Source organism: Streptomyces sp. NPDC020996, assembly GCF_040641355.1.
Lineage (GTDB): Bacteria > Actinomycetota > Actinomycetes > Streptomycetales > Streptomycetaceae > Streptomyces.
In genome coordinates this window covers 9,712-65,613 of the sequence record NZ_JBFADM010000034.1, presented here as the reverse complement: position 1 = coordinate 65,613, position 55,902 = coordinate 9,712, and the positions used below count along the sequence as shown (strand labels likewise).

At 73.9% G+C, this 55,902-nt stretch carries 53 protein-coding genes, 1 pseudogene and 1 riboswitch (1 of these 55 only partly in view); of the genes and pseudogenes, 31 read left to right on the top strand and 23 right to left on the bottom strand.

Features of this window, described 5'->3' with window-relative positions; genetic code table 11:
- The 3 genes from AB0G63_RS22830 to AB0G63_RS22820 all read left to right on the top strand — a co-directional run.
- On the top strand, nt 1–1,414 hold the 3' portion of the coding sequence (locus AB0G63_RS22830; RefSeq protein ID WP_360753150.1) for a S8 family serine peptidase. It extends 113 nt beyond the left edge of the window; the window shows 1,414 of its 1,527 coding nt (coding positions 114–1,527); the start codon falls outside the window, past its left edge; the stop codon is at nt 1,412–1,414.
- Between the two features lie 194 nt (nt 1,415–1,608).
- Nucleotides 1,609–3,018, top strand: coding sequence for a CoA transferase (locus AB0G63_RS22825; RefSeq protein WP_360753148.1), 1,410 nt, complete (start codon nt 1,609–1,611; stop codon nt 3,016–3,018).
- A 101-nt stretch (nt 3,019–3,119) separates the two neighbouring features.
- Entirely contained in the window at nt 3,120–4,127 is a 1,008-nt protein-coding gene (locus AB0G63_RS22820; RefSeq protein WP_360753145.1) for a CopD family protein, read from the top strand.
- 36 nt (nt 4,128–4,163) lie between these two features.
- Here the strand turns inward: AB0G63_RS22820 and AB0G63_RS22815 are convergent, their stop codons facing one another.
- The 3 genes from AB0G63_RS22815 to AB0G63_RS22805 all read right to left on the bottom strand — a co-directional run bounded on the left by AB0G63_RS22815 (nt 4,164) and on the right by AB0G63_RS22805 (nt 6,579).
- A complete protein-coding gene (locus AB0G63_RS22815) occupies nt 4,164–4,775 on the bottom strand; it encodes a lysoplasmalogenase (protein WP_360753221.1) in 612 nt (203 codons plus the stop codon).
- A gap of 68 nt (nt 4,776–4,843) precedes the next feature.
- Nucleotides 4,844–5,737 carry a sterol desaturase family protein gene (locus AB0G63_RS22810; protein ID WP_360753142.1) on the bottom strand — a complete coding sequence of 298 codons (894 nt, stop codon included), beginning with the start codon at nt 5,735–5,737 and terminating at the stop codon, nt 4,844–4,846.
- A gap of 131 nt (nt 5,738–5,868) precedes the next feature.
- On the bottom strand, nt 5,869–6,579 hold the full coding sequence (locus AB0G63_RS22805; RefSeq protein WP_360753139.1) for a VIT family protein: 711 nt from the start codon (nt 6,577–6,579) through the stop codon (nt 5,869–5,871).
- 303 nt (nt 6,580–6,882) lie between these two features.
- Here AB0G63_RS22805 and AB0G63_RS22800 point away from each other — a divergent pair, with 303 nt between their 5' ends.
- From AB0G63_RS22800 to AB0G63_RS22780, 5 genes are all read left to right on the top strand, one after another.
- Nucleotides 6,883–7,881 (top strand): DEDDh family exonuclease, encoded by a 999-nt coding sequence (locus AB0G63_RS22800; protein WP_360753137.1) that lies wholly within the window; start codon nt 6,883–6,885, stop codon nt 7,879–7,881.
- 80 nt (nt 7,882–7,961) lie between these two features.
- Nucleotides 7,962–8,195, top strand: coding sequence for a hypothetical protein (locus AB0G63_RS22795; protein WP_324785397.1), 234 nt, complete (start codon nt 7,962–7,964; stop codon nt 8,193–8,195).
- A 48-nt stretch (nt 8,196–8,243) separates the two neighbouring features.
- A complete protein-coding gene (locus AB0G63_RS22790; protein ID WP_360753134.1) occupies nt 8,244–9,038 on the top strand; it encodes an SURF1 family protein in 795 nt (264 codons plus the stop codon).
- Between the two features lie 296 nt (nt 9,039–9,334).
- Nucleotides 9,335–11,122, top strand: a complete 1,788-nt coding sequence (locus tag AB0G63_RS22785) for a glycoside hydrolase family 15 protein (RefSeq protein WP_360753131.1) — start codon at nt 9,335–9,337, stop codon at nt 11,120–11,122.
- Nucleotides 11,123–11,126: 4 nt separating this feature from the next.
- Nucleotides 11,127–11,882, top strand: a complete 756-nt coding sequence (locus AB0G63_RS22780) for an SDR family oxidoreductase (RefSeq protein ID WP_360753128.1) — start codon at nt 11,127–11,129, stop codon at nt 11,880–11,882.
- Nucleotides 11,883–11,925: 43 nt separating this feature from the next.
- Here AB0G63_RS22780 and amaP read toward each other — a convergent pair whose 3' ends face one another.
- Genes amaP through AB0G63_RS22755 form a run of 5 tightly spaced genes read right to left on the bottom strand, consistent with a single transcriptional unit; the run spans nt 11,926 to nt 14,278 of the window.
- Nucleotides 11,926–12,513 (bottom strand): alkaline shock response membrane anchor protein AmaP, encoded by a 588-nt coding sequence (amaP, locus tag AB0G63_RS22775; protein ID WP_360753126.1) that lies wholly within the window; start codon nt 12,511–12,513, stop codon nt 11,926–11,928.
- Nucleotides 12,510–13,175: a DUF6286 domain-containing protein gene (locus AB0G63_RS22770; protein WP_360753123.1), complete on the bottom strand. Its 666-nt coding sequence runs from the start codon at nt 13,173–13,175 to the stop codon at nt 12,510–12,512. The genes amaP and AB0G63_RS22770 overlap by 4 nt, the downstream gene beginning before the upstream one ends.
- Complete coding sequence (locus AB0G63_RS22765; protein WP_360753120.1) at nt 13,172–13,552, bottom strand: hypothetical protein; 381 nt, start codon at nt 13,550–13,552, stop codon at nt 13,172–13,174. Before AB0G63_RS22765 ends, AB0G63_RS22770 begins: the two co-directional genes overlap by 4 nt.
- Nucleotides 13,552–13,737, bottom strand: a complete 186-nt coding sequence (locus tag AB0G63_RS22760; protein ID WP_351889585.1) for a hypothetical protein — start codon at nt 13,735–13,737, stop codon at nt 13,552–13,554. The genes AB0G63_RS22765 and AB0G63_RS22760 overlap by 1 nt, the downstream gene beginning before the upstream one ends.
- Before the next feature lie 43 nt (nt 13,738–13,780).
- On the bottom strand, nt 13,781–14,278 hold the full coding sequence (locus tag AB0G63_RS22755) for an Asp23/Gls24 family envelope stress response protein (protein ID WP_360753118.1): 498 nt from the start codon (nt 14,276–14,278) through the stop codon (nt 13,781–13,783).
- 112 nt (nt 14,279–14,390) lie between these two features.
- On the opposite strand from AB0G63_RS22755, the gene AB0G63_RS22750 reads away from it, so the two are divergent.
- Nucleotides 14,391–15,101, top strand: a complete 711-nt coding sequence (locus AB0G63_RS22750; protein WP_360753116.1) for a nucleopolyhedrovirus P10 family protein — start codon at nt 14,391–14,393, stop codon at nt 15,099–15,101.
- A gap of 160 nt (nt 15,102–15,261) precedes the next feature.
- Here AB0G63_RS22750 and AB0G63_RS22745 read toward each other — a convergent pair whose 3' ends face one another.
- The 3 genes from AB0G63_RS22745 to abc-f form a co-directional block, all read right to left on the bottom strand.
- The gene (locus AB0G63_RS22745; protein WP_360753114.1) at nt 15,262–16,065 is read right to left on the bottom strand and encodes an enoyl-CoA hydratase/isomerase family protein; all 804 of its coding nucleotides are present in this window, start codon (nt 16,063–16,065) and stop codon (nt 15,262–15,264) included.
- 147 nt (nt 16,066–16,212) lie between these two features.
- Nucleotides 16,213–16,434: a helix-turn-helix domain-containing protein gene (locus AB0G63_RS22740; protein ID WP_004002281.1), complete on the bottom strand. Its 222-nt coding sequence runs from the start codon at nt 16,432–16,434 to the stop codon at nt 16,213–16,215.
- Nucleotides 16,435–16,769: 335 nt separating this feature from the next.
- Nucleotides 16,770–18,368: a ribosomal protection-like ABC-F family protein gene (gene abc-f / locus AB0G63_RS22735; RefSeq protein ID WP_360753110.1), complete on the bottom strand. Its 1,599-nt coding sequence runs from the start codon at nt 18,366–18,368 to the stop codon at nt 16,770–16,772.
- A gap of 209 nt (nt 18,369–18,577) precedes the next feature.
- Between abc-f and AB0G63_RS22730 the strand changes: the two genes are divergently transcribed.
- The gene (locus tag AB0G63_RS22730; protein WP_360753107.1) at nt 18,578–18,991 is read left to right on the top strand and encodes a VOC family protein; all 414 of its coding nucleotides are present in this window, start codon (nt 18,578–18,580) and stop codon (nt 18,989–18,991) included.
- Nucleotides 18,992–19,031: 40 nt separating this feature from the next.
- Here the strand turns inward: AB0G63_RS22730 and AB0G63_RS22725 are convergent, their stop codons facing one another.
- From AB0G63_RS22725 to AB0G63_RS22715, 3 genes are all read right to left on the bottom strand, one after another.
- Nucleotides 19,032–20,432 carry a hypothetical protein gene (locus tag AB0G63_RS22725; RefSeq protein ID WP_360753104.1) on the bottom strand — a complete coding sequence of 467 codons (1,401 nt, stop codon included), beginning with the start codon at nt 20,430–20,432 and terminating at the stop codon, nt 19,032–19,034.
- A 169-nt stretch (nt 20,433–20,601) separates the two neighbouring features.
- The gene (locus AB0G63_RS22720) at nt 20,602–21,729 is read right to left on the bottom strand and encodes an alpha/beta hydrolase (RefSeq protein WP_360753101.1); all 1,128 of its coding nucleotides are present in this window, start codon (nt 21,727–21,729) and stop codon (nt 20,602–20,604) included.
- A 197-nt stretch (nt 21,730–21,926) separates the two neighbouring features.
- Nucleotides 21,927–22,697, bottom strand: a complete 771-nt coding sequence (locus AB0G63_RS22715) for a class II aldolase/adducin family protein (RefSeq protein ID WP_360753098.1) — start codon at nt 22,695–22,697, stop codon at nt 21,927–21,929.
- Nucleotides 22,698–22,920: 223 nt separating this feature from the next.
- Here AB0G63_RS22715 and AB0G63_RS22710 point away from each other — a divergent pair, with 223 nt between their 5' ends.
- From AB0G63_RS22710 to cobI, 9 genes are all read left to right on the top strand, one after another.
- A complete protein-coding gene (locus AB0G63_RS22710) occupies nt 22,921–24,198 on the top strand; it encodes an inorganic phosphate transporter (RefSeq protein WP_360753096.1) in 1,278 nt (425 codons plus the stop codon).
- Between the two features lie 26 nt (nt 24,199–24,224).
- A complete protein-coding gene (locus tag AB0G63_RS22705) occupies nt 24,225–24,452 on the top strand; it encodes a hypothetical protein (protein ID WP_360753094.1) in 228 nt (75 codons plus the stop codon).
- Nucleotides 24,453–24,681: 229 nt separating this feature from the next.
- Nucleotides 24,682–24,754, top strand: a riboswitch (cobalamin riboswitch).
- Between the two features lie 120 nt (nt 24,755–24,874).
- On the top strand, nt 24,875–25,825 hold the full coding sequence (locus tag AB0G63_RS22700) for a cobalamin biosynthesis protein (protein WP_360753091.1): 951 nt from the start codon (nt 24,875–24,877) through the stop codon (nt 25,823–25,825).
- On the top strand, nt 25,822–27,330 hold the full coding sequence (locus AB0G63_RS22695) for a cobyric acid synthase (RefSeq protein ID WP_360753088.1): 1,509 nt from the start codon (nt 25,822–25,824) through the stop codon (nt 27,328–27,330). The genes AB0G63_RS22700 and AB0G63_RS22695 overlap by 4 nt, the downstream gene beginning before the upstream one ends.
- The gene (gene cobN / locus AB0G63_RS22690) at nt 27,327–30,980 is read left to right on the top strand and encodes a cobaltochelatase subunit CobN (RefSeq protein WP_360753085.1); all 3,654 of its coding nucleotides are present in this window, start codon (nt 27,327–27,329) and stop codon (nt 30,978–30,980) included. The genes AB0G63_RS22695 and cobN overlap by 4 nt, the downstream gene beginning before the upstream one ends.
- On the top strand, nt 30,977–32,977 hold the full coding sequence (locus AB0G63_RS22685) for a putative cobaltochelatase (RefSeq protein WP_360753083.1): 2,001 nt from the start codon (nt 30,977–30,979) through the stop codon (nt 32,975–32,977). The genes cobN and AB0G63_RS22685 overlap by 4 nt, the downstream gene beginning before the upstream one ends.
- Nucleotides 32,977–33,576, top strand: coding sequence for a cob(I)yrinic acid a,c-diamide adenosyltransferase (cobO, locus tag AB0G63_RS22680; protein WP_360753080.1), 600 nt, complete (start codon nt 32,977–32,979; stop codon nt 33,574–33,576). Before AB0G63_RS22685 ends, cobO begins: the two co-directional genes overlap by 1 nt.
- Nucleotides 33,570–35,105, top strand: coding sequence for a cobyrinate a,c-diamide synthase (locus AB0G63_RS22675; protein ID WP_360753077.1), 1,536 nt, complete (start codon nt 33,570–33,572; stop codon nt 35,103–35,105). Before cobO ends, AB0G63_RS22675 begins: the two co-directional genes overlap by 7 nt.
- Entirely contained in the window at nt 35,102–35,833 is a 732-nt protein-coding gene (gene cobI / locus AB0G63_RS22670; protein ID WP_360753074.1) for a precorrin-2 C(20)-methyltransferase, read from the top strand. Before AB0G63_RS22675 ends, cobI begins: the two co-directional genes overlap by 4 nt.
- Before the next feature lie 20 nt (nt 35,834–35,853).
- Here the strand turns inward: cobI and AB0G63_RS22665 are convergent, their stop codons facing one another.
- Nucleotides 35,854–36,582 (bottom strand): ZIP family metal transporter, encoded by a 729-nt coding sequence (locus AB0G63_RS22665; protein WP_360753072.1) that lies wholly within the window; start codon nt 36,580–36,582, stop codon nt 35,854–35,856.
- A 93-nt stretch (nt 36,583–36,675) separates the two neighbouring features.
- Between AB0G63_RS22665 and cobM the strand changes: the two genes are divergently transcribed.
- The 9 genes from cobM to AB0G63_RS22620 all read left to right on the top strand — a co-directional run bounded on the left by cobM (nt 36,676) and on the right by AB0G63_RS22620 (nt 45,451).
- Entirely contained in the window at nt 36,676–37,494 is an 819-nt protein-coding gene (gene cobM, locus AB0G63_RS22660; protein ID WP_360753069.1) for a precorrin-4 C(11)-methyltransferase, read from the top strand.
- The gene (cbiE, locus tag AB0G63_RS22655; RefSeq protein ID WP_360753066.1) at nt 37,491–38,732 is read left to right on the top strand and encodes a precorrin-6y C5,15-methyltransferase (decarboxylating) subunit CbiE; all 1,242 of its coding nucleotides are present in this window, start codon (nt 37,491–37,493) and stop codon (nt 38,730–38,732) included. The genes cobM and cbiE overlap by 4 nt, the downstream gene beginning before the upstream one ends.
- A complete protein-coding gene (cobJ, locus tag AB0G63_RS22650; RefSeq protein ID WP_360753063.1) occupies nt 38,729–40,399 on the top strand; it encodes a precorrin-3B C(17)-methyltransferase in 1,671 nt (556 codons plus the stop codon). The genes cbiE and cobJ overlap by 4 nt, the downstream gene beginning before the upstream one ends.
- Complete coding sequence (locus AB0G63_RS22645; RefSeq protein WP_360753061.1) at nt 40,396–40,995, top strand: precorrin-8X methylmutase; 600 nt, start codon at nt 40,396–40,398, stop codon at nt 40,993–40,995. Before cobJ ends, AB0G63_RS22645 begins: the two co-directional genes overlap by 4 nt.
- Nucleotides 40,992–41,918: a sirohydrochlorin chelatase gene (locus AB0G63_RS22640; protein ID WP_360753058.1), complete on the top strand. Its 927-nt coding sequence runs from the start codon at nt 40,992–40,994 to the stop codon at nt 41,916–41,918. Before AB0G63_RS22645 ends, AB0G63_RS22640 begins: the two co-directional genes overlap by 4 nt.
- A complete protein-coding gene (gene cobC / locus AB0G63_RS22635; RefSeq protein WP_360753055.1) occupies nt 41,908–42,963 on the top strand; it encodes an Rv2231c family pyridoxal phosphate-dependent protein CobC in 1,056 nt (351 codons plus the stop codon). The genes AB0G63_RS22640 and cobC overlap by 11 nt, the downstream gene beginning before the upstream one ends.
- Before the next feature lie 316 nt (nt 42,964–43,279).
- Complete coding sequence (locus AB0G63_RS22630) at nt 43,280–44,038, top strand: hypothetical protein (protein WP_360753052.1); 759 nt, start codon at nt 43,280–43,282, stop codon at nt 44,036–44,038.
- 54 nt (nt 44,039–44,092) lie between these two features.
- Nucleotides 44,093–44,545, top strand: coding sequence for a hypothetical protein (locus AB0G63_RS22625; RefSeq protein WP_360753049.1), 453 nt, complete (start codon nt 44,093–44,095; stop codon nt 44,543–44,545).
- A 72-nt stretch (nt 44,546–44,617) separates the two neighbouring features.
- Nucleotides 44,618–45,451: a transposase family protein gene (locus AB0G63_RS22620; protein ID WP_360753046.1), complete on the top strand. Its 834-nt coding sequence runs from the start codon at nt 44,618–44,620 to the stop codon at nt 45,449–45,451.
- A 336-nt stretch (nt 45,452–45,787) separates the two neighbouring features.
- Here the strand turns inward: AB0G63_RS22620 and AB0G63_RS22615 are convergent, their stop codons facing one another.
- The 5 genes from AB0G63_RS22615 to AB0G63_RS22595 all read right to left on the bottom strand — a co-directional run bounded on the left by AB0G63_RS22615 (nt 45,788) and on the right by AB0G63_RS22595 (nt 50,502).
- Nucleotides 45,788–46,753 carry an SCO1860 family LAETG-anchored protein gene (locus tag AB0G63_RS22615; protein ID WP_360753043.1) on the bottom strand — a complete coding sequence of 322 codons (966 nt, stop codon included), beginning with the start codon at nt 46,751–46,753 and terminating at the stop codon, nt 45,788–45,790.
- 157 nt (nt 46,754–46,910) lie between these two features.
- A complete protein-coding gene (locus AB0G63_RS22610; RefSeq protein ID WP_360753040.1) occupies nt 46,911–48,002 on the bottom strand; it encodes an amidohydrolase family protein in 1,092 nt (363 codons plus the stop codon).
- A 21-nt stretch (nt 48,003–48,023) separates the two neighbouring features.
- Nucleotides 48,024–48,818 (bottom strand): amino acid ABC transporter ATP-binding protein, encoded by a 795-nt coding sequence (locus AB0G63_RS22605; RefSeq protein WP_360753038.1) that lies wholly within the window; start codon nt 48,816–48,818, stop codon nt 48,024–48,026.
- On the bottom strand, nt 48,815–49,654 hold the full coding sequence (locus tag AB0G63_RS22600) for an amino acid ABC transporter permease (RefSeq protein WP_360753035.1): 840 nt from the start codon (nt 49,652–49,654) through the stop codon (nt 48,815–48,817). The genes AB0G63_RS22605 and AB0G63_RS22600 overlap by 4 nt, the downstream gene beginning before the upstream one ends.
- Nucleotides 49,651–50,502 carry an ABC transporter substrate-binding protein gene (locus tag AB0G63_RS22595; protein ID WP_360753032.1) on the bottom strand — a complete coding sequence of 284 codons (852 nt, stop codon included), beginning with the start codon at nt 50,500–50,502 and terminating at the stop codon, nt 49,651–49,653. Before AB0G63_RS22595 ends, AB0G63_RS22600 begins: the two co-directional genes overlap by 4 nt.
- A 185-nt stretch (nt 50,503–50,687) precedes the next feature.
- Here AB0G63_RS22595 and AB0G63_RS22590 point away from each other — a divergent pair, with 185 nt between their 5' ends.
- The 3 genes and pseudogenes from AB0G63_RS22590 to thpD all read left to right on the top strand — a co-directional run.
- Nucleotides 50,688–51,800 carry an aminotransferase class V-fold PLP-dependent enzyme gene (locus AB0G63_RS22590; RefSeq protein WP_360753029.1) on the top strand — a complete coding sequence of 371 codons (1,113 nt, stop codon included), beginning with the start codon at nt 50,688–50,690 and terminating at the stop codon, nt 51,798–51,800.
- Between the two features lie 316 nt (nt 51,801–52,116).
- On the top strand, nt 52,117–52,623 hold the full coding sequence (ectA, locus tag AB0G63_RS22585; protein ID WP_360753027.1) for a diaminobutyrate acetyltransferase: 507 nt from the start codon (nt 52,117–52,119) through the stop codon (nt 52,621–52,623).
- Nucleotides 52,624–52,674: 51 nt separating this feature from the next.
- Nucleotides 52,675–53,340: pseudogene (gene thpD, locus AB0G63_RS22580) on the top strand (ectoine hydroxylase); the annotation flags it as partial.
- 60 nt (nt 53,341–53,400) lie between these two features.
- Here the strand turns inward: thpD and AB0G63_RS22575 are convergent.
- The 3 genes from AB0G63_RS22575 to AB0G63_RS22565 form a co-directional block, all read right to left on the bottom strand.
- Nucleotides 53,401–54,453, bottom strand: coding sequence for an aminotransferase class V-fold PLP-dependent enzyme (locus AB0G63_RS22575; RefSeq protein ID WP_360753024.1), 1,053 nt, complete (start codon nt 54,451–54,453; stop codon nt 53,401–53,403).
- A gap of 69 nt (nt 54,454–54,522) precedes the next feature.
- Complete coding sequence (locus tag AB0G63_RS22570) at nt 54,523–55,191, bottom strand: DsbA family oxidoreductase (protein WP_360753022.1); 669 nt, start codon at nt 55,189–55,191, stop codon at nt 54,523–54,525.
- 75 nt (nt 55,192–55,266) lie between these two features.
- A complete protein-coding gene (locus tag AB0G63_RS22565) occupies nt 55,267–55,758 on the bottom strand; it encodes a GNAT family N-acetyltransferase (RefSeq protein ID WP_360753020.1) in 492 nt (163 codons plus the stop codon).
- Nucleotides 55,759–55,902 lie beyond the last annotated feature (144 nt).

The window sequence follows — 55,902 nt, the reverse complement described above, 5'->3', positions numbered from 1 at the left end:
GTCGACGGCTCAGGCAGCAGACGCGGAGACCTACGCGTACCTCGTTAACACGAAGACCGACCATCACACGATCGAGTCGGTCAAGAACGCGATCACCGCGGCCGGCGGCACCGTGGTCGTGGCCTACGACAAGATAGGCGTGATCGTCGCCCACTCCGCGAACCCCGACTTCGCCCAGCAGATACGCAAGGTCCGCGGCGTGCAGTCGGCGGGCGCCTCGCGCACCTCGCCGGTCACCGCGGCGGGGACGACGGACGAGGGCGCCGTGCAGTACCTCTCCAAGGCGGAGGCCGCGAAGGTCGCGGGCAGCGCCGCGGCCGGAGAGGAGCCCCTGGAGGCCGACCAGTGGGACCTGCGGGCGATCGGCGCGGACAAGGCGGCCGAGATCAACCCGGGCAGCAAGAAGGTGACCGTCGCGGTGATCGACACCGGCGTCGACGACACCCACCCCGACATCGCGCCGAACTTCTCCGCCGCGCAGTCCGCGAACTGCGTGAGCGGCAAGGCGGACACGACGTACGGGTCCTGGCGTCCGGTGGACGCCGACCACTACCACGGCACGCACGTGGCGGGCGAGATCGCCGCGGCGCGCAACGGCATCGGCGTCGCGGGCGTGGCCCCCGGCGTCAAGGTCTCGAGCATCACCGTGGCGCAGCCGGACGAGAACTCGCTGTTCTTCCCGGAGAGCGTCGTGTGCGCCTTCGTGTTCGCCGCCGACCACGGCGTCGAGGTCACGAACAACAGCTACTACGTCGACCCGTGGCTGTACAACTGCATGGACGACCCCGACCAGCGGGCCATCGTCGACGCGGTCAACAGGGCGCAGCTCTACGCGCGGAGCAAGGGCACGCTCAACGTGGCCTCCGCGGGCAACTCCAACGACGACCTGGACTCCGACGCCCTGGTCGACGACTCCAGCCCCGACGACTCGACCGCCGTGACCCGGACGATCGACCCGCACGAGTGCTTCGACGTGCCGACCCAGCTTCCGGGCGTCGTCACGGTCAGCGCGACGGGCGTCAAGGGCACCAAGTCGTACTACTCCAGCTACGGCGACGGCGTCGTCGACGTCGCGGGACCGGGCGGCGACAAGTACCAGATCCCGGACACCCCGTCGAAGAACGGCCGCATCCTCTCCACGATGCCGAACAACCAGTACGGCTTCCTGCAGGGCACCTCGATGGCCTCGCCGCACGTCGCGGCCGTCGCCGCGCTGCTGAAGTCCACGCACCCGTGGGCGACCCCGGCCCAGCTGCAGGCGCTGCTGAAGGCGCAGGCGGACAACCCGGGCTGCCCGACGGAGCCGTACGACGGCAACGGCGACGGCGTGGTGGACGCGACCTGCGTGGGCGGCAAGCGCGTCAACGGGTTCTACGGCTTCGGCGTCGTCAACGCGCTGCGCGCGGTGAAGTAACCCGCTTCCCGGGGGACTTCGGCCCCCCGGGCTTCCCGCGCGGGATCGGCGGCGCGGAGTGAAGGGGCCGGACGGGAACGTCCGGCCCCTTTCGCGCGCTCCGGGCCCGCTCGGGCACAGGCCCCGTTCGGGCGCTCCGGTACTTGACGCAGTGAGGTTTTATATTGATTGAATCAATAATGCATAGTTGAGTCATGACTGACATCATGTTCGCCTGGAGCGCGCTGGGCGGCGACCCCGCCCTCCTCTCGCGTGTCTCGACCGTCGTGCGCCCCGGCCCGCTCGAAGCCCGTCTGCCGGTGCGGGAGTTGGCCCGGGCCTGCGTCGGGGCGTGCGCCCTGGCCGCCGCCGAGCTGGCGGCCCGGCGGGCCGGGCTCGACGAGGTGCCGGCGGTCACGGTGGACGACCAGGCCGTCGCCGCGGCGTTCCACAGTGAGCGGCACCTGCTGATCGACGGCCGGGCGCCGGTCGCCTTCGCACCCTTGTCGCGGTTCTGGCGGACGGCGGACGGCTGGGTGCGCACGCACGCCAACTACCCGCACCACCGGGCGCGGCTGCTGGAGGCGCTGGGCGTGTCCCAGGGCCCCGAGGGCCCCGAGGGCTCGGAGGACCCCGAGGCCGTCGCCGCGGTCGCGGCGGCGCTCGCGGAGCGGTCCTCGGCGGAGGCCGAGGAGACCGTGTGCGCGGCCAGCGGCCTCGCCGTGGCGCTGCGGACGCCGGAGGAGTGGGCCGCGCACGAGCAGGCGGCCGAGGTGGCCCGGCGGCCGCTCGTCGAGCGCGAGCGGCTCGGCACGGGGCTCGCGCGCGTGCTCCCCCCGCAGGCCGGCGCGCCCCTGCTGCCCGCCGCCGGCCTGCGCGTCCTGGACCTCACCCGGGTCCTCGCCGGACCGGTCGCCACCCGCACCCTCGCCCTGCTCGGCGCGGACGTGCTGCGCCTGGACGCGCCGCAGCTGCCCGAACTGCCCGACCAGCACGCCGACACGGGCTTCGGCAAGCGCTCGGCGACGCTGGACCTGGCGGCCGACCGGCGCACCTTCGAGGAACTGCTCGCGGCGGCGGACGTGGTCGTCACCGGCTACCGGCCCGGCGCCCTGGACCGGTTCGGCCTGTCGCCCGAGGCGCTGGCCGAGCGGCGGCCCGGCCTGGTCGTGGCGCAGCTGTCGGCGTGGGGCGCGTACGGGCCGTGGCGCGGACGGCGGGGCTTCGACAGCCTGGTGCAGGCGGCCTCGGGGATCGCCGTCCTGGAGGGATCGGCGGAGCGGCCCGGCGCACTGCCGGCGCAGGCCCTCGACCACGGCACCGGGTACCTGCTGGCGGCGGCCGTGCTGCGGGCGCTGACCGAGCAGTCGCGGGAGGGCGGCGGCCGGCTCGTGCGGCTGGCACTGGCCCGGACGGCCCAATGGCTGACCACGGAGATCGGCCCGGGCGCGGCGGGCGAGGCGGGGCACGCGGCTCGCGGCGAAGCGGGTTCCCGTCTCGCCGAGACGGACAGCGCGATCGGGCGGCTGCGATACGCCCTGCCTCCGGTTTCCTTCGCCGGCGGGCCCGCCGACTGGGTGCGGCCGGCCACGCCCTGGGGGTCGGACGCGCCGCGCTGGGCCTGACTCCCGGACCGGGCCGGAAACGTACCTATGAGCGAAATGCCGTACGGTCGGTCGTTTTCCTTGACTTGCCCGGTTTTGCGATGGCTGGTGAAGATCCTGGGGTGACTTTGACGAGACCCACGCCGGAGGCCGCCGACGCGAGCGGGTCCATACGGCGGCCCGGTGCCGGCCGGGCCGCCGCCCTGCTCGCCCTGGTGGCGCTCGGCGCGCTGATACCCCTGCTCGGCCCGTCCGCCGCGCTGCGCGGCACCGGAGAGGCCGCCGCGCCCGGCGACGGCGGCATCGCGTTGCTGCGAGCGGTGCTGTTCCTGGCACTGTGCGTGCCGGCGGGCGAGTTCCTCGTCCGGGGGCTCGCCCGTTCCGTGCCCGGCGCCCCGGCCGTCGCACCCCGCAGCTGGGCCCCCTACGCGGCCGCCGCCGGTTTCGTCGCCGCCCTGGGGCTCGCCTCGGTGGTGGCGACGGGCAACCTGGTGCCGCACAGCCTCGCCCAGGTCGACGTCGGGGGCCTGTACGCCTCGCGCGAGGGCAAGCTCGCCCTGGTGGAGGTCAACGCCTTCCTCGCGGCGGGCCTGTGCGCCGTCTCCCGCCGTCCGGCCGGCCAGTTGTGGCCGCTGGCCGCGGTGGTCGTCGCGGAGGCCCTGCGCGCGCACCCCCCGACGGAGCACACCCCGCTGCTCGGCTCCGGCCTGACGGTGGTGCACCTGACGTGCGCGGCGCTGTGGACGGGCGGTCTGCTGCACGCCCTGCGCACGCTGCGGCGGTGGGGCCCCGGCGAGACGGGGGCGGCCCTGTTAGGCCTGTACGCGCGGGTGGCGGCCGTCCTGCTCGCCGCCATCACCGCGACCGGAGTGTGCAGTTCGCTGCGCCGGATGCCGCCGGAGACGATCCTCGACCAGCTGACCACGACCGCGTACGGACGCACGCTGCTCGCCAAGATGATCCTGGTGGTCGCCGTCGTCGTGCTGGCGCTGTGGGCGCGGATCCGGCTGCGCCGGGCGGCCCGCCCGCTCACCGCCTGCGCCCCGGCACGGGCGGAGGTCGTCGTCCTGGCGGCGGTGGTCGTGGTGTCGGGGCTGCTGACGGCGCTGCCGGTGCCCGTCAGATGGTGAGCCCCGGCCCGCGCCGGGACCGTTCGCACGGCCCGCTCACGGGGCGGCCGAGCGCACCGCCCGGCGCGGCTCCCGCGGTGCGGGGCGCTCGCCGAGGACGCCCCGGGCCAGGAGGAGCTGCGCGACCGTGTACGTCAGCATGACCCAGAAATCGGGGCGGGGCGGCTGGGGCCACTCGGCGATGCCGGTCGCGATGAGGGTGTCGGAGAGCATGAACAGCGCGCCGCCGAGACCCGCCACGGCGCCGAAGCGGACGGCGGCGGTGCACGCCATGGCCGTGAGCAGGGTGCTGTAGCAGGCCACGGGCACCCGCAGGCCCGCCGGGAGGTCCGGCCACAGCAGGACGACCGTCACGGCGAGGACGACCGCGTAGCCGAGGGCGAGCGGACCGGTACGCGCGCGTGCGCTGCCGTAGGCGCGGAACAGGGCGAGATAGCACACGTGCCCGGCCGCGAAGGACGCCATCCCGGCGAGGAAGGCCGCGTCGGCGCCGGACATGAGCAGCACGTCGCCGCCCCAGCCGAGCAGGAGGGCGGCGATCAGCAGCCGGGGCGCTCCCCGCAGCGCGGCCCAGGCGGCCAGGAGCGGCATCAGCAGCGGCTTGGCGGCGGTGTGCCCGGGATGGAAGCCGGTCGCGAGGCTGACCAGGTCGACGAGCGCGGTGACGGTGAACGCGGTGAGGGCGGCCGACGCCGCTCGGGAGAAGCGCGGGGGGTTCACGCGGCCGCCGTCTCCTCGACCGTTCCCTCGACCGTTCCTTCGGCGCGCACCGCGGCGGCGGGCGCCGGCTGCCAGCCCGGCCCGCGCAGCAGCCGTCCGGCCCGCTCGCGCCAGCCGGCCGCCGCCTTGAGGTCCCTGGCGATGGCGACGTACTCGTGGGTGGCCACCTTGACCGGGTTGTACGTGTCGATGTTCTTGGTCAATCCGTAGACGGGCCGGTCGGTCTCCGGCACCCAGGATCCGAACAGCCGGTCCCAGACGATGAGGATCCCGCCGAAGTTGCGGTCCAGGTAGCCGCCCTGGGAGGCGTGGTGGACGCGGTGGTGGGACGGCGTGTTGAGCACGAACTCGAACCAGCGCGGCATCTTGTCGATCCGCTCGGTGTGGATCCAGAACTGGTAGACGAGGCTCACCGAGGAGCAGAACGCGAGCGCGGCCGGGTGCACACCGACGGCGACGAGCGGGAGGTAGAACGGCCAGGCCGTCAGGGAGGTCCAGGGCTGGCGCAGCGCGGTGGTGAGGTTGAACTTCCGGCTGGAGTGGTGGACGACGTGACAGGCCCACAGGATGCGGACGACGTGGTGGCCGCGGTGGGACCAGTAGTAGAAGAAGTCCTGCCCGAGCAGCATCAGCGGGACGGTCCACCACAGGACGGGGACCCGCAGGGGCGTGAGTTCGTAGACCGCCGTGTAGACCGCGACGATCGGGATCTTCCAGAGGAAGTCGAAGAAGAGGCTGCCGAGGCCCATGCCGACGCTGGTCGCGGCGTCCTTCGCCGCGTAGCCGGCGGCGTCCTCGTCGGGATGGATCCGCACGCTGACCATCTCGACGACGGTGAGCAGCACGAAGGCGGGTATCGACCACAGCACGACATCGGGCAGGTTCGGCATGAGGGCACCGTAGAGGCGCCGGTGAGCCGCAGGCTAGAGGTTGTTACCGACAAGTATTACCAGGGGTACGCGCTTGCTTCTTGGCCGTCTCCGCCAATGGACGGCCCGCGGTCCGGCTGCCGCGGAGGGTTTCACACCCCGACCGCCCCCAACAGGGTCCCCGCCGCGTACGTGATGCCCATGGCCAGCGCCCCGCCCATGACGTTGCGCAGCACCGCCCGGCCCGGCGCGGCGGCGCCCAGCCGGGCGCTCGACCAGCCGGTGAGGACGAGGGCGGCCAGCACCGAGACCACGGTGATCCACAGCCGCCAGTCCGCGGGCGGCAGCACGATCGCGAGCAGCGGCAGCAGCGCGCCCACGGTGAACGCCAGGAAGCTCGCCCATGCCGCGTGCCAGGGGTTGGTCAGCTCGTCGGGGTCGATGCCGAGCTCCACGCGCGCGTGCGCGCGCAGCGCGTCCCGGCGCGTCAGCTGCTCGGCCGCCTCCCGGGCGACCTCGCGCGACAGTCCGCGCGCCTCCAACAGCCCGGTCAGCTCCTCCAGTTCGGCCTCCGGCGACTCGCGCAGCTCCCGCCGTTCCATGGCCAGAGCGGCCTTCTCCGAGTCCCGCTGGGTGGAGACGGACACGTACTCCCCGGCGGCCATCGACATCGACCCGGCCAGCAGCCCGGCCAGCCCGGCGGTGAGCAGGGCCGCCCGGTCGTCGGTCGCTCCGGCCACGCCGACGACCAGGCCGGCGGTGGAGACGATGCCGTCGTTGGCGCCGAGGACGGCGGCCCGCAGCCAGTTGAGCCGCTGGCCCATTCCACCCTCGTGCGCCTCGTCGTGCGTAGGTTCCATCACGCCGGAATGGTCTCACCTCCTCCGGTTCCCACCCGGCAGCGGGGCGCCGCGGATCAGGCCGTCAGACGCCCGGGATTCCAACCGCCCACGGAACAGCGCCCCTTGAGGCGGGACCGGCAGCACTCGCGCGCCCCCGGCTCGCGCGCCCCCGGCTCGCGGTCCACGACGATCGCGACGCCCGCCACACATGCCGACATTGCGAACATTGCAGACATTACGGGCAGCACAGATGCCCGAACACGTCTGCACGGGAAGGCACCTGACGGAGAGGACTGTCAGTCACGGCCCTTATCCTCAGGAACCATGCTCGAAGACCGCACGACGCCTGCGTCCTCCCCCACGACGTGGCCGGCCGCGTATCCCCAGGGATACGCGGTCGTTGACGTGGAGACCACCGGCCTGGCCCGGGACGACCGGATCATCTCCGCGGCCGTCTACCGGCTGGACGCGCGCGGCGATGTCGAGGACCACTGGTACACACTCGTCAACCCGGAGCGCGACCCGGGCCCGGTGTGGATACACGGCCTGACGAGCGAGGTGCTCGAAGGGGCGCCGCTGTTCCGGGAGGTCGCCGAGGAGTTCGCGGCCCGGCTGCGGGGCCGGGTGCTCGTCGCGCACAACGCGGTGTTCGACTGGCAGATGATCGCCCGGGAGTACGCGCGCGCCGAGCGCGAGGCGCCGGTGCGGCAGCGGCTGTGCACCATCGCGCTGTCCAAGCAGCTGGGCCTGCCGCTGCCCAACCACAAGCTCGAGTCGCTGGCCGCCCACTTCGGCGTCGTGCAGCAGCGGGCGCACCACGCGCTGGACGACGCGCGGGTGCTGGCGGAGGCGTTCCGGCCGAGCCTCCGGGCGGCCGCGGCGGGCAGCGTGCGGCTGCCGCTGCAGGAGTGCCGGCCGCTGACGGAGTGGACGGACCGGCCCGCCCCGCGCATCGGCCGGCAGGCCGACGGCTACGGCGGCTACGGCGGCTACCGCACCGGCGGCTGGCGCCCGTCCCGGAAGAGGCCGCCCTGCCCGTATCCCAACCCGGGGCGGCACCAGGAGGGCAGACCGCTCAAGCAGGGCATGCGGGTCGCCTTCTCCGGGGACACCTCGGTCGACCGCGAGCTGCTGGAGGACCGCGCGGTCGAGGCCGGGCTGCACGTCGCGACGAGCCTGTCCCGGCTGACCAGCCTGCTCGTCACGAACGACCCGGACGCCGGCACGTCCAAGGTGCTCAAGGCGCGGCAGTACGGGACGCCGGTCGTCGACGAGGCGGCGTTCGGGCAGCTGCTCGGAGACGTGGAACCGGCGGACGAGTGACCCGTACGGACGGGTGATTGCCGCGCGACTCGCCCACGGCCCGCTCGCCCGCGCGGCGGCGACGGCCCACTCTGTGGCGCATGGCGAGATGTGAAGTTTGCGGCAATGACTACGGAATGACCTTCGAGGTCCACGCGCAGGGCGCGGTGCACGTCTTCGACTGCTTCTCCTGTGCGATCCACCGCATGGCCCCGATCTGCGAGCACTGCCGGGTGCAGATCATCGGCCAGGGTGTCGAGGTCGAGGGCCACTGGTACTGCGGCGGCCACTGCGCCCGCGCGGAGGGGAGGACGGGGATCGTCGACCGGGTCTGAACCCGACCCGCTCGCGGACACCCCCCGCCCGGGTTGTACGGTCGTGGGGTGTACCGCTTCCTGTTGTCCCGGCAGTGGGTGATCCTCACCCTGGTCGCCCTGCTCCTGATCCCCACCATGATCAGGCTGGGCTTCTGGCAGATGCACCGCTACGACGAGCGCAGCGCCCGCAACCAGCAGGTCTCCGAGGCGCTGCACGCCGATCCGGTACCCGTGGAGCGGCTGACCTCCCCCGGACACGCCGTGACCGGCGAGCAGAAGTACCGCACCGTGACCGCCCGGGGCAGCTACGACACCGCCCATGAGGTCGTCGTCCGGCGCCGCACCAACTCCGACGGCGAGGTCGGCTACCACGTCCTGACCCCGTTCACGCTGACCGACGGCAAGGTACTGCTGGTCAACCGCGGCTGGGTCCCCGCGAACGACCGGAGCCAGAGCGCGTTCCCCGAGGTCCCCGCTCCCCCGCGCGGGCAGGTCACCGTCACCGGGCGGCTGATGCCCGACGAGACGACCGCGGCGAGCGGCATCAAGGACCTCAAGGGCCTGCCGGACCGGCAGATCATGCTGATCGACAGCGCGGAGCAGGCGCGCCGGCTCGGCGCCCGGGTCCTCGGCGGCTACGTCCAGCAGACGGCGCCCGAGCCGAAGGGCGGCACTCCGCAGCTGATCTCCGATCCGGGCAGCGAGGACGCGCCGCTGAACTACGCGTACATGATCCAGTGGTGGCTGTTCGCCGCGGCCGTCCCCGTGGGCTGGTGGGCCCTGGTGCGCCGTGAGGCGCGCGACCGGGCCCAGGCGGCATCCGGGGACCGGTCGGCACCGGCGGAGCCGGCCTCCGTCTGACGGGCGCGGCACGAGGACGTCCGGGCGGCGGCAGCCCCGCGTCCACCCGTCCGCCGTCCGCCCGTCCGCCGTCCACCCATCCGCCGTCCACCCGTCCACCCGTCCACCCGTCCACCCGTCCGCCCGGCCGCCTTCCGCGCGCCCCGCCGCGGCGGCAGCGGCCGGCCGGCAGCGGCCCGGCCGGCGCCGTCCTGTCCGGGAGACGCGGCTGTACTCGCCGCTCCCCGGTGCCAGGGCGTCACTCGCCCGGTCCGCTGCGTGATTGCGCCACGACCTCGCCGGGAACCCGCACTTGCGTGCACCCTCGCATCGAGGACTACGCGATCGTCGGCGACGAACAGACCGCCGCCCTGATCGGCAGGGACGGTTCGGTCGACTGGCTGTGCCTGCCCCGGTTCGACTCCGGCGCCTGCTTCGCCCGCCTGCTCGGCGACGAGGACAACGGCCACTGGCGCATCGCCCCGAAGGGCGTCGACGGCCCCTGCACCCGGCGCGCCTACCGCCCCGGCACCCTGGTGCTGGACACCGAGTGGGAGACCGCCGACGGCGCGATCCGCGTCACCGACCTGATGCCGCAGCGCGACCGCGCTCCCGACCTCGTACGCATCGTCGAGGGGCTGCGCGGCGAGGTCACCGTCCGCAGCGTGCTGCGGCTGCGCTTCGACTACGGCTCCATCGTGCCGTGGATGCGCCGGACCGACGGTCACCGGGTGGCCGTCGCCGGGCCGGACTCGGTCTGGCTGCGCAGCGAGCCCGCCGTGCACACCTGGGGCGAAAACCTCAGCACCCGTGCGGAGTTCACGGTCTCCCAGGGTGAGAAGGTGGCGTTCGTCCTCACCTGGCACCCCTCCCACGAGCCCCGCCCCCGGCAGACCGACCCGCACCGGGCGCTGAAGGCGGCCGTCGCCGACTGGCGGGCGTGGACCGCCCGCTGCGGCTACCGGGGCCCGCACCGGGACGCGGTGGTGCGCTCCCTCATCACGCTGAAGGCCCTCACCTACGCGCCGACCGGCGGCATCGTCGCCGCCGCCACCACCTCGCTTCCGGAGGATCCGGGCGGGGTGCGCAACTGGGACTACCGCTACTGCTGGCTGCGCGACTCCACCCTCACCCTCGGCGCCCTGCTGGCGTGCGGCTACCACGAGGAGGCGGCGGCCTGGCGGGACTGGCTGCTGCGCGCGGTCGCGGGCGACCCGGCGGACCTGCGGATCATGTACGGCCTGGCGGGCGAGCGGCGGCTGTCCGAGCTGGAGCTGCCGTGGCTGTCCGGTTTCGCCGGCTCCACCCCGGTACGGATCGGCAACGGCGCCGTCAACCAGCTCCAACTGGACGTGTACGGCGAGGTGATGGACTCGCTGGCGCTGGCACGCCGTTCCGGGCTGGCACCCAGGCCGGACATCTGGGCGCTCCAGCGAACCCTCGTCGACTGGCTGCGCACGCACTGGCGGCAGCCGGACGAGGGGTTGTGGGAGGTGCGCGGCGGCCGGCGCCACTTCGTCCACTCCAAGGTGATGGCGTGGGTGGCCGCCGACCGGGCCGTGCGGACGCTGGAGGCCCACCCCGAGCTGAGCGGCGACCTCGACGGCTGGCGCGAGATGCGCGATGAGGTGCACCGCGAGGTGTGCGAGAAGGGCTACGACGCCGAACGCGGCACCTTCACCCAGTACTACGGGTCCCGCGAGCTCGACGCCTCGCTGCTGCTCATCCCGCGCGTCGGCTTCCTGCCGCCCGACGACCCGCGCGTGACCGGCACGATCGACGCGGTCCGCGAGGAACTGGACCACCAGGGGCTGCTGCGCCGCTACAGCAGCGACGACTCGACCGTCGACGGGCTGCCCGGCAGTGAGGGGGCCTTCCTGGTCTGCTCGTTCTGGCTCGCGGACGCGCTGCACGCGTCCGGCCGCACCGCGGAGGCGCGGGAGCTGTTCGAACGGCTGGTGGGCCTCGTCAACGACGTGGGGCTGCTGTCGGAGGAGTACGACCCCGTCGCCGGCCGCCACCTCGGCAACTTCCCGCAGGCGTTCAGCCACATCGGCCTGGTCAACACCGCCCTCGCCCTGTTCGGGGACGAGGAGGCAGGATAGGGACATGGATCTTGGACTGAAGGACCGGGTGTACGTCGTCACCGGAGGCACGAACGGCCTCGGCCACGCCGCCGCGCGGGAACTCGTCGCCGACGGGGCGAAGGTGGTCATCTCGGGGCGGGACGAGCAGCGGGTCGCCGGCGCGGCTGCCGCGCTGGGGCCGAACGCCGCGGGGGTGGCCGTGGACAACGCGGACCCGGAGGCGCCCGCGCGGCTGATCGCGGCGGCGCGCGAGCACTTCGGCGGCTTCCACGGCATCCTCGTCAGCGTCGGCGGACCGCCGGCCGGGTTCGTCGCGGACAACACGGACGAGCAGTGGCGCGCGGCGTTCGAGTCGGTGTTCCTCGGCGCGGTGCGGCTGGCGCGGGCGGCCGCGGCGGAGCTGGACGCGGGCGGCGTCATCGGTTTCGTGCTGTCCACGTCGGTGTACGAGCCGATACCGGCGCTGACGATCTCCAACGGCCTGCGGCCCGGGCTCGCCGGGTTCGCCAAGTCCCTCGCGGACGAGCTGGGGCCGCGGGGCGTGCGGGTGCTGGGGCTGCTGCCGGCCCGCATCGACACCGACCGGGTGCGCGAGCTGGACGCGCTGTCCGCGGACCCGGAGGCAACCAGGGCCGCCCAGGAGTCGCGGATCCCGCTGCGGCGGTACGGGGCGCCGGAGGAGTTCGGCCGGGTGGCCGCGTTCCTGCTGTCGCCGGCCGCGTCCTATCTGACGGGGATCATGGTGCCGGTGGACGGGGGGATGCGGCACGGGTTCTGAGCCCGGCCGCCCTTCACGGCGGCCCACCCGTCCTCCGCCGCCGTCAGCTCACCCTCTCCGCACGGTATTTGACGCTGCTGAGGCGAATCTCCGCGGGGAGCGCGGCGAGGCCCGCCGAGTCGCGGGCGTGCCTCAGGGCCCGGCCCGTGAGGTCGTGCAGGACCGTGCCGGGGTCCACGTGCGGCTCCAGACGCAGTGCCATGCGGGCCTCGGGCGCGGTGCGCCGGCCGGTGAGCCGGACGCCGGCCGCCGCGACGCCGTCCGCTTCGCCCGCCTCGCGGGCCAGCACGCCCTCCAGCGCCTTCCCCCGCAGCAGGGCGCCCTCGCCGTCGCCGGTGTCGACCAGGACCTCGGCGAGGCGGTGCCGGCGCAGGACCGCGGTCAGCCACCACAGTGCCAGCAGGACCAGGACGGCGAGGACGGCCAGGACGGTCGGCCACCACCAGCCGGCGTCCCGCCAGCGGGTCCGTTCGGCGTAGCTGAGCAGCACGTCGTGCCGTCCGTGGTGGATCCACCAGGACGGCGGCCGCAGGCCCAGGCCGACGGCCAGCACGGAGCCGCCCAGCAGGAACAGCAGCAGGCCGGCCGTCCCGATCAGCACCCGGTTGACGATCGTGAGCACGGCGCTCACCCCTTCCGTCCGGGCCGACGCACGTGCACCGACAGGGCGGGCGGCCGGGCCAGGCCCAGGCCGCCGACGGCGTCGGTGAGCACGGTGTCCAGGTCGGCGCGCACGTCGTCCAGGTCCCTGAAGTGCGAGACGGCGCGCACGTCGGCGTGGGCGCGGCCGATCCGCACCCGCACCGACTGGATCCCGGCCACCTCCATGGCGCGGTCGCGCAGCACCAGGGCGGCGGCCGCACGGTGCAGTCCGGCGCGGACGTCGGGGTGGGTGCGCCGCATCGGCAGGACGTCGCGCAGGCCGGGCGTGGCGGCCAGCACGAGCAGCCACAGGCCGAGGACGGCGGCGACCGCCGCGCCGAACAGCACCCAGGTGTCGTCGAGGGGCCGCTCGGCGAGCTGCCGGGCGAGCTCCCGGCGCCAGCCCATGGCGGGGCGGTTGGCCCGCACGGCGGCGATGTCGTAGAGGAAGACGCCCGCGACGAGCAGGAGCAGCAGCGCCGTGACGCCCGCGGGGACGCGGCGCGCCGACCAGAAGCGGCTCTCCCGGCCGCCCTCGCCCTGCGGCGGGGGCGGCGGCCCGTACGCCTCGTCCGGGCCGGCGTCCCGCTCGACCACCGGCAGCCGCTGTGTCGTGCCCTCGAAGCCCTGGGGGCCCTGGGGCTCGCTCATCGCGTCCTCCCCTGTGCCACGTCGTGCGCCGGGGCCAGGTGCAGCCGTTCCACGTGGACGGCGACCTCCGGCACCTCCATTGCCACCAAGTCGCCTACCCGCCGGGCCACGTGCCGACGCACGGCACGGCACCGGGCCCCGATGTCGCACGGGTAGCCGAGTTCGAGGTGGACGCGGACGTGGGCGGACTCATGACGCACCACGACGGTGGCGTACGGGGGCGCGGCCGAGGCGGGCAGCTCCCCGAGCGCCTCCCGGGCGGCCTGTCCGGCGATCTTGGCGACCACCCGGTCGGCGATCCGGGTCGCCCCGCGCTCGCCCGGCGCGACGACGGCCAGGGGTCCGTGGGACGCGTCGGCGCCGGCACTCACGGACATCACCGCCGCCGGTCGTCACGCGAGCGGAAGAAGTCGCCGACCTCCAGGTCTCCCTCCAGGAACCGGCCGACGACGAAGCCGACCGCGCCCATGGCGGCCACCAGCAGAAAGGCCCCGAACCCGCCGAAGTATCCGGCGAACCCCAGCGCCATTCCGGCGATCATGCCGACCACGGCCCTGCTCATGGTGCGCTCCCCTCAGCGGTGCGGACGGTCCGGCGCGGTCCGGTCACTGGATCCGGGGCTCCGGCTCCTCGCCCTCTTCCTCCGGCAGTTTGACATCGCTGACCGCGATGTTGACCTCGACGACCTCCAGGCCGGTCATGCGTTCCACCGCCGCGACGACGTTCTCCCGGACGGCCCTGGCGACGTCGACGATCGACACGCCGTACTCGACGACGATCTCCAGGTCGAGCGCGGTCTGCACCTCGCCGACCTCGGCCTTCACCCCGCGTGCCACGGACTTCGAGCCGCCCGGGACCCGGTCGCGCACCGCGCCGAAGGTGCGGCTGAGCCCGCTGCCGAGGGTATACACGCCGAGCACTTCCCGCGCGGCCATTCCGGCGATCTTCTCGACGACGCCGTCGGCGATGGTGGTGCGCCCGCGGGTGGCGGGGTCCCCGCTGCCGCGCCGGGCCGCCTGCACCCTGCGCGTGGCGGGAGTCTCCGGCACCTCGTTCTGCCCTGGGGGGGTCCCCGGCCGGTTCCGCTCCGTCATCTCGCTCATCGCGGTCACGTCCCTTCCGGTCGCTTGGTCGTCCGGTCGTGCGGTGGTCCCCCTTCGACCACGGTAAGCGTGCCTGTGCCGCGGTGCGCCGGAGATGCGGCAGTCTGGAGCAATGACGGCGGAGCAGTGGACGCACGCGGTACGGCAGCGGCTGGCGCTCGGCCGGCTGCTGCCCCTGGGCGGCCCCCGCGACGGCGCGTGGATCTCGGAGGAGGCGGCCGGGGCGGTGCTGCGGCGTGCGGCGCGGGAGGTGCCCGGCGTACGGGTCGACGCGCTGCGGATCGCGCTGGCCGACCCGGAGGACGTGTCCGAGCCCGTCGTGCCGCCGCCGCCCGGCGCCCTGCCGCCCGGCCCGCTGCGGGTGACGGCGGAGTTCGCGGCGACGGCGGCCGAGCCGCTGCCGTCGACGGCGGCCCGGCTGCGCGCGGCCCTGGCCGCCGCGGCCGTGCGGCTGCTGGGGCCGGCGGTGACGCAGGTGGACCTGCGGGTGGCGGCCCTGCTGGACGCCGAGCCGGAGCGCCCGCCCGTCGCGTCGCCGCGGCCACCGGAGGCCGCGCGGCCGGTGACGCCGGACGAGGAACGCGTCACCGCGGCCGTCCTGGCGGTGGCGGGCGTGGCCCGGCTGACGGCCGTGCTGGGGCGCGCCGTGCACGTCGAGGAGCGGGGGACACGGGCCGGCCTGCCGCACCGTCACGTCCGGGTGGAGGTGGCGGTGGAAGCGGGCCACCGGGCCGTGGAGGTGGCCCGGCGGGTCCGCGGGGCGGTCGCGGGGACGCTGCCCGGGCGTCCGACGGTGGCGGTGCTGGTGACCGCGGTCGACTGACCTCTGTCGGCCGGTCGGCTGGCTGGCCGATGCTGGCTGACCGGCTGACCGGCTGACCGATGCCGGCTGACCGGCTGACCGATGCCGGCCGGTCGACTGGCCGCTGTCGACCGGTCAGCTGACCGCTCGGCCGGTCGACTGGCCGCTGTCGGCTGAGGGTCTACTCGCCGAGGCCGGCGAGGTCCCGCAGTCGGCGGGCCTGGGCAGCGCGTTCGGCGGCGCGCTGGTCGTCGTACGAACGTCCCTGCGCGCCGCGCAGCAGCGCCTTGGTCTCGACCACGGCGTCGCGCGGGGCGGCCAGCAGCGCCGACGCCAGGTCCCGCACCGCGTCGGAGAGCTGGTCCGCGGGCACGGCGAGGTTTGCCAGGCCGGTGCTCACGGCCTCCTCGGCCTGCACGTAGCGCCCGGTGGCGCAGATCTCCAGCGCCCGGGCGTAACCGACCAGGCTCACCAGCGGGTGCGTGCCGGTGAGGTCGGGGACCAGTCCGAGGCTGGTCTCGCGCATGGCGAACTGCACGTCGTGCGCGACGACGCGCAGGTCACAGGCGAGCGCGAGCTGGAAGCCCGCCCCGATGGCGTGTCCCTGGACAGCGGCGATCGACACGATGTCGCTGCGCCGCCACCAGGTGAACGCCTCCTGGTACTCGGCGATGGCCGCGTCCAGTTCGCTGTCGCTGCTGCGCGCGAGGTCGAGGAAGGTCGGCTCGCCTTCGATTCCCTCGGGCGTCAGCATGCGCCGGTCGAGACCGGCCGAGAACGACTGGCCCTCGGCGCGCAGCACGACGACACGGACCGACCCCGGCAGCAGCCGCCCCGCCTCGGCGAGCGCCCGCCACAGGGGGGCGCTCTGCGCGTTGCGCTTGGCCGGGTTGGTCAGCGTCACCGTGGCGATCGCGTCGTCGACGGTGAGCCGTACGCCGTCCTTGTCGAGTACCGGACCGAGGTCCTGGGCGGGCGAAGCCATGGGGCGCCTCCGATGAGTGCGGTCAGCAGAGCAGAGCTAAGTGACTGCACAGTAACCACCCGGCCGGTCTCGCGTCCCCCCGGGTCCCTCAAGGGCCGAGGGGAGACCGACCGGGTGGCCACCATCGAAGCCGATGGGCCGCCCGGGTCAGGACGAAGCGGCCTTCTTACCGCGAGTCGCCCCGCCACGCCCACGCAGCGTGACGCCCGATTCGCTCAGCATCCGGTGAACGAAGCCATACGAGCGGCCGGTCTCCTCGGCCAGCGCCCGGATGCTCGCACCGGAGTCGTACTTCTTCTTCAGGTCTGCCGCGAGCTTGTCGCGCGCGGCGCCGGTCACCCGGCTGCCCTTCTTCAGAGTCTCGGCCACCCGTGCCTCCTCATGGGAAGTGCGCTCTGGTCTCCTCATGATCACCCCTCCGGGCGCTCATGGCCACCCATTCGGCAAGGTCCGTGAGACAGGCTTGTGACGACAGGAGCACATCCCCACATGCGGAACGCCCCCTTCCGCACTGTCGCGTCCGTTGGGCCGAACGGGTTCACCGGCGAAATTCCTGGTCAGCGACGCGCGGCGGCCGAGCCCCCGGCTACGGAGGACTCGGCCGCGAAATCGATGGCGGACACACCCGGGTACCAGGCGATCTCACTCAGATGATGGATCAACGATGAGCCGAATGATCCCTACGCCGTTGATCACGAGTTCGGTCAAGCGAGGGCGACGAGGTCCGCGTAGTCGGAACCCCACAGGTCCTCGACGCCGTCCGGGAGCAGGATGATGCGCTCCGGCTGCAGCGCCTCGACGGCGCCCTCGTCGTGCGTGACCAGGACGACGGCGCCCTTGTAGGTGCGCAGCGCGCCGAGGATCTCCTCGCGGCTGGCCGGGTCGAGGTTGTTGGTCGGCTCGTCCAGGAGCAGCACGTTCGCCGAGGACACCACCAGGGTGGCGAGGGCGAGGCGGGTCTTCTCGCCGCCGGAGAGCACGCCGGCCGGCTTGTCGACGTCGTCGCCGGAGAAAAGGAACGAGCCCAGCACCTTGCGGACCTCGACGAGGTCCATGTCGGGGGCCGCCGAGCGCATGTTCTCCAGCACCGTGCGGTCGGGGTCCAGGGTCTCGTGCTCCTGGGCGTAGTAACCGAGCTTGAGTCCGTGGCCGGGGACGACCATGCCGGTGTCGGGCTGTTCGACGCCGGCGAGCAGGCGCAGCAGGGTGGTCTTGCCGGCGCCGTTGAGGCCGAGGATGACGACCCGGGAGCCCTTGTCGACGGCCAGGTCGACGTCGGTGAAGATCTCCAGCGAGCCGTACGACTTCGACAGGCCCTCGGCCGTCAGCGGGGTCTTGCCGCAGGGCGCGGGCTCCGGGAAGCGCAGCTTGGCGACCTTGTCGGACTGCCGGACGGCCTCCAGGCCGGCGAGCAGCTTGTCGGCCCTGCGGGCCATGTTCTGCGCGGCGACCGTCTTGGTGGCCTTGGCGCGCATCTTGTCGGCCTGCGAATGCAGCGCGGCGGCCTTCTTCTCGGCGTTGGCGCGCTCGCGCTTGCGGCGCTTCTCGTCGGCCTCGCGCTGCTGCTGGTACAGCTTCCAGCCCATGTTGTAGATGTCGATCTGGGCGCGGTTAGCGTCCAGGTAGAACACCTTGTTCACGACCGTCTCGACCAGGTCGACGTCGTGGGAGATCACGATGAAGCCGCCGCGGTAGGTCTTGAGGTAGTCGCGCAGCCAGACGATCGAGTCGGCGTCGAGGTGGTTGGTGGGCTCGTCCAGCAGCAGGGTGTCCGCGTCGGAGAACAGGATGCGGGCCAGCTCGATACGGCGGCGCTGACCGCCGGAGAGGGTGTGCAGCGGCTGGTTCAGCACCCGGTCGGGCAGGTTGAGCGCGGCGGCGATGGTGGCGGCCTCGGCCTCGGCGGCGTACCCGCCCTTGGTGAGGAACTCCGTCTCCTGGCGCTCGTACTGCTTGAGGGCCTTCTCGCGGGTGGCGCCCTGGCCGTTCGCGATGCGCTGCTCGTTCTCGCGCATCTTGCGGATCAGTACGTCGAGCCCGCGGGCGGACAGGACGCGGTCGCGGGCGAGGACGTCCAGGTCGCCGGTGCGCGGGTCCTGCGGGAGGTAGCCGACCTCGCCGGAGCGGGTGATGGTGCCGGCGGCGGGGATGCCCTCGCCGGCGAGGCACTTGGTGAGGGTGGTCTTGCCGGCGCCGTTGCGGCCGACCAGGCCGATGCGGTCGCCCTTGGCGACGCGGAAGCTGGCGTTCTCGATGAGGATGCGGGCACCGGCGCGCAGCTCGATACCGGAGGCGGAGATCACGGACAGACTCCAGGGCGGACAGGGGTTGGCGGGTGGGCGGCTGAGGACGTTCCCGCCGTCTAATGCGCGAGGAGAATGGCCATGGGAGAAGTCTAACGGGCGCATGCAAGCGCTTTTCCGGCTCCACGGGGCGCGGGCCGTTGTCAGTGGCCGCTGTCACACTGGGCGGAGGATGACATTTCCGGCGTGATCCCGAGGGAGTGACCGGTATGGCCAGCACGCACGGCGGGCGTCCGAGCATCTGCCCGACGCTGCTGTACGCGGACGCGAAAGCGGCGATCAGGCAGCTCACGGAGGCCTTCGGCTTCACGGAGCTGTCGGTGTACGAGGGCGAGGACGGCGTGGTCATGCACGCCGAGCTGGTGCAGGGCAACGGCGCGGTGATGATCGGGTCCAAGGGCCGCGGCGGCGTCTTCGACGCGGCCATGAAGGACGCGGGCACCACCGGGGTGTACGTCGTCGTGGACGACGTCGACGCACACCACCGTCACGCCGCGGAGCACGGCGCGGAGATCCTCATGCCCCCGACGGACCAGGAGTACGGCTCGCGGGACTACATGGCCCGGGACGTCGAGGGCAACATATGGAGCTTCGGCACGTACGCCCCGGAGATCGGGACCTGACGGGGGCCGGAGCCGTACTCCCCGGTCGGCTGGTCCGTGGCTAGTCCCCGCCGGTGTGCACCTGGAAGGCGGCGCGGCGGACGGCCTTGGCGAGGGCCGGGTCGGGGTGCGCGGCGGCCAGCGCGACCAGGACCTGCACGGTGCGGGGGTGGCCGACGGCGCGCACCTCGTCGAGCAGGGCCGGCACGGTCGGCTGCACGGCGGACTCCAGGTGGCGCACCAGCATGGGGGCCTCGCCGTGGTCGGCGACGGCTGCGGCGGTGTCCACCCACAGCCAGGTGGCCTCCTCCCGGGTGAGGACCTCGTGGGCGTCCTCCGGGTCGATGCCGTCGTGCTCGGCGAGCCACAGCAGGGCGTAGGGCCGCAGGGTCGGCTCGTCGGCCACGGCACGCACGTCCGCCTCGGCGGGGGCGCCGACCACGCGCAGCGCCTCGAAGGCGAGGCCGCGCAGCAGGGCGTCCTCGCCGCGGGCGGCCGCCAGCAGCTCGGTGACGGCGCTGCCCACGGGGCGGGCGGCGAGCCAGGCGCGGTACTCGGCGCGGGCGGCGTTCGGGCGCAGCTGGGCGCAGCCGCGGAGCATGTCCTCGGCGCTCTGCTCGATGTTCCCGGCTGGGCTCTGGGCGGCGACGCAGATCTGCTCCAGCTTGACCCAGACCGCCCAGCTGCCGAGCGGGGTCAGGGTGGCCTGTCCGTCGCCGCAGGTGAGCGCGCCGACGGAGGCGAGGGCGTGCAGGGCCCAGTCGAGGAGGGGCGCGAGGGGCGTGTCCTGCCAGCCGGTCTCGAGGGCCGGATCGGGCTGGGGGCCGTAGGGGATCTCGCAGCGCTCGGTGCGCAGTTCGGTGACCCGCTGCTCCAGGAGGTCCAGGAGCTGCTCCACGGGGACCGGGCCGGCGGACAGCTGGAGGAAGGAGAGCACCTGCGGCATGGCCGAGACGACCTCGGCGACGGCGGCGGGCTCGTGGTGCGCGGGCTCGGGGTAGGCGAGCGACCAGGCGTCGAAGAGGGCGACCCAGCCGCGCAGGACGGCGCTGTCGTCGCGGTCCCAGGCGCGCAGCCGCCAGCCGGGCCGGGCGCGGCCGCCGTGCACCTCCACCAGGCCGGCGAGGCGGGCGATGTCCCAGTCGGCGCGCACCTGAGCCACGCTCAGGCCCAGGTCCGCCGCCGCGTGTTCGGCGGTCGCGTCGGAGAGGGTGGCCTTTCCGTCGGCGGTCACGCCGTCCCGGCCCACGCCGAGCGCGGTGTCGGCCCAGCGCGCGACGCGGGCCGCGGCGGCCAGGCCGGAGCGAGCCATCCTGGCCAGTTCCGCGGGGGCCGGTGTGCCCTCCGGAGGGCGGGGGGCGGCGCGCCGCGGGCGCCGCTGGTTCACTGCTGAGGGGGCGGCGGCCAGGGGTCGCGGGCGGACGAGTCGAAGCCTGGAGTCGCGCGGGATACGGGACGTCACGGGTGCAGTCTTCCGGTTGACGGTCCGAAAACCCAAACGGAATGTCACCATGGCCGCCGGACGGGGCGGAAGTCCGGCTTCCGCAGGGCCCCGGGGCGCCGGGAACAGGCCACTTCCGCAGCCGCAAACGGAATCTCCGGGACCGGGGCCGGGAGGGGGCCGCCGCGGCTCACATCAGGGGGGTGAGGAAGCGGCGCAGCGCCTCCTCGTAGGCCGCCGGGTCGGCGTTCCACATCGCTCCGTGCGGGGCGTCCCGGACCGTGTGCAGGGCGACCAGGCCGGGCAGGGCGCGGGCGAGGCCGCGGGAGAGCTCCCAGGGGGCCAGGGTGTCGTCCGGGCCGTGGAAGACGAGGGTCGGGACGGTGAGCCGGGCCGCGTCCACCAGGCCGGCCGAGCGGTCGCCGTACAGGCCGGTGCGGCCCTGCGCGGCCCGCACGGCGAGCGGCAGCAGGGCGGCCGGCGTGCGGCGGGCCGCGGCGAGGGCGCGCAGCGTCGCCGTCCAGTCGAGGACCGGGGAGTCCAGGACCAGGCCGGAGACTCGCTCGCGCACGCCCGAGTGCAGCGCGGCGCGCAGCGCCATGGTGGCGCCGGTGGACCAGCCGTACAGGACGACCTGCCGGGCGCCCTGCCGCACGGCGTAGCGGATCGCCGCGTCCAGGTCGCGCCACTCGGTCTCGCCCAGGTGGCTCAGGCCGTCCGGCGAGCGGGGGGCGCCGGGGTCGCCGCGGTAGGCGAGGGCCAGCACCGGGAAGCGCCGGCCGTGCAGGAACTCCAGGACGTTCAGGGTGAGTTCGCGGGTGGTGCCCAGGCCGTGCACCGCGATCACCCAGGTCTGCCGCACGCCGTGGACGAACCAGGCGGGCAGGGAACCGAGTTCGCCGGGGATGCCGACCTCGGCGTGGTCGAGGCCGAGTGCGGTGCCCGGGTCGCCGACGTGGAGGTTGGGGGTGAACCACACCTTGTCGCCGGGTTCGAGGGTGCCGCGCGTGAGGCGTTCCAGGCGGCGCACGACCGCGTCGGCGGAGTTTCCCGCGGTGCCCAGGACGGGGCCGACGACCGCGTGGGCGCCGGCGTCGGTGAGGCCGTAGGTGCCGGGGCGCGTCGAGGCGAGGTCGCGGGTCAGGGCGATCCGGTCCGGGGCCGTGGCGTGCACGGTGAGCCGGGGTTCGGTGGGCAGGGGCTTGCCCGGCGGCGCCTTGAGCGCGGCGTCGCTGGCCAGCCGGCCGGCGGCCACGCTCGCCGCGCCGGCCGCCAGGGCGGCGGTGACGGCGGCGGCCGATGCTTTGACGGTGCGCACGCGTCCAGTGTCCCGGCGGACCGCGTCACCGGCCAGCGGGCGGACGGGGCGGAGTGACGCGGCGATGCGCGGCGGGGCGGAGCCGGGGTGGGACGGGCGGGACGGGCGGGTCACCGGGGTGCGCCGGGGTCCGTCGAAGTCGCCGGGGTGGATCAGTCCGAGGCGGGTCAGTCCGGCGTAGGTGCGTCCGGGGTGGGTCAGTCCGGCGCAGGTGCGTCCGAGGCGGGTCGGTCGCGTTGTCCGTATCCCCGCAGCCGCTCCCCCACGTCCGCCAGCTGCTCCGCCGTCAGCAGGGACGGTGACAGCCCCGGGACCGCGGACGCCGTCAGCCACAGACGGCACATCCACTCGAGCTGGGCCGTACGGTCGTAGGCCTGTTCGAGGGTCGCGCCGTAGGTGACGGTGCCGTGGTTCTGCAGCAGGCAGCCGGAGCGGTCGTCGAGGGCGTGGAGCATGTTCCGGGCCAACTCATCAGTGCCGTAAGCCGCATAAGGGGCAACCCGGACGGGTCCGCCGAGTGCGGCGGCCATGTAGTGGATCACCGGCAGTTCGGGGACGAGGGTGGAGACGGCCGTCGCGTGCACGGCGTGGGTGTGGACGACGGCGCGGGCCGCGGTCGTGCGGTAGACGGCGAGATGCATGGGCAGTTCGCTGGTCGGCACCAGCGAGCCGAGCACCTGCCGGCCGTCGAGGCCGACGCCCGTCACATCGCCCGCGGTCAGCCGGTCGTACGGCACCCCCGAGGGCGTGACGAGGACGGTGTCCCCGACGCGCACCGAGACGTTGCCGGACGTGCCGACGACCAGCCCGTCGGCCACCGTGCGCCGGGCCGTGGCGACGAGGTCCGCCCAGGCGCGCGCCTCCTCGGCCCGCACCGCCCTCCCCCGCTCCTGCGGGCCGGTCCGCGCGCCCTCGCGGGCATCCCGTCCGCCTCGTCCGCCCCGCCGGTCCGCTCGCTGCTCAGCCATGCGGAGATCCTGCCAGGACACCCTCGGCCCCGCCGCCGTTCCGAGCGGGAACACGGTACGTGACCATGCGAAACCCGACCGTCACCGCCACCGCGAGCAGGCCGGACGGCGGAACCGCCGACCCCCTTTTTCGGACATCCTGCGGCCCGCCTCAGTTCATCTTCCGTTCACCCAGGTTACGTACGTTCGACGCGCCAATGACCTCGAACGATTGCCTGGGTAAATGGAAAACTTCTCGCTGATCCTCGCGATTGTGGTGGCTACCGCACTCGCGTTCGATTTCACGAACGGTTTCCACGACACCGCCAACGCGATGGCCACGACCATCTCGACCGGCGCACTCAAGCCCAAGGTCGCGGTGGCCATGTCCGCCGTGCTCAACCTTGTGGGCGCTTTCCTCTCCGTGGAGGTCGCCAACACGATCTCCAAGGGTCTCGTCGACGAGACCGGCATCCGTCCCGAGGTCATCTTCGCCGCACTGGTCGGCGCGATCCTCTGGAACCTGCTGACCTGGCTGGTCGGGCTGCCCTCCAGTTCCTCGCACGCCCTGATGGGCGGCCTGATCGGCGCCACCGTCGCCTCGGCGGGCATGGGCGCGGTCCACGGCGACGTGCTGGTGACCAAGGTGCTGATCCCCGCGGTCGCCGCCCCGGTCGTCGCGGGAGTGGCGGCGATGTTCGCCACGCGCCTGTCGTACACGCTCGGCCGGAAGGCCGACGGCAAGGCCGCCGACAAGGGTTACCGGGCCGGCCAGATCGCCTCCGCGGGCCTGGTCTCCCTGGCCCACGGCACGAACGACGCGCAGAAGACGATGGGCATCATCACCCTCGCCCTGGTCGCCGGTGGCGTCGTCGCCCCCGACTCCGACCCGCCCACCTGGGTCATCCTCTCCGCCGGTCTGGCCATCGCGCTCGGCACCTACATCGGCGGCTGGCGCATCATCCGCACCATGGGCAAGGGCCTGACCGACCTGCAGCCGCAGCAGGGCTTCGCCGCCCAGACCAGCGCGGCCACGGCCATCCTGGCCTCCTCCCACCTCGGCTTCTCCCTGTCCACCACGCACGTCGTCTCCGGTTCGGTGATGGGCGCCGGCCTCGGCCGCAAGGGCGGCGTGGTCCGCTGGTCGACCGCCACCCGGATGGTCGTCGCCTGGGTGCTGACGCTCCCGGCCGCCGCCCTGGTCGGCGCGCTCGCCGAGTCGGTCACCGGTCTCGGCGACTGGGGCACCGCCGTCGTCGCCCTCTTCCTGGTCGCCTCCAGCGCCGCGATCTGGAAGATCTCCCGCCGCGAGGTCGTCGACCACAGCAACGTCAACCACGTCGAGGAGCCGGACGGCGTGGTCACCGCGGCGATCGCCGCCGTGACGCCGCCCCCGGCCGGCCCGGTGACCGAGGAGCTCACGGCGACGATCCCGTCGCCGGCCGCCCCGGCCCCCGCGACCGCCACCCCCGACCCGGCCACCCCCGCCACCACGGCCACCCCGCCGGCCGCCGCGGTCTGATCCCCGGCAGAAGGAAGAGAAGCAGCATGAAGATCGACTGGGCAGCCCTCGGCTCCGTCTTCGGCGTCAGCCTCGGGGTCACCGTGGGCCTCGTGGCCCTGTTCACCCTGGGCGTCATGGGCCTGTCGCGCCGCGAGCGGGCGGTGGCGCAGGGCGACTCGGCGGCCCTCGCGGTCACCGGCGCGTACGTGTGCTTCGCCGCCTGCGCGGCGGCGGTGGCGTACGGCATCAACCTGATCATGGCCAAGGGCTGAGGCCCGCGGTCCGACTCCCCCTGGTGCCGGGACGGTGATCCGTCCCGGCACCAGGCGTTTCCCCGCGCGTTTCCCCACCTGGTTCCCCAGGCGTTCCGGCAGCGGTTTCCCGTGACCCCGGCGACCCCTCGCGTGTGGGCCTCAGCACACTCCCCCGCCGCAGGTCAGCGGCAGGTTGACGGCCCTTCCGGCCCCGTGGTGGACTGCCGGGGCCAATTACGGCGGCAGGAGAGGAAGCCGGTGCGAGTCCGGCGCGGTCCCGCCACTGTCACCGGGGTGCGAGCCCCGGGAGCCAGGAACTCTCACCGCCGGTCTCGTCGAACCAGGGCGTGGACACCCTGAGTGAGGACATATCGCCATGCGCGGCTGCCGGCCGAGGACCACCGCCCGAGCCCTGCCCGACCCCGCGGCCGGCTGAGCCGATGCGTGCCGATCGCGTCTTCGCGTACGGCGCCGCCGCCGGACTCGTGGGTGATCTGCTCCTCGGCGATCCGCGCCGTGGACACCCGGTCGCCGCGTTCGGGCGGGCCGCCGGCGCCGTGGAACGGGTGCTGTGGCGGGACCACCGCGGGTGGGGCTCGCTGCACGCCGTCGTGTGCGCGGGCGGAGCGGCGGCGCTGGGCGCCCTCGCCGCCCGTGCCGTACGCCCCTCCCCCGCCGCCTCGGTCGCGCTGACCGGCGCCGCCACCTGGGCCGTCGTCGGGGGGACGTCGCTCGCCCGGGAGGCCCGGGTGATCGGGCGGGCCCTGGAGGCGGGGGACGTGGAGGCCGCGCGGGCGCGGCTGCCGCACCTGTGCGGGCGCGATCCGCAGGCGCTGGACGCCGACGGGATCGCCCGCGCCGTCGTCGAGTCGGTCGCCGAGAACACCTCCGACGCCGTGGTGGGAGCCCTCGTGTGGGGCGCCGCCGCCGGCGTGCCGGGGCTGGTCGGGTTCCGGGCCGTCAACACGCTCGACGCCATGGTCGGGCACCGGTCCCCGAGGTACCGGCGGTTCGGCTGGGCCTCCGCCCGCCTCGACGACGTGGCCGGTTGGCCGGGCGCGCGACTCACCGCCGTGCTCGCGGCCATGGCCGGCGACGACCGGCGGGGCGCCGTGCGGGCCTGGCGCGCCGACGCCGGCCGGCACCCGAGCCCCAACGCCGGACCGGTGGAGGCGTCGTTCGCGGGCGCGCTCGGCGTGCGGCTGGGCGGAACGCTGTCGTACGGGGGGCGCGTCGAGCACCGGCCGGTGCTGAACCGGGACGGGCGCGCCGTCGACGTGCCCGACATCGAACGGGCCGTACGGCTGTCCCGGCGGGTCGGTCTGCTCGCGCTCGGCGCCTGCGCCGCCGCGCGCCTCGTCGTGAGCCTCGTGAAGGGACACGGGAAATGAACGGTGGACTCCTCGTCGCCGGCACCACCTCCGACGCCGGCAAGAGCGTCGTCACGGCCGGCATCTGCCGGTGGCTGGTGCGGCAGGGCGTCAAGGTCGCGCCGTTCAAGGCGCAGAACATGTCCCTCAACTCGTTCGTCACCCGCGAGGGCGCGGAGATCGGGCGGGCGCAGGCCATGCAGGCGCAGGCGTGCCGCGTCGAGCCGACCGCGCTGATGAACCCCGTGCTGCTCAAGCCGGGCGGCGAGCAGCGCAGCCAGGTCGTGCTGATGGGCAAGCCGGTGGGTGAGATGAGCGCGCGCGGGTATCACGGCGGGCGGCAGCAGAAGCTGCTCGGGACGGTGCTCGACTGTCTCGCCGAGCTGCGGGGCACGTATGACGCGGTGATCTGTGAAGGGGCCGGTTCGCCCGCGGAGATCAACCTGCGGCGGACCGACATCGTGAACATGGGGATCGCCCGCAACGCCGGGCTGCCCGTGCTCGTGGTCGGCGACATCGACCGCGGGGGCGTCTTCGCCTCGTTCTTCGGGACGGTCGCCCTGCTCTCCCGCGAGGACCAGGAACTCGTCGCCGGGTTCCTGGTCAACAAGTTCCGCGGCGACGTCTCCCTGCTCCAGCCGGGCCTGGACATGCTGCACGGGCTCACCGGGCGGCGCACGTACGGCGTGCTGCCCTTCCGGCACGGGCTAGGCATCGACGAGGAGGACGGACTGCGCGTCTCCCTGCGCGGGACCGTGCGGGAGTCGAACACCGCCCCGCCGGTCGGCGAGGACATCCTGCGGGTCGCCGTCTGCGCGGTCCCGCTGATGTCGAACTTCACCGACGTGGACGCGCTGGCCGCCGAACCGGGCGTCGTGGTGCGGTTCGTGGACCGGCCCGAGGAACTGGCCGACGCCGACCTCGTCGTGGTCCCCGGCACCCGGGGCACCGTGCAGGCCCTCCAGTGGCTGCGCGAGCGGCGGCTCGCGGACGCGCTGGTGCGCAGGGCCGCCGAGGGGCGGCCGGTGCTCGGCATCTGCGGCGGCTTCCAGATCCTCGGCGAGCACATCGAGGACGAGGTGGAGAGCCGGCGCGGACACGTCGACGGCCTCGGCATCCTGCCCGTGCGGGTGCGGTTCGCCCGCGAGAAGACCCTCACCCGGCCGGTGGGCGAGGCCCTGGGCGAACGCGTCGAGGGCTACGAGATCCACCACGGGGTCGCCTCCGTCGAGGGAGGGGAGCCCTTCCTGGACGGCTGCCGGGTCGGGCAGACCTGGGGCACGCACTGGCACGGCTCGCTGGAGTCGGACGGCTTCCGGCGGGCCTTCCTGCGCGAGGTGGCGGCCGCCGCGGGCCGCCGTTTCGTGCCCGCCGACGGCACCTCGTTCGCCGCGCTGCGCGAGGAGCAGCTCGACCGGCTCGGCGACCTGATCGAACAGCACGCGGACACGGACGCGCTGTGGCGGCTCATCGAGTCCGGCGCGCCGCAAGGACTGCCCTTCATCCCACCGGGAGCGCCCGCATGAGCACAGTGTTGTTGTTGTCGACCGCCGACACGGACCTGCTGGCGGCCCGCGCCTCCGGCGCCTCCTACCGGATCGGCAACCCGACCCGGGTGGACGTAGCCGGGGAGCTGCCACGGCTGCTCGCGGGCGCCGACATCGCCGTCGTACGGCTGCTCGGCGGCAAGCGCGCCTGGGAGAACGGGCTGGCCGCGCTGAAGGCGTCCGGCGTCCCGACCGTGCTGCTCGGCGGGGAGGCCGTGCCGGACGCTGAGCTGATGGCCGAGTCGTCGGTGCCGGCCGGTGTCGTCGCCGAGGCGCTGCGGTACCTGGTGGAGGGCGGCCCCGCCAACCTGACCGAGCTGGCGCGGTTCCTGTCCGACACCGTGCTGCTGACCGGCGAGGGGTTCGTCGAGCCGCAGCAGATGCCCGAGTACGGCGTCCACGGCGAGCGTGCCCTGCTCGACGGCCGGCCGACCGTGGGCGTGCTGTTCTACCGGGCCCACGAACTCAGCGGCAACACCGCCTTCGTGGACACCCTGTGCGACGCGATCGAGGCGCACGGCGCCAACGCCCTGCCCGTCTACTGCGGTTCGCTGCGCGGCGCGGACGCCGGGCTGTACGAGATCCTCGGCCGGGCCGACGCCCTGGTCGCCACCGTCCTCGCGGCCGGCGGCACGCACGCCTCACAGGCGTCGGCGGGCGGCGACGAGGAGGCGTGGGACGTCGGCGCGCTCGCGGAGCTGAACATCCCGGTGCTGCAAGGGCTGTGCCTGACGTCGTCCAGGGCCGCCTGGGACGAGTCCGACGCCGCCCTCTCCCCCATGGACGCGGCGATGCAGGTCGCGATCCCGGAGTTCGACGGACGGCTGATCACCGTGCCGTTCTCGTTCAAGGAGCAGGGGCCGGACGACGTGCCGGTGTACGTCGCCGACCCCGAGCGGGCCGCCCGGGTCGCCGGGATCGCCGTACGGCACGCCCGGCTGCGGCACAAGCCCAACGCCGACAAGAAGGTCGCGCTCGTCTTCACCGCCTACCCGACCAAGCACTCCCGGGTCGGCAACGCGGTCGGCCTCGACACGCCCGCGTCCGCGGTCCGGGTCCTGGACGCGCTGCGGGACGCCGGGTACGCACTCACCGAGTACCCCTCCGGCGGCGACGAGCTGATCCACCGGCTCATCGAGGCCGGCGGACACGACGTGGAGTGGCTGACCGAGGAGCAGCTGGCCGCCGCGCCCGCGCGGGTACCGCTCGCCGACTACCGGGCGTGGTTCGACAAGCTGGACCCCGGGCTGCGGGACGCCATGCTGGAGGCGTGGGGCGAGCCGCCGGGCTCGCTGTACGTGGACGGCGACGACATCGTCCTCGCCTCCCTGCGGTTCGGGAACGTCGTGGTGATGATCCAGCCGCCGCGCGGTTTCGGCGAGAACCCGATCGCGATCTACCACGACCCCGACATGCCGCCGTCGCACCACTACCTGGCGGCCTACCGCTGGCTGGAGAACAGTTTCGGCGCCGACGCGATCGTCCACATGGGCAAGCACGGCACGATGGAGTGGCTGCCCGGCAAGGGGCTGGGGCTCGGCCCGGGGTGCGCCCCGGACGCGGTCCTCGGCGACCTGCCGCTGATCTACCCGTTCATCGTCAACGACCCCGGCGAGGGCACCCAGGCCAAGCGGCGCGGGCACGCCACGGTCGTCGACCACCTGGTGCCGCCGATGGCCCGCGCCGACACCTACGGCGACCTGGCCAAGCTGGAACAGCTCCTCGACGAGTACGCCCTCGTCTCCGACCTGGACCCGGCGAAGGCGCCGGCCGTGCGCGCGCAGATCTGGACGCTGGTCAAGGCGGCCGAGCTGCACCACGACCTGCACGTCGACGAGCAGCCGGACGACGCGGCGTTCGACGAGTTCGTCATGCACATCGACGGCTACCTGTGCGAGATCAAGGACGTGCAGATCCGCGACGGCCTGCACGTCCTGGGCGGCGGCCCGGTCGGCGAGCCGCGCGTGAACCTGGTCCTCGCGGTGCTGCGGGCGTCGCAGGTGTGGGGCGGGCAGGCGAACGCGCTGCCGGGTCTGCGGGCCTCGCTCGCGGCGCATTTCGGGCTCGTCGAGAAGGAGTTGCTGGCCGAGCCGGGCGCCCCGGTGAAGCTGCCGGCGGAGCTGACCGATCTGGTGGACGGCCCGGCGCGCACCGCCGCCGACGCGATCGACCTGCTGGAGCAGTTGTGCCGGCGGATCGCGGAGGGCATGGAGGCGCGTGACTGGGCGGTCGCCGAGAGCGCGCCGCTGGTGCGCGAGGTGCTGGGCGCCGAACTCCCCGACGCCGTCGCGGTGGTGGAGTTCGCGTGCACCGAGGTCGTGCCCCGGCTGGCGCGCACCACGGACGAGATCGGGCACATCCTGCGGGCGCTGGACGGCGGTTACGTACCGGCGGGCCCGTCGGGCTCGCCCACCCGCGGCCTGGTCAACGTCCTGCCGACCGGCCGGAACTTCTACTCCGTCGACCCCAAGGCCATCCCGTCCCGGCTCAGTTGGGAGGTCGGCCAGTCGCTCGCCGACTCGCTCGTGGCGCGCTACCTGCAGGACACCGGGGAGTACCCGAAGTCCGTCGGCCTCACGGTGTGGGGCACGTCCGCGATGCGCACCCAGGGCGACGACATCGCCGAGATCCTGGCGCTGCTGGGCTGCCGCCCGGTGTGGGACGACGCCTCGCGCCGGGTCACCGGCTTCGAGATCGTGCCCCTGGCGGAGCTGGGCCGGCCGCGCATCGACGTCACGGTCCGCATCTCCGGCTTCTTCCGGGACGCCTTCCCGCACGTGGTCGGGCTGATCGACGACGCGGTGCGGGCGGTGGCGGAGCTGGACGAGAGCGCCGAGCGGAACTTCGTGAAGGCGCACGCCGACGAGGACACCGCCGCCCACGGCGACCGGCGCCGCGCCACGGCCCGCGTCTTCGGCTCCAAGCCGGGCGCGTACGGCGCGGGCCTGCTGCCGCTGATCGACGCCCGCAACTGGCGCAGCGACGCGGATCTGGCCGAGGTGTACGCGGTGTGGGGCGGTTACGCGTACGGGCGCGGGCTGGACGGGCGGGCAGCGCGCGGGGACATGGAGACGGCGTTCCGGCGGATCGCGGTGGCCGCGAAGAACGTCGACACCCGTGAGCACGACCTGGTCGACGCGGACGACTACTTCCAGTACCACGGCGGCATGGTCGCCATGGTGCGCCACCTGACGGGCGCGAGCCCGGAGGCGTACGTCGGCGACTCCGCCGTGCCCGACCAGGTCAAGACGCGGACGCTGGGCGAGGAGACCCACCGGGTGTTCCGGGCACGGGTGGTCAACCCGCGCTGGATGGCGGCCATGCGCCGGCATGGCTACAAGGGCGCCTTCGAGATGGCGGCGACCGTGGACTACCTCTTCGGCTACGACGCCACGGCGGGCGTGGTCGACGACTGGATGTACGAGAAGCTCAGCGCCGAGTACGTCTTCGACCCGGAGAACCGGGACTTCATGAAGCAGTCCAACCCGTGGGCGCTGCGCGGCATCACGGAGAGGTTGCTCGAGGCGGCGGACCGCGGGCTGTGGGCGGAACCGGACGCGGAGACGCTGGAGCGGCTGCGCGCCACCTACCTGGAGCTGGAAGGCGACTTGGAGGGCGACGAGAAGTGAGTACCCCGTTTCCGTTCACGGCCGTCGTCGGGCAGGACGACCTGCGGCTCGCGCTGCTGCTGAACGCGGTGTCCCCGGCGGTCGGCGGCGTGCTGGTCCGCGGCGAGAAGGGCACGGCGAAGTCGACGGCGGTACGCGCCCTTTCGGCGCTGCTGCCGGAGGTCGCCGTAGTCCCCGGGTGCCGGTTCTCCTGCGACCCGGCGGCACCGGACCCGTCCTGCCCGGACGGGCCGCACGAGCCGGGGGCCGGTACGACGCGTCCCGCGCGGATGGTCGAGCTGCCCGTCGGCGCTTCCGAGGACCGGCTGGTGGGCGCCCTCGACATCGAACGGGCGCTGGCGGAGGGCGTGAAGGCCTTCGAGCCCGGCCTGCTCGCCGACGCGCACCGGGGGATCCTCTACGTCGACGAGGTCAACCTGCTCCACGACCACCTCGTGGACCTGCTGCTGGACGCGGCGGCGATGGGCGCCTCGTACGTCGAGCGCGAGGGCGTCTCCGTGCGGCACGCGGCGCGGTTCCTGCTCGTCGGGACCATGAATCCCGAAGAGGGCGAGCTGCGGCCGCAGTTGCTGGACCGGTTCGGGCTGACCGTGGAGGTCGCCGCCTCCCGGGAGCCCGACCAGCGGGTGGAGGTCGTGCGGCGCAGGCTGGCGTACGACGACGACCCGGCCGGCTTCGCCGCACGCTGGGCCGGCGAGGAGGCCGCCGTACGGCAGCGGATCGTCGCCGCGCGGGAGTTGCTGCCGCAGGTGCGGCTGGGCGACGGGGCGCTGCGGCAGATCGCGGCGACCTGCGCGGCCTTCGAGGTCGACGGGATGCGGGCCGACATCGTGATGGCGCGGACGGCGACCGCGCTGGCGGCGTGGGCCGGGCGGACCGACGTGCTCGCCGAGGACGTGCGGCAGGCGGCGCTGCTGGCGCTGCCGCACCGGCGCAGGCGCAATCCCTTCGACGCCCCCGGTCTCGACGAGAACAAGCTGGACGAGACGCTGGAGGAGTTCTCCGGCGACGACGATCCCGACCCCGACCCGGGCCCCGACGGCGGCGGGCCGGGCGGGGGCGGCGGGCAGCCGGCGCCGGACGCCGGACCGCGGGACGGGGACACCGGCGCGCGGCCGGAGGCCGGGGAGGGCGGCGAGCCGCAGGCCTCGGGGGCCTCGGAGCAGGCACCCGCACGTGCCGCCGAGCCGTTCCGCACCAAGGTGCTGAGCGTGCCCGGGATCGGTGAGGGCGCCGCCGGGCGGCGTTCGCGGGCGCGGACCGAGCACGGGCGCACGACCGGGGCGCGGCGGCCCCGGGGTGCGCTGACCAAGCTGCACCTCGCCGCGACCGTGCGGGCCGCCGCGCCGCACCAGCGGGCGCGCGGGCGGTCCGGGCGCGGGCTGGTCGTGCGCAGGGACGATCTGCGGCAGGCGACGCGTGAGGGGCGTGAGGGCAACCTCGTGCTTTTCGTGGTCGACGCCTCCGGCTCCATGGCCGCGCGGCAGCGGATGAGTGCCGTGAAGGGTGCAGTGCTGTCGCTGCTGCTCGACGCCTACCAGCGGCGGGACAAGGTGGGTCTGGTGACCTTCCGCGGGCGGGAGGCGCAGGTCGCGCTGCCGCCCACGTCGTCCGTGGACGCGGCGGCGGCCCGGCTGGAGTCGCTGCCGACGGGTGGCCGTACGCCGCTCGCGGCGGGGCTGCTGAGGGCGCACGAGGTGCTGCGGGTCGAGAAGCTGCGGGATCCCGCACGGCGGGCGCTGGTGGTGGTGGTGACCGACGGGCGGGCCACCGGAGGCCCGGAGCCGGTGGCGCTCGCCGGGCGGGCGGCGCGGCTGTTCGCGGCCGAGGGGGTCGCGTCGGTGGTCGTCGACTGCGAGTCCGGGCCGGTGCGGCTGGGGCTCGCCGGGCGGCTCGCCGAGGAGCTGGGGGGTGCCGCGGTGACGCTGGACGAGTTGCGGGCCGACTCGATCGCCGGGCTGGTCAGGGACGTTCAGGGCAACAGGAGGGCCGCGTAATGCCGCAGGGACAGCCGAGTGTCATCCCCGACGACGGACTGACGACCCGTCAGCGGCGCAACCGGCCGCTGGTGATCGTGCACACCGGCATCGGCAAGGGCAAGTCGACGGCCGCGTTCGGGCTCGCGCTGCGGGCCTGGAACCAGGGGTGGCCGATCGGGGTGTTCCAGTTCGTGAAGTCGGCCAAGTGGAAGGTCGGCGAGGAGAACGCGCTGCGTGTGCTCGGCGCTTCCGGCGAGGGCGGGACCGTCGCCTGGCACAAGATGGGCGAGGGCTGGTCCTGGGTCCAGCGCGACGCGCAGATGGACAACGAGGAGAAGGCCCGCGAGGGCTGGGAGCAGGTCAAGCGCGACCTGGCCGCCGAGACGTACAAGCTCTACGTGCTCGACGAGTTCGCGTACCCGATGCACTGGGGGTGGATCGACACCGACGAGGTGGTGGAGGTGCTGCGCGGCCGGCCCGGCACCCAGCATGTCGTGATCACCGGGCGGAACGCGCCCGGGAAGCTGGTGGACCTCGCCGACCTCGTCACCGACATGTCGAAGGTCAAGCACCCCATGGACGTGGGCCAGAAGGGCCAGCGGGGCATCGAGTGGTGACGTCCTCGTCCGTGCCCCGGCTGGTCGTCGCCGCGCCGTCCTCCGGCAGCGGCAAGACCACCGTCGCCACGGGGCTGATGGCCGCGTTCGCCGCGCGGGGGCTGGCCGTGTCCCCGCACAAGGTCGGACCCGACTACATCGACCCCGGGTACCACGCGCTCGCCACCGGGCGCGTGGGGCGCAACCTCGACGCCTACCTGTGCGGGCCGGAGCTGGTCGGCCCGCTGTTCGCGCACGGTGCGCGCGGGTGCGACATCGCCGTCGTCGAGGGCGTGATGGGCCTGTACGACGGGGCCGCGGGCGAGGGTGAGCTGGCGTCCACCGCGCAGGTGGCGAAGCTGCTGCGGGCGCCGGTGGTGCTCGTCGTGGACGCGTCGTCGCAGTCGCGGTCGGTGGCGGCGCTGGTGCACGGGTTCGCCTCCTGGGACCCGGGGGTGCGCGTCGGAGGCGTGATCCTGAACAAGGTCGCCTCCGACCGGCACGAGGAACTGCTGCGGGAGGCGCTGGACTCGGCCGGGGTGCCGGTGCTGGGGGTGCTGCGGCGGGTTCCGCAGGTGGACACGCCGTCGCGGCATCTGGGGCTGGTGCCGGTCGCCGAGCGGCAGACGGCGGCGGTGGAGGCCATCGCGGCGATGGGCGCGCAGGTCGCCGACGGATGCGACCTCCAGGCGCTGCTGGCGCTGGCGCGCGGTGCGGGAGCACTGTCGTGTGCGGCGTGGGACGCGGCCGAGGTGCTGGGCGCCGCGCCCCCGGACGCGGCCGAGGTGCTGGACGCCGCGCCCCCGGATGCGAACGAGGTCCTGGACGCCGCGCCCCCGGACGCGGCCGGGGTCCTGGGCGCCGCGTCCCCGGATCCGTGTCGGTCCGCAGGGCCTGGCCCTCGGACGCCGGTCGGGCCGGCCGGCGCCGGACCGGGGCGCGGCGGCGCCCCCGTCGTCGCCGTCGCCGGCGGTCCCGCCTTCACGTTCTCCTACGCCGAGCACACCGAACTGCTGACCGCCGCCGGCGCCGACGTCGTGCCCTTCGATCCGCTGCACGACGAGCGACTGCCGGACGGCACGAGCGGGCTGGTCATCGGCGGCGGCTTCCCGGAGGTGTACGCCGACGGGCTGTCCGCCAACGAGCCGCTGCGCAAGGCGGTCGCGGACCTCGCCCTGAGCGGCGCGCCCGTCGCCGCCGAGTGCGCCGGTCTGCTGTACCTGTGCCGGGAGCTGGACGGGCGGCCCATGTGCGGGGTGCTGGACGCGACCGCCCGGATGAGCGAGCGGCTCACCCTCGGCTACCGGGACGCCGTGGCCGTCGGCGACAGCGTGCTCGCCGTCGCGGGGACGCGGATGCGCGGGCACGAGTTCCACCGCACGGTCGTCGAGCCCGGCGCGGGGGCGGCTCCCGCCTGGGGTGTGCGCGCCCCCGTCCGGCGGGTCGAAGGTTTTGTACAGCGAGGTGTGCACGCGAGTTATCTGCACACGCACTGGGCGGCCGAGCCCGGTGTCGCCCGTAGGTTCGTGGAGAGGTGCCGGACGTCATGAGCAGCAGGCTGATCGGGGTCGGGGTCGGGCCGGGCGACCCGGAGCTGGTGACCGTCAAGGGTGTCAACGCGCTGCGCGCCGCCGACGTGGTGGTCGTGCCGGTGATGGACACCCTGGAGCGCGGGCGCGCCGAGGCGACCGTGCTGCACTACGTGCCCGCGGAGAAGATCGTCCGGGTGGTGTTCGCGCTGAACGAGCGGACCGACCGGGCGCGGCGCGAGGCCGCCTGGGACGTGGCCGGCGAGCGGGTCGCCCAGCTGCTGCGGGAGAGCGGCCGCGTCGCCTTCGCGACCATCGGCGATCCCAACGTGTACTCGACGTTCACCTACCTCGCGCAGACCGTGGCCGAGCTGGTGCCCGGGACCGTGGTGGAGACCGTGCCGGGGATCACCGCGATGCAGGACCTGGCGGCCCGGTCGGGCGCCGTGCTCACCGAGGGGACCGAACCGCTGACGCTGGTGCCCGTCACGGCCGGGAGCGCCGTGCTCAAGGAAGCGCTGAGCGGGCCGGGCACGGTCGTCGCGTACAAGTTCGGGCGGCAGGCCCGTGAGGTCGCCGAGGCGCTGCGGGAGACCGGGCGGATCGGCGACGCCGTGTGGGGTTCGGCGCTAGGGCTGGAGACCGAGTCGATCCGGCCGGCCGCCGAGCTCGACGGCGGCGAGCTGCCGTACCTGTCCACGCTGATCGCGCCGCCGCGGCGCGACGGCGGGCGGGGCGGCAAGCTGTGAGGTCCCCCGGATCACGCAGTTCACGCGGCGATGCCGACCACCAGCCAGATGAACGCCGCGCCCGCGACCGTGCACAGCACGGTCGAGCGGGCGGGGTGCTCGTGGTGCGCCTCGGGGAGGATCTCGGCCGCCGCGAGGTAGAGCAGTACGCCGCCGAAGAGGCCGAGGTAGCCGCCGAGCAGTGCCTCGGGGATGGTGAGGAAGGCGGTGGAGGCCGCGCCGGCGACGGGCGCCGCCGCGTCCGCGAACAGCATGGTCAGGGCCTTGCGGCGGGCGTTGCCGTACAGGCTGGTGATCGTGTACGTGTTGAAGCCGTCGGCGAAGTCGTGGGCGATGACGGCGAGCGCGACGGCCAGGCCCATGCCGCCGCCGACCTGGAAGGCCGCGCCGATCGCCAGGCCGTCCATGGCGCTGTGGCCGACCATCGCAGCGGCCGCGGTCAGGCCCACCTCGGGCGTCCGGTGGGCGTGCTCCTCGGCGCCGTGCGCGGCCTTGCGCGTGGCCAGCAGGCGTTCCACGAGGTGGGCCAGCAGGAAGCCGGCGACGAACAGCAGCAGGGCCGCCGGGACGCCGAACACCTCCCGGTCCGCCGCCCTCAGCGCCTCCGGCAGCAGGTCCAGGCCGACCACGCCCAGCATCAGGCCCCCGGCCAGGCCCAGCACCAGGTGGCGACGGTCGGTCACGCGCTGTGCCGTCCATCCGCCGACCAGCGTCATCAGGAACGCGCCGAGCGCGACGAAGACCGCCATGGGGCCTTGTTATCCGATCGGCGCCCCTTCGCGCACATCCGACGACCGATCACGTACTGAATGCCTGATTCCTGTAGGAGAGGACCGATCCCCATGGCCGATGCCCCCGCCGGCAAGGTGACCTTCGTCGGTGCCGGCCCCGGCGCCGCCGACCTGCTGACGTTCCGTGCCGCGCGCGCCATCGCCGAGGCCGACGTCGTGATCTGGGCGGCCAGCCTGGTGCAGGCGGAGGTCCTCGGGCACGCGCGCGAGGACGCGGAGATCCTCGACTCGGCGACGATGTCGCTGGAGGACGTCGTCGCCGTCTACGAGCGCGCCCACCGGGACGGTCTGCGGGTCGCCCGCATCCACTCCGGCGACCCGGCGCTGTGGGGCGGCACCCAGGAGCAGCTCGACCGGTGCGCCCGGATCGGCATCGCGACGGAGGTCGTGCCCGGGGTGTCGGCGTTCTCCGCGGTCGCCGCGCTCGCGCAGCGGGAGCTGACCATTCCCGAGGTCGCGCAGTCGGTCGTGCTGACCCGGCTGGGCGGCGGCAAGACGCCGATGCCGCCCGGCGAGGAGGTGCGCGAGTTCGCGCGGCACGGCACCACGATGGCGGTCTTCCTGTCGGCGGCGCGCAGCGGGCAGTTGGTGCGGGAGCTGCTGGAGGGCGGATACCCCACCGACACGCCCGTCGTCGTCGCCTACCAGGCGACCTGGCCGGAGGAGCTGCTCGTGCGGTGCACGATCGGCACGCTGGAGGAGACGGTCAAGGAGCACAAGCTCTGGAAGCACACCCTGTTCCTGGTCGGCCCGGCCCTCGACGCGCACGGCACGCGCTCGCACCTGTACCACCCCGGTCACTTCCACGGCTTCCGCAAGGCCGACCCGGAGGCCCGCAGGGCCCTGCGCGCGCGGGGTGCGAGCACGTGATCACCGTCGTCGGCACGGGGACGGGGGCGCCGGTGCCGCCGGACGTGCTGGCCGGGGCCCGGCTGGTGGTCGGCGGGCGGCGGCATCTGGAGTCCGCGCCGGTGCCCGCCGGTGCCGAGCGGGTGGTGCTCGGTCCGCTGGCGCCGGCCCTGGACGCGGTCGAACGGCACCTGGGCGAGGGCGGCCGGGTCGTCGTGCTGGCCTCCGGCGACCCCGGGTTCTTCGGGATCGTGCGGGCGCTGGCCGAACGGTTCGGGGCCGAACGGTTGGACGTGCGGGCCGGGGTGTCCTCGGTCGCCGCCGCGTTCGCCCGCGTCGGGCTGCCGTGGGACGACGCCGTGGTGGTCTCCGCGCACGGGCGGGCGCTGCGGACGGCGGTCAACGTGTGCCGGGCGCGGCCGAAGGTCGCCGTGCTGACGGGGCCGGGCAGCGGGCCCGCGGAGCTGGGGGCCGCGCTGCGGTCCGAGCCGCGGGTCCTCGTGGTGGCGTCGGCGCTGGGCTCGGCGGAGGAGCGGGTGGAGCGGGTGACGCCCGCCGAGGCCGCCGCCCGGGACTGGGGCGACGCGGTCAGTGTGGTGCTGTGCCTGGACCAGGCGCGGGCGCTCGGCGGGGTGCGCACGGTCGCCGGGGCGCCGGCCGGGCCCGCCGGGTGGGCGCTGGAGGAGTCCGCGTTCGCCCACCGCGACTCGATGATCACCAAGTTCGAGGTGCGGGCGCTGGCGCTGGCCCGGCTCGGGCCCCGGCTCGGCGACCTGGTCTGGGACGTCGGCGCGGGCTCCGGCTCGGTGGCGGTGGAGTGCGCGCGGCTCGGCGCGGCCGTCACCGCGATCGAGAAGACCCGGGACGGCGTCGAGCGGATCCGCGCCAACGCGGCCGCGCACGGTGTGGACGTACGGGCCGTGCACGGGTCGGCGCCGGGCGTGCTGGAGGGCCTCGACGCTCCCCACGACCCCGACGCCGTGTTCGTCGGCGGCGGCGGGCGGGACCTGCCCGCCGTGGTCACCGCGTGCGCGCGGCGCGCCCGGCGGACGGTGGTGGTGGCGATGGCCGCGCTCGACCGGGTGCCGGCCGCCCGCGAGGCGCTCACCGGCGCCGGGCTCGACTGCGACGGGGTGCTGTTGCAGTCGTCGCGGCTGGCGCCGCTGCCGGGCGATGTGACCCGGCTGGCGGCGGCCAATCCCGTGTTCCTGCTGTGGGGTGTCAGAACCCCGTTCTCTCGTGAAGGAGTTGCTCTGTGATCGGCCTCATTTCCGCCACCGCGGCGGGGGCGGCGGCACGCGACCGGCTGGCCGCGGCGTGGCCGGACCGCACGCGCGTGTACGAGGGTCCCGTCGGGGACGCCGTACGGGCCGCGTTCGCGGAGTGCGAGCAGCTCGTGTGCTTCCTCGCCACGGGCGCCGTGGTGCGGCTGGTGGCGCCGCTGCTGGACGACAAGCGGACCGACCCGGGCGTGGTGTGCGTCGACGAGGGCGGCCGGTTCGCCGTGCCGCTGGTCGGCGGCCACGGCGGCGGCGCCAACGAACTCGCCCGCGAGGTCGGGGAGTTGCTGGGCGCCGAGCCGGTGGTGACGACGGCTACGGACGCGGTGGGGCTGCCGGGCCTCGACACGCTCGGGCTGCCCTGCGAGGGCGCGGTGGCGGCGGTCTCCCGCGCCCTGCTCGACGGCGAGCCCGTGGTGCTGGAGGCGGAGGTGCCGTGGCCGCTGCCCGCGCTGCCGACGGCGGCGCACGGCTCGTACACCGTCCGGCTGACGGACCGGGCCGTGCGGGCGGGCGAGCGGGAGGTGCTGCTGCGGCCGCCGTCCCTGGTGGTCGGCGTGGGCGCGTCGAAGGGCGCGCCCGCCGAGGAGGTGCTCGGGCTGGTCGAGCAGGCGCTGCGGGAGGCGGGGCTGTCCGCGCGCAGCGTCGCGGAGCTCGCCACCGTCGACGCGAAGGCCGGCGAGCCCGGCATCGTCGCGGCGGCCGGACGGCTCGGGGTGCCGCTGGTGACGTACCCCGCCGCGGAGCTGGCGGCCGTCGACGTGCCCAACCCGTCCGCCGCGCCGCTGGCCGCCGTCGGGACGCCGTCCGTCGCCGAGGCGGCGGCCCTGCTGCGGGGCGGTGAACTCCTCGTCCCCAAGAGGAAGTCGGCGATGGCGACGTGTGCCGTGGTACGGCGTCCGGGGCGCGGTCGGCTCGCCGTGGTCGGGCTCGGTCCCGGCGCCCGCGACCTGCTCACCCCGCGCGCGAAGGCCGAACTGCGGCGCGCCTCGGTCCTGGTCGGGCTCGACCAGTACGTCGACCAGATCCGCGACCTGCTGCGGCCCGGCACCCGGATCCTGGAGTCCGGGCTCGGCGCCGAGGAGGAACGCGCCCGCACGGCCGTCGCCGAGGCCCGAGGGGGGCGGGCCGTCGCGCTGATCGGCAGCGGAGACGCCGGCGTGTACGCCATGGCCTCCCCCGCGCTCGCCGAGGCGTCCGACGACATCGACGTGGTCGGCGTGCCGGGTGTGACGGCGGCGCTGGCGGCCGGGGCGATCCTGGGCGCGCCGCTCGGCCACGACCACGTGTCGATCAGCCTGTCCGACCTGCACACGCCGTGGGAGGTCATCGAGCGGCGGGTGCGCGCGGCGGCCGAGGCGGACCTCGTCGTGACCTTCTACAACCCCCGTTCCCGCGGCCGTGACTGGCAGTTGCCGAAGGCGCTGGCGATCCTCGCCGAACGCCGGGAACCGGCGACCCCGGTGGGCGTCGTGCGCAACGCCTCCCGGCCGGACGAGTCCAGCCGGGTGACGACGCTGGCCGGACTGGATCCGGCGACGGTCGACATGATGACGGTCGTGACCGTGGGCAACACCGCGACCCGGGAGATCGCCGGGCGCATGGTGACGCCGCGCGGCTACCGCTGGCAGGAGGAGGCGCAGTGAACCGGGCGACCCGTGTGGTGCACCCCATCGAGCAGGAGTCCTTCCGGCGGCTGCGCGCCCGCCTGGACACCTCGCACCTCCCGCCGCTGACCCGGGCGGTCGTCGAGCGGGTGATCCACTCCGCGGCCGACCTCGACTACGCGGCCGACCTCGTGATGGACGAGGACGAGCTGACCGCGGCGCACGCCGCGCTGAACGCCGGGGCGCCCGTCGTGGTGGACGTGGAGATGGTCGCGGCCGGGATCACCCGGCGGGAGACCGTCTGCCGGCTGAAGGACGCGAAGGCCGGTGAGGGGCTGACGCGTTCGGCGCACGCGGTGCGGCTGGCCTACGAGCAGGTCGGCCCGGGGGCGCTGTGGGTGATCGGCTGCGCGCCGACCGCCCTGGAGGAACTGCTGACGCTGGACGCCTCCCCCGCGCTCGTCATCGGCCTGCCCGTCGGCTTCGTCGGCGCGGCCGAGTCCAAGGCCGCGCTGCGCGCGAGCGGGCTGCCCGCCGTGAGCAACGTGTCCGAGAAGGGCGGGTCGGCGGTCGCCGCGGCCGCGCTGAACGCCCTGCTGTACCACCCCGTTCCGCTTTCCGAGGAGACATCGTGACCACCCCGCCGCCCGCCCTGCTCATCGCCGGTCACGGCACCCGGGACGACGCCGGTGCCGAGGCGTTCCGTGACTTCGTGCGGCAGTTGGGCCGCCGCCACCCCGAACTGCCCGTCGCGGGGGGCTTCATCGAGCTGTCCCCGCCGCCGCTGGGCGACGCGGTCGCCGAGCTGGTGGAGCGGGGTGTGCGCCGCTTCGCCGCCGTGCCGCTGATGCTGGTGTCCGCCGGGCACGCCAAGGGCGACATCCCGGCGGCGCTGGCCCGCGAGAAGGAACGGCACCCGGGGATCTCGTACACCTACGGCCGTCCGCTGGGCCCGCACCCGTCGCTGCTGAACGTGCTGGAGCGCCGGCTGGAGGAGGCGCTGGGGGCGGCCGGGGACACCTCCGGCGACCGTTCGGACGTGACGGTGCTGCTGGTCGGGCGCGGCTCGACCGACCCCGACGCGAACGCCGAGGTGTTCAAGGCGGCGCGGCTGCTGTGGGAGGGCCGCGGGTACGCCGGGGTGGAGACGGCGTTCGTGTCGCTGGCGGCGCCGGACGTGCCGAGCGGCCTCGACCGGTGCGCGCGGCTCGGCGCGCGGCGGATCGTCGTACTGCCGTACTTCCTGTTCACCGGGATCCTGCCGGACCGGGTGCGGCAGCAGACCGAGGAATGGGCGGCCGCGCACCCGGAGCTGGAGGTGCGTTCGGCGGACGTCATCGGCCCCGAACCGGAGCTGCTCGACCTGGTGATGGAGCGGTACGAGGAGGCCGTCAAGGGCGATCTGCGGATGAACTGCGACAGTTGCGTGTACCGCATCGCGCTGCCCGGCTTCGAGGACAAGGTGGGCGCGCCGCAGCAGCCGCACTTCCACCCGGACGACGACGGCCACCATCACCACCACGGGCACCACCACGGCGGCCACGCCCATGCCCACTGAGGACGCCGCCGGGCCGGACCTGCGCCACCACGGGGACGCCGAGGTCCGCGACGGCGGCTCGGCGCTGGTGGACCTGGCCGTGAACGTCCGGACCGGGACGCCCCCGGTCTGGCTGCGCGAGCACATCGCCCGGTCCCTGGACGGGCTGGCCGCCTATCCCGACGGGCGGGCCGCGCGGGCGGCGGTGGCGGCGCGGCACGGACTGCCGCCGGAGCGGGTGCTGCTGACGGCCGGCGCGGCGGAGGCGTTCGTGCTGCTGGCGCGGGCGCTGAAGGTGCGCCGGCCGGTGGTGGTGCATCCGCAGTTCACGGAGCCGGAGGCGGCGCTGCGGGACGCGGGCCACACGGTCGACCGGGTGCTGCTGCGGGCGGCGGACGGGTTCCGGCTGGACGCCGCCACGGTTCCCGAGGACGCCGACCTGGTGGTGATCGGCAACCCGACGAACCCGACGTCGGTGCTGCACCCGGCCGGGTCGGTCGCCGGGCTCGCCCGTCCCGGGCGGACGCTGGTGGTGGACGAGGCGTTCATGGACGCGGTGCCGGGCGAGCGGGAGGCCCTGGCCGGGCGGACCGACGTGCCGGGGCTCGTCGTCCTGCGGAGCCTGACGAAGACGTGGGGTCTGGCGGGGCTGCGGATCGGGTACGTGCTGGCCGCCCCGGAGACCGTCGCCGAGCTGGAGCGCGCCCAGCCGCTGTGGCCGGTGTCCACGCCCGCGCTGGCCGCCGCCGAGGCCTGCGTCGGGCCGCGGGCGCTGGCGGAGGCGGCCCACGCGGCACACCGCATCGCCGCCGACCGCGCCCATCTGGTGGCGGGGCTCGGCGCGTTCGCCTCGCGGGGACTGCGGGTGGCGGAGCCCGCCGAGGGCCCCTTCGTCCTGGTCCGGCTGCCCCACGCCACCGAGGTACGCCGACGGCTGCGCGAGCTGGGGTTCGCGGTACGGCGCGGGGACACGTTCCCCGGCCTGGGCGACCAGTGGCTGCGGCTGGCGGTGCGGGACCGGCCGACCACCGACTCGTTCCTGCGAGCCCTGGAACGGGCCTTGTAGCGGGGCCTGTGACGCGCCCCTCCGGGCCGGGGGACGGTCACGGGCCCCGGGAGGACCGCCTCGCACGCTGCCGGGCCGCCCGAGCAGGATGACCTCACCGCACACCGGCGGCGGCGCAGTTCACTGAGCCTCCGCCAACTTGAACTCGCAGTTCAGAGGACTGGCGTGACTCGTGCCCAGGGCGCTCACCCTGGTCGTAGGCGGGAGTCTGTGGGGAAGATCGTCCGCCAAGGGGTGGTTCGCGGCTCCATGCCGGTTCTGCCGATGGCGTTCGGCTGTTTCATTCGGATCTTGCGAGGCTTGTCATACTGCCCGGATGGATACGCAAGGCGTGGAGGCGGCACGGCGTTGGCTGGCTGATCAGGGCATCCACCAGGTACGCGACGGGTGGGTGAGCGACGAGAAGCCGGACGTGTTGCTCACCGCCAACCAAGTGGCACATTCTTGGGCCGGTGATGTGTTTGCCGAGGACCTGAGTACAGCCGACCAGGTGCGATTGGCCTTCGGGCTGCTGGATCTCCTCGACGATTACTGGGTCACCTGCGAGATCCGATTCGCGGACAGGTACGGGGAGGGCCCATTGCCGGCCGACGTGCTGTGGGGCGGCTACCGTGAGCGGCTGGAGGCGGACCGGGACGTCGAGGCCGTTACCTACTCGCTGTGGGTGGACTGGTTCGAGGACCACACCACTTCCGCGACGGCTTTCGCCGAGGTCCTCGGAAAGGACATCGACCGAGTAGTGGCCGAGCGATCGGAAGCCCTCCTCCGCCGGGCCCGTCGGGTTCTGGAGTGTTCGGGCCCGGTGCGCTGGACGGTGAAGGAGCCGGCATACCGCACCGCCGCGCGGCTTCCCGCCCTGCACTCTGCTCTCTTCCTCGGTCTTCGGGCGAGCTTCCACGACGTCTACGGTGACCTGGAACCGGCCGCCGCACTGGCCCTCCTCGACCAGCTAAGTCTTCCCATGAACACCCAATACCTTGCCGAACTGCGGCACGTACTTGCCGCAGGGCACAAAAACCACCACCACAGTCCCGGTGCCTGGCGCGATGCGGTTCGCTCCTGCTCAGGTAGCTGAACTGTCCGATTCCTGCTCGCTACGCCTCGGCTACCTCCTACGATCCGGTACATATTGGATCCCGAGCTGCTGGAACGGATCACCGCGCGGCGCGCGGAGCTGGACGAACTCGAAGAACAGCTGGCCAAACAGCTGGCGGACGTGCGGGCCGAGCGGGACGAACTTGCTGTCGCCGAACGTGTCCTTGAACGGATGGCCGGGCAGCTCGCCGAGGAACGCTCCTCAGCCCGACCGATGCCCGGGCAGGTAGGCGGCCAGGCGGTCATGCTGGTACCGCACCGCGAACCGGGCGTGGAGGAGGACTCGCTCCCGTGGGACTACCAGCGCATCATCACCGCCGTGCGGCAAGCCGCCGGGCCAGTCATGGCCCGCGAGGTCGGCGAGGTAGTGGGAGTGGACGTCAGCGTGCGGTCCAAGCTGGAACCGCTGCGCAGCAAGCTGGTCAGACTCGTCGATCGCGGCTGGCTGCGCAAACTGCCCGACGGCCGGTTCACCACCCGTCTATGACCAGGAACGCCGCCACGTGGAGTGGCCCGGAACAGGCGTAACCGGGGTGCCCCCGGAGGCTGTTGATTTTATGTGACGAATACCAAAGAGCTCGTCGAAGACACCTGCCCACTTGTCTACCAGTGCCGTCTGCCGCTGTCCACGCGCACCGTCAGCCACCTCGCCGATCTACTCAGGCGCCATCTCAAGGCGATTCGGTCCAGGTGGCGGATCCTGCCGCCGGGAAAGATCGCGGTGATCGTCCTGGCCGTACTGCGCCACGACCAGCGCTTGGCCGACATGGCCGGCGGCAACAACGTGGCCGAGTCCACCGTCCGCCGCTGGCGCGACGAGCTGGTCGGACTGCTCGCCGCCCAGGCGCCGTGGCTGGACCGTGTCCTGCGGAAAGTCGCCAGGCAGGGCGGGGAGGTGGTCCTGATCGACGGCACCCTCATCCGCACCAGGCGTCGCACCGGCAAGGCCGACCGGCGGAACTACTCCGGCAAGCACCGCAGCCACGGCCTGCATTTCCTCGCCCTGACCGATGAGAACGGGCGTCTGATCTGGATATCGGCTGGCCGACCCGGACGCACCCACGACAACACCGCCGCCCGCCACGACCACATCCTGGCCCACCTGCGCGCCGCCGGACTCGGGGCGCTGGCGGACCTTGGCTTCCGCGGCCTGGACAACGACATCCTCGACCCCGTGATCGTCACCGGCTACGCCGCCAGCCGAATCCACAAGCTCACCCCGGGCGAGAAGGAAGCCAACCGCGTCCTCGCCGTCGGACGTGCACCGGTCGAGCACGGCTTCGCCCACCTCAAGAACTGGCGGATCCTCACCAAGCTCCGCACCCGCCCCGCCCGCGCCACCCGACTCCTGCGCGCTCTGCTCGTCCTGACGAACCTCGAAGTCAACCGTTGACAGATGATCTTCTCCGTGGGCTCCTGCCCAGGACCAGTATGAGTACCCGGAGGACCGGTCACACCAGCCCTTTGACCTGCGTCTTCAAGTTGGCGGCAACTCACTGACGTCGCGCAGGACGGCACCCCGCCCGCAGCACCACCACGGCTCCCCGGAAGCGGCGCTCCCCCAACCCCCTCCCGGCAAGCACACCCGCGCCCCGACACCACCCGCGAGATCCGCACCCCCGCCCGACCACACGCCCCGGCCCAGGACGCCGGGCCCGCGCCCCCCGGCCCAGGGCAGCGGGCCCGCGACCCGCCACCCGCCACCCGTGCCCCACGGACCCCGGAGCGGTCAGCTCCTGCGTCGGCGGGCCAGTGCGAGCGCGCCGCCGCCCGCCGCGACCAGGACGAGCGCGCCGCCCGCGACGTACGGCGTCGCCGAGCTGCCGCCGGTCTCGGCCAGCCCCGCCTCCTTGGCGGGCGCCCCCTGCGGCCTGACGTCGCCGGCCGGGTCCCCGCTCCGCCGCGCCGGGTCCGGGCTCTGCCGTGCCGGGTCCGGGCTCTGCCGAGCCGGGTCCGCGCTCTGGCGCGCGGGCGCGGGCGGGGCCTCGCAGGTCGCCTCCGCCAGGGTGAGCGTGCCCTCGACCTCGGCGACGTTGAGCTTCAGCGGGTTGACGGAGACCTTCAGCCGGAGGGCGGTCGCGGCCGCCGTGCGCGAGGTGGTCCGCTTCTGCGACAGGTCCAGGCGCACCTCGCCGACGCCGGGCACCTTGACGTCCGTGGGACCGCCGGGGGTGAGCGTGACCTTCTTGCCGAGGACCGTGACCGAGCCGAGCAGGCTCGCGGAGGCGGCCGGCGTCTTCCCGGCCTCGCAGGTCGCCTTCGCGGTGACCTGCTGCACCTCGACGAGCGAGAGCAGGGGCAGGCCGGGCACGTGCAGCCTGGCGTGGGCGAGGGTGGTGGAGCCCTCGGCCCGGCCGGCGGTGACCGTCGCCTGCGCGTCCGCCACCTCCGCGCTCAGCACACTGAACGGCTTCCCGCCGTTCACGCCGTCCAGCCGGGCGGTCAGCGCGGTCTTCCGGGCGCTCTGCGGCGCCTCGACCTGGTTGAGGGAGACCGTGAGCGGGACGTGCACGGTCTTGTCGAGCAAGCCGACGTCGAGCCCGGTGCGCAGGACGACGGCGCTCGCACGGCCGTGGTCGGCGGTCGCGTGGGCAGGGCCGGAGCCGGCCAGGGCCGCGGGACCGGCGGCCAGGGCGGTGACCGCCGTGACGGTGGCGAGCCGGCGTGCGGGCATGCGGAAACTGTTGCCGTTCAAGGTGGTGGGACCCCCAGAAGAGACGTGCTCGGGACCCGGCAAGAATTACGCCCGTTGGGGTGAACTGGCGTCCATACAGCACCAGTTCACCCCAACGAGCGTTCCCCGTGAACGCTTTCGATTACGGCCGGGACAACCCCGCGACCGGGCAGGGCGCTCAGCCGACGACCCGTCCCTCCAGCACCACCCGCCGCGGGGCCGCCAGCACGCGCACGTCCGCCCGCGGGTCGGCCTCGTACACGACGAGGTCGGCCGGTGCGCCCTCCTCCAGGCCGGGACGGCCGAGCCAGGCGCGCGCGCCCCAGGTCGTCGCGGACAGGGCCGCCACGGCCGGGATGCCGGCGGTGACCAGTTCCGCCACCTCGCCCGCCACCAGGCCGTGGGCGAGGTGACCGCCGGCGTCGGTGCCGACGTAGACGGGGATGCCGGCGTCGTAGGCGCCGCGCACGGTGTCGTAGCGGCGTTCGTACAGCCGGCGCATGTGGGCCGACCACTGCGGGTACCTCGCCTCGCCGCCCGCGGCGAGCTGCGGGAACGTCGCGATGTTGACGAGTGTCGGGACGATGGCGACGCCCCGCTCGGCGAACAGCGGTATCAGGTCGTCGGTGAGGCCGGTGGCGTGCTCGATGCAGTCGATGCCCGCCTCGACCAGGTCGCGCAGGGAGTTCTCGGCGAAGCAGTGGGCGGTGACGCGGGCGCCGAGCCGGTGGGCCTCGGCGATGGCGGCCCGGGCCGCGTCGGCCGGCCAGCTGGGCGCCAGGTCGCCGAGGTCGCGGTCGATCCAGTCGCCGACCAGCTTCACCCAGCCGTCGCCGCGGCGCGCCTCCCGCGCGACGTGGGCCACCAGGTCGTAGGGCTCGATCTCCCAGGCGTAGCCGCGCATGTAGCGGCGGGTGCGGGCGATGTGCCGCCCGGCCCGGATGATCTTCGGGAGGTCGTCGCGGTCGTCGATCCAGCGGGTGTCGGAGGGCGAGCCGGCGTCGCGGATCAGCAGGGTGCCCGCGTCCCGGTCGGTCAGGGCCTGCTTCTCGGCCACGTCCTCGTCGACCGGGCCGTGCGGGCCGAGCCCCACGTGGCAGTGCGCGTCGACGAGGCCGGGCAGGGCCCAGCCCTCGACGCTGCGGACGTCGCGCGCCCCGGCGGGACGGTCGTAGGAGATCCGCCCGCCGACGACCCACAGCTCGTCGCGGACGTCGTCGGGCCCGGCCAGGACCCGGCCCTTCACGTGCAGCACCGCCTGATCGCTCATGCACGGCACTCTAGTGACCGGCTATCCGCCCGCACCCGCCTGGTCCGGGGTTCCCTGCTCGACGTCGGCCATCGCCGGGTCCAGCAGGCGGGAGAGGAAGTGGCGGGTGCGGTCGTGGCGGGGGCTGCCGATGACCTGGCCCGGCGTGCCGTCCTCGACGATCACGCCGCCGTCCATGAAGACGACCCGGTCGGCGACCTCGCGGGCGAAGGTCATCTCGTGGGTGACGACCATCATGGTCATGCCCTCGTCGGCGAGCATGCGCATCACCGCGAGCACGTCCCCGACCAGCTCGGGGTCGAGCGCCGAGGTCGGCTCGTCGAACAGCATCACCTCCGGTCCCATCGACAGCGCGCGGGCGATGGCCACGCGCTGCTGCTGGCCGCCGGAGAGGGAGGCGGGGTAGGCGTCGGCCTTCTCCGACAGGCCCACCCGCCGGAGGTTCTCGGCGGCCACCCGCGCGGCCGTGGCCTTGTCGCGCCGCAGCACCCGGCGCTGCGGCAGGGTGAGGTTCTCGGTGACGGTGAGGTGCGGGAAGAGGTTGAACTGCTGGAAGACCATGCCGATACGGCGGCGTGCGGCGTCGATGTCGACGTCGGGGTCGGTGAGTTCGACGCCGACGACGAAGACCTGGCCGCGGGTGGGCTCCTCCAGCAGGTTGACGCAGCGCAGCAGGGTCGACTTGCCGGAGCCGGACGGTCCGATGACGCACACCACCTCGCCCCGGGCGATCTCCAGGTCGATGCCGCGCAGCACCTCGTTGTCGCCGAAGGACTTGTGCAGTCCCTGGAGGCGGATCTCTGCGGTAGGGCTCACTTGACGGCCTCCTGGGCCTTCGCCTCCAGGCGGCGGACGACGAAGCCGAGCGGGATGGTGACCAGCAGGTAGCACAGGCCGGCGACGAGGATCGGCGTGGAGTTGGCGGTCGTGCTGGCCAGGTCGCGGCCGTACTTGGACAGTTCGCGCTCCTCCAGGGTGACGCCGAGGAACAGCACCAGCGAGGAGTCCTTGAACAGCAGCACCAGTTCGTTGGTCAGCGGCGGGATGATGATGCGGAACGCCTGCGGAATGATGATCGAGACCATGGCCCGGGCGGGCGAGAAGCCCAGCGAACGGGCCGCCTCCAGCTGCCCCTTGGGCACCGCCTGGATGCCCGCGCGGATCGTCTCGGCCATGTACGCGGCGGCCACCAGGCCCAGCGCGAGGGCGACCTTGCCGTACGTGCCGCCGACGATCTCCGTGCCGGGGAAGGCCAGCGGCACGGCGACGCCGATGAAGATGAAGATCAGCAGCGCGGGCAGGCCGCGGAAGATCTCGATGTAGACGCCGGCGAGCCAGCGGTAGGGGCCGACCGACGACAGCCGCATCAGCGCGACGACCACGCCGAGGGCCAGCCCGACGACGAAGCCGGACACCGTGTACAGGACGGTGTTCTTCAGCGCCAGCGTGATGATCTCGGGGAACATCTGCCGCGCGATGTCTCCCTGCGCGAACTGGTTGCGCAGCCGTCCCCAGTCGGCCGAGGCCGCGAAGGCGGCCACGGCGGCGACGAAGACGACGTACTGCGCACCGCGCGACAGACGGCGCTTCTGCCGCCGGGTCAGCCCCTTCCTGCGGGGCGGGGCCGGGGTGCGGAGGTCCGTGCCGGTCATGAGGCGGAGGGCGACGCGGCGGAGGCGTCGTAGGGGCCGATCCACTTCTCGTACAGCTTCTTGTACGTGCCGTCGGCCTTCGCGTCCTTGATCGCCTTGTTGACGGCGGCGAGGAGCTTCGTGTTGCCCTTCTTCACCGTGAAGCCGTACTGCTCACCGGTGTTGAGGTTGTCGACGACCTCGAAGGCGGCGGCGTTGGCCTTGTCCTTCAGCCAGCCCTGCACGACGGGGTAGTCGATGATGACGGCCTTGACCTGGCCGGTGCGCAGTCCGTTGAGGACGGCGTCGGAGGACTCGAAGGAGACCGGGTCGAAGCCCTTGCTCTTGGCGTAGTCCTCGCCGGTGGTCTGCGCCTGGGCGCCGAGCTTGACGCCCTTGGCCTTGACGTCGGCGAGCGAGTGGACGCCGCTGCCGCGGGCGGCGAGGACGGCCTGGGTGGCGTCGAAGTAGGGGGTGGAGAAGTCGACGTTCTTCTTGCGCTCCTCGGTGATGGTCATGCCGGCCGCGGCCAGGTCGCACCGGCCGGAGTTGAGGAACGCGCCGGTCTTGAAGTTCTCGAACGGCGTGTCGACGATCTGCTGCTGCACGCCCAGGTCCTTGGCGACCAGGTCGACGAGGGAGACGTCGAAGCCCTGCGCCTTGCCGTCGATCTCCGACTGGAACGGCGGGTAGGGCAGGTGGGTGCAGGTGGTGAGCTGTCCGGCCTTCACCAGTTCGACCCCGCCGGCCGCGGTCTTGCCGCCGCTGCCGCCGCTGTCGCTCGAGGTGCAGCCGGCCACGAGGACCAGCCCGGCCGTCGCGGTGGTGACGGCCAGAACGCGGATCCGGCGCCCGGGGACGGTGTTCACGGGGGACCTCCTGTGGGGGAACTGTGGGCTCCGATTATAAGGAGATGTTTGGGCATCTCAAATTAAATCCATGGTCGCGGGGGCGTCCGGCCTGAGAAGTCGCCGGCCGGGGGCGGTGCGGGGACACCGATTACCCTCGATTGCGTCTACCGCGTCCACCCCGCCGGCGAGAAGAGAGCACTGCCGTGACCCACCCCTTTCTGGACCTCGCGCCGTTGAGCGCCGCACGTTTCGCCTCCATCGAGGACCGCGTGGCACGGCTGCTCGGCACCGGCCAGGACGTCGTGATCACTCAGGGCGAGGCCCTGCTGCCCCTGGAGGGCGCGATCCGTGCGACGGCGGGGCCGGGGACGACCGCGCTGAACGTCATCACCGGCCCGTACGGGCAGACCTTCGGCGACTGGCTGCGGGACTGCGGCGCCACGGTCGTCGACCTGGCGGTGCCCTTCCACACGGCCGTGCGCGCCGAGCAGGTCCGGGAGGCCTTCGAGGCGCATCCGGAGATCGACTTCGTGTCCCTGGTGCACGCGGAGGCGGCGACCGGCAACACCAACCCGGTCGCGGAGATCGGCGAGGTGGTGCGGGAGCGGGGCGCGCTGTTCTACCTGGACGCCGTCGCGTCGGTCGGCGCGGAGCCGGTGCTGCCGGACGCCTGGGGCGTGGACCTGTGCGTCATCGGGGCGCAGAAGGCGATGGGCGGGCCGGCCGGCGTCTCGGCGGTGTCGGTGAGCGAGCGGGCGTGGGCACGGATGGCCGCGAACCCGCGGGCCCCGCGCCGGTCGTACCTGTCGCTGCTGGACTGGAAGGAGCGCTGGATCGACGGCGGGCGCAAGGCGCTGCTGCACGCTCCGGCGCAGCTGGAGATGCTCGCGCTGGAGGCGTGCCTGGAGCGGATCGAGGCGTCGGGCCTGGAGGCGGTGATGGCCCGGCACGCGTCGGCCGCCGCCGCGGCCCGGGCGGGCGCCCTCGCCATGGGCGGCGGGCTCGAGCCGTACGTGCACGAGGCCCGGGAGGCGGCGCCGGTCGCCACCACGCTGCGGGTGCCGGCGGAGACGGTCGCGTCGGAGCTGGTGGCGCGGGCCCTGGAGACCGACCCCGCGCTGCCGCTGGCCGCGGGCGGGGGCGCGCTGGCCAAGGAGATGATCCGGGTCAACCACTACGGGCCGGACGCGTCCGTGGAGACGGTACGGCGCTGTCTGGCGGCACTCGGCGCCGCGCTGGCGGAGCGGGGCCTGACGGTGAACGTGGAGGCGGCGGACCGGGCGGCACAGGGTGCGGTATCGCATCAGCAGGATTAGCGGAATCTGATTCAGAGGTAATTCCGGAGTTTATCAACGGGCAGTTGATTTTCTTCTTCTGCCCGCTTGCCCTCGACCCAAACGCGAAGATGCTGCGAACGTCGACCGGCGCGATTCGAGCAGACCCCGTGCGGGTCACATGGGTGTGACGCGTTACACATCCTGACCGATTTGTCATTGTTTACGCCGGTCAAAACCGGACCTTCGGGGCGGATTTCGCGCGATCGCCCGCGCCCGCGCGATAACACAGGACCCCTGCTGGGGCAACCCACTCGCGCGATGTATTTTTGGAATTCCCTCGGTAAGTTCAATTCGCATGACTGCCGCACAAGCAGAACTGAAAATAGACCGTCCGTCGGTCGCGGACGGCGCCGCGCTGTGGCGTATCGCGAAGGATTCGAAGACCCTCGACCTGAACTCGTCGTGCAGCTATCTGCTGTGGTGCCGTGACTTCGCCGGCACCACGGCCGTGGCCCGCGACGAGCACGGGGAACCGGTCGGCTTCGTCACCGGCTACGTACGGCCGGACCGTCCGCGCACCCTGCTGGTCTGGCAGGTGGCGGTGGACGAGGCGTACCGCGGGCGGGGGCTCGCGGGCGCACTGCTCGACGCCCTGGCGGCGCGGGCCGTCACGGAGCACGGGCTGACCACGCTCGAGACCACCATCACCCCGGGCAACACCGCCTCCGAACGGCTGTTCGCCTCGTTCGCCGAGCGGCACGGCGCACGGGTGGAGCGCGAGGTGTTGTTCGGCGCGGACCTGTTCCCCGACGGTCCGCACGAGGCCGAGGTCCTCCACCGCATCGGCCCCCTCTCCCGCTGACGCCGCCAGTCCCGCAGGCCCCCACGCCCCCAGCACTCCCGCACGCACTCGGCGGTCCGCGCCGACGAGCGGTCCGTCGTCGAGCCGAAGTCGAAGGAGATCCGGTCCGTCTTCGAAGTGCACCGGATCAGCGAGGTGTTCGCGAACCTGGTGCGCGACGAGCGGGTCGTCGGGCGGGCGCGGCAGATCCTCGGCTCGGACGTGTACGTCCACCAGTCGCGGATCAACGTCAAGCCAGGTTTCGGGGCGAGCGGCTTCTACCGGCACTCGGACTTCGAGACCTGGCACGCCGAGGACGGCCTGCCGAACACGCGGACGGTGTCGGTCTCGATCGCGCTGACCGAGAACTACGACACCAACGGCGGGCTCATGATCATGCCGGGCTCGCACAGGACGTTCCTGGGCTGTGCCGGGGCCACGCCCGAGGACAACTACAAGAAGTCGCCGCGGATGCAGGACGCGGGCACGCCGTCCGACGAGGCGCTGACCGCGCTGGCCTCGCGGTACGGCATCCGGCTGTTCACCGGCAAGGCGGGCTCGGCGACCTGGTTCGACTGCAACTGCATGCACGGGTCCGGCGACAACATCACGCCGTTCCCGCGCAGCAACGTCCTCATCGTGTTCAACAGCGTGGAGAACGCGGCCGTCGAGCCGTTCGCGGCGCCCGTGCGGCGGCCGGAGTTCATCGGCGCGCGGGACTTCACACCCGTGAGGTGACCCGCACACCAGTGAGGTGACCCGCCCCCGCGCCGCCGGCACCCCCGTCGCCGGGGCCGGTCAGCCGGACAGGACGTCCAGCAGCCGGTCGACGTCGGCGGGGGTGTTGTACAGGTGGAAGGAGGCCCGCAGGTTGCCCGCGCGGTCGGAGACCTCGATGCCCGCGTCGCTCAACCCGGGCTGCCGGTGGCCGAGTCCGGGCACCGACACGATCGCCGAGCCGGGCGCCGGGAGCGGTTCGTGGCCCAGCGCGGCCAGTCCCGCGCGGAAGCGGTCGGCGAGGGCGAGGTCGTGGGCGCGTACGGTGTCCACGCCGAGTTCCTCGATCAGCTCCAGGGAGCGGCGCAGCCCGGCGAACGTGAACAGGGCCGGGCTGAGGTCGAACCGCCGTGCGGAGCGGGCGAGTTCGGTCACCGGCCCGTAGCAGCTCTGCCAGGGCTCCTCGCCCGCGACCCATCCGGCCAGGAGCGGCGTCAGCCCGCCGAGGTCCTCCGGGACGACGAGGAAGGCCGCCCCGTGCGGGCCGAGCAGCCACTTGTAGGAGACCGTGGCCGCGAAGTCGTGGGCGCCGGCCTCCACCGGCAGCCAGCCGGCGGTCTGGGAGAAGTCGACGTACGTACGGGCCCCGTGCCGCCGGGCCGCCTCGCGCAGCGCGGGCAGGTCGGCGACCCGGCCGTCGGCGGACTGGGCGGCGCTGACCGCGACGAGCACGGTGCCCGGCCGGACGGACTCGGCGATCCGCTCCAGCGGAACGGTGCGCACCTTCAGGTCGCCGCGTACGTGGAACGGGTTCAGCACGGAGGTGAAGTCGTCCTCGGCGGTGAGGACTTCGGCGCCGGCCGGCAGCGACGCGGCGATCACCCCGGTGTGCGCGGCCACCGACGCCCCGGCCGCCACCCGGCTTGCCGGGACCCCGGCCAGCCGGGCGAAGGCGGCGCGGGCCCCTTCCACGTCCGCGTGCAGCGGGCCCAGCGGCCGGCCCTCGGCGCGCAGCAGCGCCGCTTCGTGCAGCGCGGCCACGGTACGGGCGGGCAGCAGTCCGTTGCTCGCGGTGTTCAGGTAGGTGTTCTTCGGGGCGAACTCGGAACGGACGAGGCTCTCGAAGGTCTCCATGGGTCCACTCTGAGCCCCGCGCAGTCCCCCGTCCATGGCAGCTTTCCGCGTGACCGCCCCAAGCGTTGCTTATGAATGCGCTCCGGCCTGCGGCTTTTCGTGCTCGTCCCAGGCCTGGGCCAGCGCCTGCGCGAAGACCTCGGCGGGCTGGGCGCCGGAGACGCCGTAGCGCCGGTCGAGGACGAAGAAGGGGACGCCGGTCGCGCCGAGCTGTGCGGCCTCGCGCTCGTCGGCGCGGACGGCGTCGGCGTAGGCGTCCGGGTCGGCGAGCACCCGGCGGGCGTCGTCGGCGTCCAGACCGGCGGCGACGGCGAGTTCCACCAGCCGCTCGTCGTCGGCGTAGACGGAGCGTTCCTCGGCGAAGTTGGCGGTGTAGAGGATCTGCAGCAGTTCGCCCTGCCTGCCGTGCTCCTCGGCGAGGTGCAGCAGGCGGTGCATGTCGAAGGTGCTGCCGTGGTCGCGGCCCCGGGTGCGGTAGGCCAGGCCCTCGGCGGCGGCCTGCGCGGCCAGGTTCTCCTCACCGGCCTGCGCCTGCGCCTCGCTCATGCCGTACTTCTTCGTCAGCATCGTGAGGACGGGCTGGACGTCGTCCTTGGCGCGGCCCGGGTCCAGCTCGAAGGACCGGTGCACCACTTCGACCCGGTCGCGGTGCGGGAAGTCCGCGAGCGCCCTCTCGAAGCGGGCCTTGCCCACGTAGCACCAGGGGCAGGCGATGTCGCTCCAGATCTCGACGCGCATGTTTCGGCTTCCTGTCGGCTCGCACGGGTACGGAGACTCCCTCCGCCGCATGCGTGAACGTTCAACCAGCCGTGGTCATTCCCCGGCGACGGCGAGGCGCAGGAGCAGGTGGTGGTCGTCCTCGGCCGGGGGCTGCCGGGGGTCCGGGACCCAGCCCCGGCCGGCGTAGAAGGCCTGGGCCCGCAGGTTGCCGACGTGCACGGCGAGCACGGCCGTCCGTCTGCCGTCGGCCTGCCACTCCTCGACGCAGGCCCTGTGCAGCGCGGTGCCGACGCCCCGGTCGGTGTGCAGCTGTAGCAGCTCGACGGGCTCCGCGGACGCGCCCCGCGGGGTGCGGAAGGAGGCGATGCCCAGCAGGCGGCCGTCGAGCACCGCGCACAGCACACGGCGGTCGGCCCGCCCGATGGCCTCCGCCCACCTGGCCGGCCAGTCGGTGCCGTCGTCGGGCAGGCCGTCCGGGTAGTACGTCGACCTGGCGCGGGCGTGCAGCGCGGCGACGACCGCGGCCGCGGCGGGCAGGGCGGTCCTGACCACCGGGGAGTCGACGGTCCGGTGCGTTCTGATCACGCAGCGGAGGACGTGCCCGGCACGGGCGCGGTGCCCGGCACGGGCGCAGTGCCCGGCACGGGCGCAGTGCCCGGCACGGGCGCAGTGCCCGGCACGGGCGCAGTGCCCGGCACGGGCGCAGTGCCCGGCACGGGCGCAGTGCCC

Excerpts from the sequence above, each read along its gene's own strand:
- AB0G63_RS22750 (WP_360753116.1), top strand. The coding sequence starts at position 14,391 with ATGACGGCGGAGCAGTGGACGCACGCGGTACGGCAGCGGCTGGCGCTC.
- ectA (WP_360753027.1), top strand. The coding sequence starts at position 52,117 with ATGACTGCCGCACAAGCAGAACTGAAAATAGACCGTCCGTCGGTCGCG.
- AB0G63_RS22770 (WP_360753123.1), bottom strand. The coding sequence starts at position 13,175 with ATGAGCGAGCCCCAGGGCCCCCAGGGCTTCGAGGGCACGACACAGCGG.
- cobN (WP_360753085.1), top strand. The coding sequence starts at position 27,327 with ATGAGCACAGTGTTGTTGTTGTCGACCGCCGACACGGACCTGCTGGCG.
- AB0G63_RS22795 (WP_324785397.1), top strand. The coding sequence starts at position 7,962 with ATGGCGAGATGTGAAGTTTGCGGCAATGACTACGGAATGACCTTCGAG.
- AB0G63_RS22710 (WP_360753096.1), top strand. The coding sequence starts at position 22,921 with ATGGAAAACTTCTCGCTGATCCTCGCGATTGTGGTGGCTACCGCACTC.
- AB0G63_RS22700 (WP_360753091.1), top strand. The coding sequence starts at position 24,875 with ATGCGTGCCGATCGCGTCTTCGCGTACGGCGCCGCCGCCGGACTCGTG.
- AB0G63_RS22755 (WP_360753118.1), bottom strand. The coding sequence starts at position 14,278 with ATGAGCGAGATGACGGAGCGGAACCGGCCGGGGACCCCCCCAGGGCAG.
- AB0G63_RS22825 (WP_360753148.1), top strand. The coding sequence starts at position 1,609 with ATGACTGACATCATGTTCGCCTGGAGCGCGCTGGGCGGCGACCCCGCC.
- cobI (WP_360753074.1), top strand. The coding sequence starts at position 35,102 with ATGAGCAGCAGGCTGATCGGGGTCGGGGTCGGGCCGGGCGACCCGGAG.
- AB0G63_RS22730 (WP_360753107.1), top strand. The coding sequence starts at position 18,578 with ATGGCCAGCACGCACGGCGGGCGTCCGAGCATCTGCCCGACGCTGCTG.
- AB0G63_RS22780 (WP_360753128.1), top strand. The coding sequence starts at position 11,127 with ATGGATCTTGGACTGAAGGACCGGGTGTACGTCGTCACCGGAGGCACG.
- AB0G63_RS22600 (WP_360753035.1), bottom strand. The coding sequence starts at position 49,654 with ATGACCGGCACGGACCTCCGCACCCCGGCCCCGCCCCGCAGGAAGGGG.
- AB0G63_RS22760 (WP_351889585.1), bottom strand. The coding sequence starts at position 13,737 with ATGAGCAGGGCCGTGGTCGGCATGATCGCCGGAATGGCGCTGGGGTTC.
- AB0G63_RS22665 (WP_360753072.1), bottom strand. The coding sequence starts at position 36,582 with ATGGCGGTCTTCGTCGCGCTCGGCGCGTTCCTGATGACGCTGGTCGGC.
- AB0G63_RS22765 (WP_360753120.1), bottom strand. The coding sequence starts at position 13,552 with ATGTCCGTGAGTGCCGGCGCCGACGCGTCCCACGGACCCCTGGCCGTC.
- AB0G63_RS22810 (WP_360753142.1), bottom strand. The coding sequence starts at position 5,737 with ATGCCGAACCTGCCCGATGTCGTGCTGTGGTCGATACCCGCCTTCGTG.
- AB0G63_RS22745 (WP_360753114.1), bottom strand. The coding sequence starts at position 16,065 with ATGGCTTCGCCCGCCCAGGACCTCGGTCCGGTACTCGACAAGGACGGC.
- AB0G63_RS22695 (WP_360753088.1), top strand. The coding sequence starts at position 25,822 with ATGAACGGTGGACTCCTCGTCGCCGGCACCACCTCCGACGCCGGCAAG.
- cobM (WP_360753069.1), top strand. The coding sequence starts at position 36,676 with ATGGCCGATGCCCCCGCCGGCAAGGTGACCTTCGTCGGTGCCGGCCCC.
- cobO (WP_360753080.1), top strand. The coding sequence starts at position 32,977 with ATGCCGCAGGGACAGCCGAGTGTCATCCCCGACGACGGACTGACGACC.
- AB0G63_RS22610 (WP_360753040.1), bottom strand. The coding sequence starts at position 48,002 with ATGAGCGATCAGGCGGTGCTGCACGTGAAGGGCCGGGTCCTGGCCGGG.
- AB0G63_RS22800 (WP_360753137.1), top strand. The coding sequence starts at position 6,883 with ATGCTCGAAGACCGCACGACGCCTGCGTCCTCCCCCACGACGTGGCCG.
- AB0G63_RS22570 (WP_360753022.1), bottom strand. The coding sequence starts at position 55,191 with ATGCGCGTCGAGATCTGGAGCGACATCGCCTGCCCCTGGTGCTACGTG.
- AB0G63_RS22575 (WP_360753024.1), bottom strand. The coding sequence starts at position 54,453 with ATGGAGACCTTCGAGAGCCTCGTCCGTTCCGAGTTCGCCCCGAAGAAC.
- AB0G63_RS22705 (WP_360753094.1), top strand. The coding sequence starts at position 24,225 with ATGAAGATCGACTGGGCAGCCCTCGGCTCCGTCTTCGGCGTCAGCCTC.
- AB0G63_RS22630 (WP_360753052.1), top strand. The coding sequence starts at position 43,280 with ATGGATACGCAAGGCGTGGAGGCGGCACGGCGTTGGCTGGCTGATCAG.
- AB0G63_RS22715 (WP_360753098.1), bottom strand. The coding sequence starts at position 22,697 with ATGGCTGAGCAGCGAGCGGACCGGCGGGGCGGACGAGGCGGACGGGAT.
- cobC (WP_360753055.1), top strand. The coding sequence starts at position 41,908 with ATGCCCACTGAGGACGCCGCCGGGCCGGACCTGCGCCACCACGGGGAC.